Below are 54719 nucleotides of genomic sequence, written 5' to 3' on the forward strand. Positions count from 1 at the left end.
GCAGCCCCACCCAGGCGGCAGCGATAACGGCCAATAGCGCTGCAACAGCAGCCAGGCGCGCCCGCTGTCCGCTAGTCCAGGTTTTCGAACGCCGCGCCACAGCCGGCGCATGCCCGCCATTGGCCAGCCGTGCCAGGATCCTGTGGCTGTTGTCCCGCTGCGCATGACCTGCAAACAAGTCGGGCTGCATAAGTCCTCCCAAAGCTTGATTTCGCTCGAACCGTCCGGCTGCAGGCCGGCATAGGATGCAAGTGTCGCGCAGCCCATGCGCATTGGTATTGATGGAACGCACCATGTTGTTACTTATCGTGCCAAGCATCTTCATCGCAGCCGTTGCCTGCGGGTGGCTGTTGCTGTTTCCTCCCAGGCGGGCGCCAAGTCCGCGCCAGCGCCGCCTGTTCCTGCTTGGCGCTGGAACGGTGCTCTTGTCAGCCACGCCGCCGCTGCTGGTGCGCTTGCTGCGGCCGCGCCAGGTGCTGCCTGCGTTCGACGACAGCGTTCGTCCTGCGGATCCGCAGATCGCGGCCTTATTGCAGGGCGAGCAGCTGGTTCCGCCGCCTCCCTTGCCGCCACTGGCATTTTTCGCAGCCGAGGTGGAGCTGCAGCGTCCCATGCTGTGGCAAGCCGACCGCGATTGGCAAAGGCTGGACAAGGACTTCGCCCAGCGCCTGCTGGCCGTGTTCAATGTGATGCGTGAACGCCACGGCTATGAAATGGCGCTGCTGGAGGGATACCGCAGCCCCGAACGGCAGGAGCGCCTGGCGGCAGCTGGCAGCCATGTCAGCAACGCACGCGCTTTCCAAAGCTTCCACCAGTATGGGCTGGCTGCTGACTGCGCCTTTGTGCGCGAGGGCCGGCTGGTGATCAGCGAGCGCGATTCCTGGGCCATGCGCGGCTACCAGCTATACGGGGAAGCGGCGGAAGCTGCCGGCATGGTGTGGGGCGGCCGCTGGGCCATGATGGATCTTGGGCACACCGAATTGCGCACGCGCGAAGCCAGGGCTTGAGGCGGCTCAAGGACCGCCGCAGCGCTTGGTGGCAACATCGGCCAACCTGCCTCACTCATTCAGTCCATCATGTGGCAACGAATCTGGTACCTGCTGACCGATTGGCGCGTCATGAATGCGCTGGCCTTCGTCCTGCTGGCAGGACTGCTATTCCTGGGCGCGGAATTCCTGCAGCTGGCGCTGGTATGGGCTTTGCTCGCCCTCGCTGCAATCGCGCTGCTGGCGCTCGCGGCCTGGGGGACGCGGCGCTACCTGGCGTACCGGCGGGAACGCGAGCCGGCGGCGCCTGCCGAAACGCGCGCCCAGGCCGACCTGGATGCCGTGCGCAGCGCGCTGCTGGAGGCAGTCGGCACCATCCGCAACTCGCGCATCGGCCGGACCACAGGCGCGCGTGCACTGTATGAGCTGCCCTGGTATATGGTGATCGGCAACCCGGCAGCGGGCAAGAGCAGCGCCATCACCCAGTCCGGCCTGCGATTCCCGTTTGCCGACGCGCGGGCAATCCAGGGAGTGGGCGGTACCCGTCAATGTGACTGGTTCTTCACCGCGGAAGGCATCCTGCTCGATACCGCCGGCCGCTACGCGGTGCAGGCGGTGGACCGCGACGAGTGGCATGGATTTCTCGGCCTGCTGAAGAAACACCGGCCGCGCGCGCCGGTCAACGGCATCATCATCGCGGTCAGTATCGCCGAATTGCGCGGCGACGATCCGGAAGCCTTGCTGCAGCTGGCGCGCAGCCTGCGCCAGCGCGTGCAGGACCTGATTGAACGGCTGGAGATATTCGCGCCGGTGTACGTCATGTTCACCAAGGCCGACCTGGTCGCAGGCTTCGCCGACTTCTTCGGCGATGCGGAGGCGGCGGAACGTGAGCGGCCCTGGGGCGCCACCATGCCCTTCAGGCAGAAAGCCGGCTGCCGCGACATGCTGGCCTTCTTCGAACAGAGTTTCGACGAGTTGTGCGATGGCCTGCGTGAAATGGCCGTCGCCACCATGACGCAGCGGCGGCGCGAGCAGGTTCCGGCGGGCGTGCACACCTTTCCGCTTGAATTCGCGGCAATACGGGCACCACTGAAGGCATTCCTGGCCACGCTGTTCGAGGACAATCCTTTCCAGTTCCGCCCCGTATTCCGGGGCTATTACTTCACCAGCGCGCTGCAGGAAGGGCAGCCGCTGTGCGCGCAATCGCAGCGGGTGGCGCAGCGGTTCGGACTGGCGCACCCGCCGGAATCTGCGGCGTGCCCGCGGGTGCAGGGAGGATATTTCCTGCCGCGGCTTTTCCGTGAAGTGATCTTCGCCGACAAGGACCTGGTTTCGCAGTTCGCGACCCGCAGGCAGCGCTTTCTGCGCACCGGCGCCTTTGCCGGCGCAATCGTGCTGCTCGGCGCTGCGCTGGGCGCCTGGACCTGGTCCTATTCGGGCAATGCCCAACTGGTCGCCAATGCCGCGGCGGACCTGGATAAGGCCGTCAAGCTGCAGGCCCAGCGTCCGTACCTGCAATCGCGCCTGGAGGCGCTGCAAGTGCTGCAGGACCGGATCGCGCAGCTGGACAAGCTGGAAAGCGACTCACCCTGGCTGCTGGGGATGGGCCTGTACCAGGGCCAATCCCTGCAGCGAAAACTGCGCGTCGAGTACTTCAAAGGCATGATGGAGATCCTGCTCAAACCCGTAGCGGCCAGCCTGGAAAGCCAGTTGCATGCGCTGGGCCGGCATGAGGCAGGCAACGTTGAAGACTCCTACAACGCCCTGAAGGCTTACCTGATGCTGGCCGACAAAGCCCACGCCGAAGCCGGCCACTTGGGCGACCAGCTCACGCGCCACTGGCGCGGCTGGCTGGAGACCAACCGCGGCGCCATGCCGCGCGAACAGCTGCTGCGTAGTGCAGAAGGCCTGCTGGCGTTCTACCTGGCGCAAATGAACGATCCGGCGTGGCCGCGTATCGAGACCCGGCGGGCCTTGGTCGATGCGGCGCGCGAGCAGTTGCGGCAAGTGGTGCGCGGCATGACGGCGCGCGAGCGTGTCTACGCCGAGATCAAGTCCCGCGCCAATACGCGTTACCCGGCGGTGACCGTGGCGCGCATCGTCGGCGAGCAGGACCGCGAACTGGTGCAAGGCAGCCGGGCGGTCGCCGGCGCCTTCACGCGCGAGGCTTGGGAGGGTTATGTACGCACCGCGATCCGTGAGGCCGCCAACAGCGCACTGCAATCGAGCGACTGGGTGCTGAAGACGGCGGAGCGCACCGACCTGACGCTGGAAGGCAGCCCGGAGCAGGTGCAGAAAGCGCTGACGGATAGCTACCTGGCCGACAAGGCTGCGAAATGGGGCGAGCTGCCGCTGCATGAATGGCTGCGGACGGTGGTCAAGGACCCTGCGCAGATCGCCCAGCTGGACGAGCTGCTGGGAGCGGCCCCACCGGGCTAGTGTATGATCCGCGGCATGAACACCATGCCGCGGCGACCGATGTGCGCCACCTGCTTGCGTCCTGCCGCCACCTGCATCTGCCATTGGGCGGCGCCGGTTGCCGGTGCGGCCAAGGTCCTGATCCTGCAGCACCCAATGGAAGTATTGAACGCCAAGGGCAGCGCGCGCCTGCTGCAGCTATGCCTGCCGGGCAGCCGAATCGAAGTCGGGGAGCAGTTCGATGCAACGGCGCTGCGCACCATGCTCGGTGAAGGCGGCCGCCAGCCCGTGCTGCTCTACCCGGACACCCCCGGCGTCCGCTCGCTGGGCATCGCGCCGCCTCCGCCCTGCAGCGCCGCGCTGGCGCCGGAGCGGGTGCAACTGGTGGTGCTGGACGCCACCTGGCGCAAAAGCCGCAAGATGCTGTACCTGAATCCTGCACTCCAGGCTTTACCGCGGCTCCCCTTGCGCGACACGCCGCCATCGCATTACCTGATCCGCAAGGCGCATGCGCCCGACCAGCTCTCGACGCTGGAGGCGACCTGCTATGCGTTGGCGCAGCTGGAAGGGGATGTGCACCGCTATGACCGCGTGATCTCAGCCTTCGACGGCTTTGTCGCGCAGCAGCAGGAGCAGCAGGCGCGCGCCGGGCGCGGCGGCATCAGCTGAGGAGCTTCAGGCCTGGCGGCAGCGCTTCGCCCAGCATGCGCTGTTCGCTGGCCTGGTCGAGCTGCACGACTTCGCGCACCAGGGCCTGCCAGCTTGGCGGCGCAGCTGCCGCAGCGAGGCGGCGCAGTATTTCCCCACGCAGAGCTTCGCTGATGTCGCGCGAACGGTCGCCGGTCATGCGCGCCAGGTGCGCAGCGGCGAAGCCCGCCGGCTCAACCTTGCGCCAGTCCAGCAGCAGCACGGCCTGCAGCCATTGTTCCACTGTTTCGACGGGCGCTACGTCGTGCGCGCTGCCGTGGAACGGACGGCGTGCGCCGACGCGGCCCAGCGCCCACAGGTAGCGCGTTTGCCTGGCGAGGTCTTTTGCCTCAGGCAGTTCGCCTACCATCCAGTTGCCGATTTCGGCTTTGTAGGCGGATGGTATGCGCTCCAGCGATGCCCCCAGGCGCAACATGTCTTCCTCGCTGCCGTTGACCAGGGTGACGGGTCGCCGTCCGCGCTCGCTGGCATCGGCCTGCAGGTTGAAGGCGAAATCATCCAGCAGGCGCAGTTGCGCGGCAGGCGGCAGGCCGCCGGAAACGCGGCGCCAGAGTGTCCACCATTCCACGCAAACCTGGTTGTCCTTGTGGTGCTGGACGCCGTTCTCAAACAGCGCCCAAAGCTGTTCGATGCGCCATTCGTCCAGCGTGTGGCCAAAGCCCGGACGCAGGCAGTAGCCGGCCAGGTTGAGCCAGGTGCGTTCGTGTTCGGGAGAGCGGCGGCGGCCTTTGGCGCGCTCCATCAGTGCGTCGAACAGGCGGCGCAGCAGTGGCGTGGTCCAGCGTTCGCGGCTGCCCAGCAGGTGTTCGAGCTGGCCGCGCAGCTGGCGCACTTCCTTGACCTCCACTTGCTGCGCGCGGCTGCCGAAGATGCGGTCGATTTTGTCCAGCGCGTCGGGCAAGTGCGCCGGCAGCGGGCCTTCGGCGTCGCCTTCGAGGGGATCGCTATCGGCAGCATGGTCCGCGCCATGTTCGCGCAGCTGGAATTCCAGTTGCCAGCGCTGGCCGTTGCCTTCGCAATGCACTTCCAGCGTACCGACTTCGGTCAGCGACGCCGCCAGCTGCACGGTGATTTCCCTGCGCGCGTTGGCGTCGTCGCTGTCGCGCAGGACGGTGGCGATGGCAGGCAGCGCGGTGAGGTCGTCCGGCGAGAGGTCGGCCACTTCACCGGCTTGCGGCGGCGTGGCGTCGGCCAGCGTGGTGGCGATATGGAAGCGCACTGGGCGGCCCAGGCGCAGCGCGAAACTGCGTTCGCTCAGGCGCACTTCATGGCCGCTGGCGGTAGCGCGCGGCAGCAGGCAGACGGCTCGGCGCGTTACACCGGGGGCGCGGGCGTTATCGAGCAGCAGCCAGTAGCTGCGCGGCGAACCGCCGGCGATGGTGGGAGCCATGCCTTGCCTGCCTAGCGCATAGGCGACGCCGCCGCGCGCGACGGCAACGTCGGGGTTATCGTTGTGCAGTACGCGCAGCGGTTGCCCGCGCCATGCGGCCAGGGTTGCAGCCAGGCGTTCGGCGAGTTGGGCGGCGCGGAACACGCCACCGTTCAGCAGCAAGGTGTCGGGGATGGGCAGTTTGCCGTCATCGGGTTGGCCAAGCGCTGCGCGCGCGGCGGCGGCATGCTGGCGCAGGAAGCTCGCCAGGTGGCGCGTGATGGCCGGGTCGCTGGCGTAGGGCAGGCCGAATTCGACGATGCCTCCGCGTCTGGATTGGGCCGGCTGCTGCGCTTCGTTGACGGGGAAGAAGCCGTCCAGGACGATGCGTTCGGCATCCTGGCGATGCAATACGACTGAGCGGCTTGCGCCAACCAGCTTCGAGCCGGCGCCGAGCAAGGTGACGCTGACTTGTTCCGGCGCGTCTTGCGCCAGCAATGCTTCTTTCGCCGCCCGGCAGCGTTCCGTCAACTGGGCCAGGCGCGCCGCCGACAAGCGTTGTGGCGCCGGAGCATCAGGCGCGCTGGCGCCTGCGGCAGCGCTGCTTGCCAGGCGCTGTTCGGCCAGGTGCGCCAGCGCCAGGTCCATATTGTCGCCACCGAGGATCAGGTGGTTGCCGACGCCGATACGTGTCAGCTGCGGCAAGCCGTCCATCATTTCGACCTTGACCAGCGTGAAGTCGGTCGTGCCGCCGCCGACGTCGGCCACGAGTACGAGCCGCACCCCGGCTAGTTCTTGCGCCAGGGAGTCGCGGTGGCGGTACAGCCAGTCGTACAGTGCCGCCTGCGGCTCTTCCAGCAGGCGCAAGGAAGACAGGCCCGCCATGCGCGCTGCTTCCAGCGTGAGGGCGCGTGCGCCCTCGTCGAAGGACGCCGGAATGGTCAGTACGATTTGCTGATCTTCAAGCGGCGCGGTGGGAAAGCGTGTGTTCCAGGCCGCGCGCAAATGCGCCAGGTAGCTCGCGCTGGCGGCGACCGGCGATATGCGCGCCACCTCGTCCGCAGCGCCCCAAGGCAGGATCGGCGCCATGCGGTCGACGCCCGTGTGCGACAGCCAGCTCTTGGCGCTGGCGACCAGCCGGCCCGGCACCTGGCCGCCCAGCTTGCGCGCCAGCCGGCCGATGACGGCGCCCGAAGGCGCGTCGGCGACGGAAGGTTCCGGCCAGGGCAGTTGCAACTCGCCCGCCGCGAATTCCCCGGCGGCGGGATGATAGCGGGAAGAGGGCAGCAAGGCGGCGCTGCCAACTTCGCCAGGGGCGGTGAGCTGCTCGGCTTCGAACAGCTGCACCTTGCCGCCGGCTGCGGCGTAAGCGAGCACCGAATTGGTGGTGCCCAGGTCGATGCTGACCAGGTACTGCGTCATTGGCCTTCGCCGCCTCCGCGCACGTCGAATTCAACTTTCCAGCGCTGGCCGTCCTGCGCCACCGCCAGCAAGTCCAGCGTGCCCGCTTCGCTGGCGTAAGCGTGCAGGCGCACCTGCACCACCTCGCCGGCGGTACGGCCTTCCGGCGACAGTGTGGCCTGGATTTCGTTCAGTTCAACCAGTTCTTCCGGGCCCCAGAAATCGAGCACGGCGCCAATCTGGTCCTGGCGCCGCACGGAAGAACCGAAGAAGCGGAAGTGCACAGGCTCACCCACCACCAGGCCGAATTCCTGGCCCGGTAATTCCAGCTCGCTGCCTTCTTCCATGCCGAACGGCGCCACGCACAGCGCCTGGATCGGCGGCTCCATGCCCGGAATGGCCGGCATCGACGATTCGACCGCCACGTAGTAGGAACGCGCTGTGCCGCCGCGAATGCGCACGCCGGCGCCGCGCCGCACGTAGCTGTAATAGGCCGCGCCGCGTGCGACGGCCAGGTCCAGGTCCGCGCCGCCCAGCATGCGGGCCTGATCTGCGCCTTCCATGGCCAGCCAGTCGTTGATGGTTTCCATCACGCGCTTGGCCAACAGGTCGGACTTGAACACGCCGCCGTTGAACAGCACCGCGCTTGGGTGCAGGAAGGTATGGGCCGCGTTGACGGAGAATCCTTCCAGCTCGCGGGTTGCGCCAACCTGGCGCGCCAGGAAGGCAGCGAGGTGCTTGGTGATGGCCGCATCCTGCGCATAAGGCAGGCCAAGCTGGGTCAAGCCAGCGCGCGTGCGCACGGCCGGGTGCGCGGACGCTTCCACTTTCGGGAAGAAGCCGTCGGTGATGAAGGCCGTGACTTCGGCGCGCGTCAGTTCGGTGCGGATCGAACCGCCGATCAACTTCGATCCGCGGCTCGGCACCACGATGGGCCAGGTTTCGGCCTGCGCGTCGGCCAGCAGGTTTTCCTTGGCGCTGCGGCAGCCGTAGGTCAAGGCGCGCATTTGCCAGGCATCGAGCTGGGTGCCGTTGGCGGCCAGCTTGCGCGCCACCAGGTGGGCCAGCGCCAGGTCCATATTGTCGCCGCCCAGCAGGATATGGTCGCCCACCGCCACGCGGTGCGGTTCCAGCTTGCCCTCGCGCTCGAGGATGGCGATCAGCGAAAAGTCGCTGGTGCCCCCGCCGACGTCCACCACCAGGATGATGTCGCCCGGCTTGACTTCCTTGCGCCAGCGGCCGTCGCTGTTCTGGATCCAGCTGTACAGGGCTGCCTGCGGCTCTTCCAGCAGGGTCATGGCGTCATAGCCGGCTGCGCGTGCGGCTTCTGCGGTGAGCTCACGCGCTGCCGGGTCGAAGGAGGCGGGAATGGTGACGGTCACCGCCTGCTGCGCAAACGGCGCTTCCGGATGGGCGTTGTCCCATGCGGCGCGCAAGTGCTTCAGGTAGCGGGTAGACGCCTCCAGCGGCGAGACGCGCGATACTTCTTCCGGCGCATCGTGCGGCAGGATGGCGGCGCGGCGGTCGACGCCCGGGTGGCATAGCCAGCTCTTGGCGCTCGATACCAGGCGGATCGGCGTGGTGGCGCCGCGGCTGCGGGCCATTTCGCCCGTCACTGCGGGCTGCCCGTCGGCGGCCCAAGGCAAGGCCAGTTCGCCGGCAGCCAGTTCGTCCGGGTGCGGCAGGTAGAGGAAGCTTGGCAGCAGCGGCAATTCCTCCACCGTGCCCGGTGCGGTCAGCTGTGGCACGCCCAGCACGCCGTGCGCGGTCTTCTCGCCGTCGCTGCCGGCCAGTTCTACATAGGACAGCGCGCTGTGGGTGGTGCCAAGGTCGATGCCGATGGCGTAACGCGGATCGCTCACAGTTCCACCTCGGCCGGAGCCAGCACTTTGGCGTCATGCGCTTCGGCCAGTTTCGGCAAACGTACGCTGGCGGCGCGCCAGCCGCGGTGGCTCAGGGTGCCGGTAAACGGCGCCTTGCCGACCACGTTGCCGGTCAGGCGCACGGCGGCGGCATCGAAGCCTTCCGGCAGCGTCACGCGGCTGCCTTCCGCTTCGCTGCGGATGCCTTCGATGGTGAAGTGCTCGCGCAGCACTTTGGCGCAGCCTTCGTGCACCACGCGTGCCGCGGCGCCGATGTCGGCGTCGGAATAGGCGGACAGGTTTTCCTGGGTGAAGTCGATCAGGCGCGCTTCGCGCTGGAACAGCGACAGCAATTGCAGGGCTGCGTCAGGCGTGGCTTCGCGCAGCGGCGCGGCGGCCGGCGCCGGGGCAGGAGTTGGGGCGGTGGCCGCTGCGGCGACCGGACCGATGGCGTCGTCACGCACGCGCGCGGCGAATTCGGCGTCACCCAGGGTTTTGAAAAAGGCGCCAATGGCGAGGGAAATCCTGCTCCCAAAGGAGGGCAGATTGGAAGATTTGCTCATGTTCTTGCTCTTAGAATGTCGGGGGATATCCCGGAGAAGTGCGCATGATACCAGCTTGGCTTGCAAGCGCGGCGCGGGCGGTTTAGAATGCTGTATATATATCCAGTACTTTGCCGTTGAGGCACCGATGCAAGACGATGAACTAGAGGGGCAGGTGATGCTGCCGCCGCAATCGCGCAAGGCGCAAAAAGGGCGCGGTGCGGTATCAAATATGCAAGGAAGGTATGAGTTGCAGGCGCGCGAGGCGTTCGATGACGGCTGGGCGCCCGATCCGGACGATGCCGATGCAGAAAAGCTCCCTCCGCGCACCATCGTCACTGAAGAAATGGCCAAGACCATCCTCACGCACAACCAGTCGCCCGATATTCCGTTCAACGTCTCCTTGAATCCCTACCGCGGCTGCGAGCATGGCTGTATTTATTGTTTTGCGCGCCCGTCGCATAGTTACCTGGGCCTGTCGCCGGGGCTTGATTTCGAGACCAGGCTGTTTGCCAAGGTGAATGCGGCGGAATTGCTGCGCGCCGAGTTGTCCAAGCCCGGCTACCTGGTCGAATCGCTGGCGCTGGGCGTGAATACCGACGCCTACCAGCCCTGCGAACGCGAATACCAGCTCACGCGGCGCGTGCTGCAAGTGCTGTCCGAATGCAATCACCCGGTTGGCCTGATCACCAAATCGTCGCTGATCGAGCGCGATATCGATATCCTCGCGCCGATGGCGGAGCGTAACCTGGCGGCTGCCTCGGTCACCATCACCACGCTGGACAGCAAAATCTCCCGCACGCTGGAACCGCGCGCCGCCGCGCCGTCACGCCGCCTGCGTACCATCGAAACGCTGGCCAAGGCCGGCATTCCGGTTGGTGTCAGTATCGCGCCGATCATTCCCTTCGTGACCGAGCCCGATATCGAAAAGATCATGTCCGCCGCGCGCGATGCCGGAGCGATCATGGCGACCTATGTCGTGCTGCGCCTGCCGTGGGAGGTCAGCCCCTTGTTCAAGGAATGGCTGGAAGCCCATTTCCCCGACCGCGCCGCGCGCGTGATGAACCGTGTGCGCGATATGCGCGGCGGCAAAGATTACGAGGCCGAGTTCGGTTCGCGCATGCGCGGTGAGGGCGTGTGGGCCGACCTGATCCAGCAGCGCATCGAAAAAGGCATCACCCGCTTCGGCTTCCACGGCCGCCATAGCAAGTTCCGCTCCCTCGACTGCACTCAATTCAAGCGTCCCGACTACATCCCGCCCTCCGGCGCCCGCGCGCGCGCCGCAGCCAAGGCCGGACAGTTGGATTTGTTTTGAATGGTAAGGCGGCTGAGCCAGCTTCAGCGCCGGACACCTGCCGGCGGCGCTCGTTATTCGATATTCATTCTTCTTGATCAGGGACGGTCCTGAATGATGAGATAGCGAAGACGATAATCATTACGGAACAAAAGTATGAATAATACAAATAACGATAATCAGACGCCGGGGTTATAAAAAAATGCGGCACCACAAAGACCAGTGAGGATGCGGTCATTAATAGGGCTGGGGCCCTATATTTTTTTCTAATTAAAAGCACTAAGGTTGAGATCAGCGCCAATAGCAAATACAGCCATGGGTAAAAGATCCACGGATGTGTTTCGGGCTCCGTGGCTAGCCATTCGGAAATTATATTGGTTTCAAATTTGATTCCGAACTCGTTCGCTACCACTGAAGGAGTTGCGACATAGGCCGCTGAGGATTGCCCAATTCTCAATAGTGAGAGAAAGTTATCCCACCTATGCATAAGGTAATCGCTTGGATTGCTGTTAATGGCTGCGAGCCACGATTTCCGTAAATCCAAGGCATCGCTTGAAGAAGGGGCTCTCAGGCCAATTAGATCCTTGGTTATGCCATAGAATAGATTATCATTTTTGCCAACGGCATATCTTTTTTGCAATTCGCTCAAAGGCAGTTGCACACGATCGTTAATATATTTTGGAAGCCGGTTATCACCTGTTTTGACTGAAATCGCAAAAAGGTCATAGACTTGCGTATACTGAATTGGATTATCGTTTTTTACCGGAAGAAGGCTCGTGATTCCATAAGGAATCAAGAAAGTTGCGACCGAAATCAGTGAAGCCAGCAATGCAGAGCGAGCGCCAAGCCGGCGCTGCTCGTTAAATAGCCAAAACAGGGCAAGAAAAGGAATGGCAACGATTCCATTGGTCTTGACGCCAACTGCAAAGCTTAACAAGACTACTAAGGCACATTGCTCCAGGCGTGATGTTTTTCGACGCCAGCAATAAGCGTTGATAACGATCGCCCATCCCATGAATAAACTGCATGCGAACGCAACATCTTTCCAGATCTCGCCAAGCACGAAAAAAAAACCTGGCCAAAAGCCTAATAGGGGTAGCAGGTAAGCGTATTGGCCGACATCGCGTCGAATCGCGTTCGCTAATACTCCCCAGGCACCCCAATACAGCAAGAGATTCTGAATCAGGAAAGGCGCCGGACCTTGATAAAGATGGTCCAACTGCCTCCACCACCAGGCCATCAATACGGGATGCCAAGTGTTGAATTCTCCGGCTCGCGCCTCCCGGTACTGCATGATGGAGTCATTACTCATCCAGCCCGGAAAGAAGGTCATACTGCTGACTAGAAGTCCCAGGACTACAATCCAATAGATAGGACGCGACGACGTGGTTGAAACAGCAGGGCGCATGCAGGATTCCGAGTCACGAAATCACTCATTGTAAACTACCCGTTGGCACAGAAAGAGGGGGGCGCGTCGCGCTTTGCAGCTTATAATCAGTGGTTTAAAAAATCAAAGTCTGGCGTGAGCGGGGCTCACTTTTGGGAAATCACAAGCATGGCTTTCTATCCTGTCTTTCTCTCGGTTGTATTTGTCGTTCGCAACCAAAGCGCGCAATTGGAGGATATTCTCAGGCCCGCCTGTGAGCAACTGGCTTCGTACGCTAGCGACTATGAGCTGATCGTCGTCGACAATGCTTCCGAAGATGCGAGCGTCAGCGTACTCAAGACGCTAACTGGCCAACAAGGCTTACCCAATCTTCAGGTGTACGCGCTGACCAAGGAAGTTGGCAGTGATACTGCGGCGTGGGTTGGTTTAGAGAACGCGCTTGGCGATTTCGTTACGGTCATTGATCCGTTGAGCGATGACATCGCGTTCTTGCCTCAAATGCTGGAGAAAGCCGTCAACGGTTCGGACGTTGTGTTTGCTCATAATAGTCAAAGGCCTCGGCAGAGCATTCCTTACCGCATAGCCAACAGTGCTTTCCACCGCTTGTACAAAAGCTTCAATGGCATTCATCTTGCCAAGGAAGCCCCGAGCTACAGGCTCCTTAGCCGGCGGGTTATTAACTTCATTCTCCAACATCCGCAGCCTTCTGTGACCTACCGGCACTTGCCGGCAACAGGCGGGTTCGCGCGCGTGAATATGGAATATAGCGCCCCCCCGATCGTAGGAAGCGTAAAGAAGCTTGGTGATAGCGTCGATCACGGCATACGCCTGCTTGTATCGACAACCCAGGCGCCAATGCGCCTCGTAACGAGTTTGTCGCTCTTTGGTGCGATAGCCAATCTGGTCTATTCGGTTTATGTCGTGACAATCGGCATCTTCAAGACAGACGTAGCGCCAGGCTGGATCAGCTTGTCGCTGCAACAGTCAGGTATGTTCTTCCTCATTTCGCTCGTGCTATTGGTATTGGGCGAGTACATTCTCAATATGGCGACCTTGTCGAACGAAGGCCCGCTTTATCATGTAGCGCAAGAGTTCACCAGTGCCCGAGTGACCCGCAAGGAAAAACTGAACATCGAAACTGTGGATGCCCACACCCCGGGCACCGCGCATCAGGCTGAACGTGTAGGTGCCTGACTGTGAGTTCAATACAAGCTGATGCGGTCATCATTGGTGGTGGGTTTTATGGCGCGGCCATTGCGATCTACCTTGCCAAAGAGAGAGGACTCGGTCGCGTAATCTTGCTGGAGCGCGAGCCTAAGCTGCTGTGCCGGGCCTCTTACAATAATCAAGCCCGCGTCCACAATGGGTATCACTACCCGCGCAGCTTCACCACGGCGTTTCGTAGCCGGGTGAATTTCCCCAGGTTTGTGCGTGACTGGCCCGAAGCCGTCACACAGGACTTCATCAAGCTCTATGCGATTGCAAGGCGTAACACCAAGGTCACCGCCAAGCAGTTCGAGCGTTTTTGCCACGAGATCGGCGCAAGGATTGAACCGGCCGAAGCCGGACTGAAAAAGCTTTTTGAACCGCGCTTGATCGAAGCGGTCTTTCTGGTTGAAGAGTATGCATTCGATTCCACGCGCCTTGCAGCCTGGGCAATGAAGGAGCTCCAGGAATCCGGAGTTGAAGTACGGCTATCGACAAGCGCAATGTCGTTATCGCGCGACACCGGACGGGGGTTGCAAGTGACGACACGCGACAGGAACGGCAATTCCGGTTCCTTGCAATGCCGCTACCTCTTTAACTGCACTTACAGCGGGCTGAACCAACTGTCCGGGGATTTCCCTGGAACGAAGACTCGCTTAAAACATGAAATCACCGAAATGGCTTTGGTCACAGCTCCGCAGGCATTGGCCGGGCTCGGTGTAACCGTGATGGATGGGCCCTTCTTCTCGATGATGCCTTTTCCTGCCCGCGGCCTGCATACGCTTTCTCATGTGCGCTATACGCCACATTTCAGCTGGCAGGACGAAGTCGGAAATGACCCTTACCAGAAGCTTCGGGAATACGAACGCGACTCGCGCGTTGAACGTATGCTGAGGGATGTCAGCCGCTATATGCCGGCGGTACGTGACGCCAAGCATGCCGATTCGCTGTTTGAGGTCAAAACGATCTTGCAAAAAAATGAAGGCGATGACGGCCGCCCAATCCTTTTCGAACACCACGCTGAGCTGCCTGGCTGCTACTCGGTACTGGGCGGAAAGATCGATAATATTTACGACGTCCTCGAAAAACTCGACATTGAAAAATTTGAGAACGTTCCGGAGCGATAAATGAATCAGAACGCATTGATTGGTTTTTCCGGTTTCGTCGGAGCCACGCTGCTAAAGCAAGCGTCCTTCGATGCCTTGTACCGGTCGACCAATATCCACGAAATCGATAACAGGGAATTCGATGTCGTTACCTGCGCAGGCGCACCTGCGCAGAAATGGATTGCGAATGGCAACCCGGCCGAAGACAAGGCCAAGATTGAAGGGCTGATCAGCCACCTGAAGACCATTACCTGCAATACGTTTGTACTGATCAGCACAGTTGATGTGTTCAAGAATCCGCAGGGTGTCGACGAAGATACGCCCGTCGATGAAGTTGGGCTGCACCCTTATGGGCTTCACCGCCGCCTGCTTGAGAAGTTCGTTGAAGAACATTTCCCCAAGCACTTAATTATTCGCCTGCCCGGCCTCGTCGGGCCCGGCCTGCGCAAAAACGTCATCTTTGATTTCCTGAACAACAATAACCTGAGTGCGATCGAGAGCCGCAGCGTATTCCAGTTCTACCCGATGGTGAATCTTTGGTTCGATATCCAGATCGCGCTGCAAAAAGGGCTGAAGCTGGTACACCTGACTTCTGAACCCGTCAGCGTGTCGGAGGTTTCACTGCAGGGTTTCGGGCGCTCCTTCACCCAAGAGTTGCCTAACACGCCAGCGCGTTACGACATGCAGACACGCTATGCCGGCCAATTTGGCGCAAGCGGACGCCACCAATACAGTGCGCACGAGACGATCCTGGCGATCAGGGCATATGCCCAGTCCGAGCCTCTCGGAGCCGGAGGTGCCGCATGAGGCTTGCTATTTCCAATATCGCATGGGACGTCGCCGAAGACGAAGAGGTGGCAACGCTGTTGAAGAAATTCAGTGTTGACGCCATCGACATCGCGCCCGGAAAGTATTTCCCCGAGCCTGCCAAGGCAGGCGCTGCCGACATCCAGGCCGTCAAACAATGGTGGGCCGAAAGAGGCATTGAAATCACCGGGATGCAGTCGCTCCTGTTCGGCACCGTCGGCCTTAATGTTTTTGGACCAACAGACGTTCAGGATGCCTTGCTCGCACATTTGGCGGCAGTATGCCGTATTGCTTCGGGATTGGGCGCTACGCGCCTGGTCTTTGGCTCTCCGAAAAATCGCGATCGCACCGGGTTGAGTGATGAACAGGCATTGGCGGAAGCAGTGACTTTCTTCCGTCTGCTCGGCGACATTGCCCTTGAACAGGGCGTAATAATTTGCCTCGAGCCGAATCCGGCCTGCTATGGCGCCAACTTCATGACCTCTAGCGCGGAAACCGCGCAAGTGGTCTTGCGCGTTGCGCATCCGGCAATCCGGATGCAGCTTGATACTGGTGCGCTGACCATCAATGGCGAATCGGCGGTAGCCGTGCTCGAGAGTTGCGCGCAATTGATCGGCCATGTGCACGTCAGCGAGCCAAACCTGATTCCTGTCGGCGACCTCGATACCGACCACGGCCGCCTGTATGAAGCGCTGGCCAGTTTCATTCCGGGCCATGTGGCATCTATTGAAATGGTGGCGACTAAAGACGAACCTCATCTTGCCTCCATCGAGCGCGCGCTCTCCCGCGTCAGCAATTTCTATCGCCCAGTAGCGGGTACCAGCGTATGAAGTGGATAATTCTGTTAACCGGCATCTTTGCCAATGCCTCTGCCAGCGTGCTGGTCAAAATTGCGATGATGCCACCTCGCAAATTTCCATCGCTGGCCGATCCAATCGCCGCGTTCAGCAACTGGCCATTCTGGCTGGGGCTTGGGCTTTATGGTGCAGCGTTCCTGCTGTATGCGGCAGCTCTTGCGCGGCTGCCTTTGAATGTGGCGCACCCGATATTGACTTCCGGGGCGGTTGCTACGGTAGCACTGTTCTCTATTTTTCTTTTCCGTGAACCCTTCCACTGGACCACGGTCGCCGGCATCCTTCTTGTGATTTCCGGCGTAACACTCATTACGTCGCGCGTGGCATGAATCAGATGAATACCCCAGCTAACATTAGACCGCCAGGCCGCGACACGTGGGAAGTACCGGCAATGGATGTGCCACTCTGGCAGGGTAAGAAGCACGCATATTGCGTGGTGATCCCTGTGATCAACGAAGGCGGCCGCATCCGAAATCTGTTAAAGCGGATGCAGTTCTGCCAGATTGCCGCAATTGCCGACATCATCATTGTCGATGGTGGCAGCACGGATGGCTCGATGGACCTCGAGTCGCTCAAGCAGTTGGACGTGAATGGGCTGGTCGTCAAGAAAGGGCCGGGCAAATTGAGTGCCCAATTACGTTGCGCCTATGCGTTCGCACTTGACCAGGGATATGCAGGCATCGTCACGATTGATGGAAACGACAAGGATGATCCAGACGCCATTCCCCAATTCATTGGCGCTCTAAAAGACGGCGTCGACTTTGTGCAGGCGTCCCGCTTCATTTCTGGCGGCATTGCGGAGAATACCCCTAAATCCAGGGATTTCGCGATCCGCTTTATTCATGCGCCGGCCTTGTCATTGAGTTCGGGTTTCAAATGGACTGACACCACGCAAGGCTTCCGTGCATACAGCCGTAAGATGTTGCTGGACCCGTTGATTGGCATCTTCCGCAACGTCTTTCAGGAATACGAACTACTCGCATACCTGTCGCATCGTGTGCCTCAATTGAAGTATCGCTGTATGGAGATTGCCTCAGTTCGCCGCTATCCCAAGGGCGAAGTCCCAACCAAGATTTCAGCGTTTCGCGGTAATTTGAAAGTGCTTCAGACACTTGTCCGCAGCTGCCTTGGGAAATACAACGTTTAAAGGTTACTTTTGCAGCCGCGCAAGCTGGGCTTCAATCGCGTGAACGTGTTCGTCATGATGGCCCAACTCACGCAATGCGGCAGCCAGCCGCAGCAAGTATTCGATGTTGGGGCCGCTTGGCCCGGCGGCTGAGGCGATGTGGCGCGCGATTTCTTCCACCGGCGCGTCGCCCAGCCAGGCGGCATTGTCGGCGGCGGCGATGTAGATCAGGCCTTCTTCCACACCGCCCGCTTCGAAATGGATATCGATCGCCACGCGCAGGTAGCCGTTCTTTTCGCGGTGATCGAGGTGGGCGAATTCTTCGGGGGTGACAAGGTAGGCCATGCCGTGGCAGATGGCCCCTTCCGATGGGATCAGGGTGGCGACGCGGCCAGGCGCATCGGGCGTGCCGCGGTGGTCGTGCGAGCCTTGCCAGAAGCGGCGCGTCCAGCCGAAGATGTGGGCCGGGCGGCGCTCGATGAAGGGGAAGTCCGCTTTGTAGATCAGCGAGCCGTAACCGAACAGCCACACCTGGTGGTGGCCATCGAACTTGTCCATTGCCTGGTTGGCTTCAATCGTATTGTGCGACATGCCCGAATTATAGGGAATACTCGGCCAGCACGCTGATGAAGCGCTCGGCAGCAGGCGAGGGCGTGCGCGAGGTTTTGGTGTAAATGAAGAATTTGCGCTTCAGCTCAGGTTCGACCAGCGGGCGCATTTCCAGCCCGTACAGCCGCACCATCGGCTCCGCATACGGCAGGCAGGCGGTAATGCCCAGGCCCGCTGCCACCATGGCCAGCGCGGTCGTCATGAAGGTCACCTCGTTGTAGGGCGCCAGCGTGGTCATGTCGCGCAGCAGGCGCTCGGTGAACTGGCCTTGCAAGGCGATGAAGGGATGCTGATTGACTTCCGCCCAGGCGACCGTGCCGCGCACAGCCAGCGCGTGCCCAGCAGGGAAGACCACAACGAAGGGCATTTCGAACAGAAGTTGCGCATCCACTTCGGCCGTTACATCGCGTTCCGGCCCAATGCCCACATCGACTTCTCCGCTCACCACCCGCGCCGCCACGTTATCGACCGGGCAGTCCACCAGCTGCACCTGGACGTCGGGATAGGAAGCGCGGAAGGCGCCGATCACCTGCGGCAGCAGGGTGCACGCCATCATCTGCGGCGCGGCGACGCGCACGATACCTTTTTTCAAAGCCTTGCGGCTGGCGATATCGGCCATCGCCCCGTCCAGGTCCTGCAGCATCTTGTCGAACAGCGGATAAAGCTCGCGTCCCACTTCTGACAGCTGCACGCGCCGCGTATTACGCTCGACCACCTTCACCCCCAGCAGCTGCTCGAGCTCCTTGATCTGCCCCGACAGGGCGGACTGGGTGACATGCAGCAGGTCGGCGGCGGAAGTAAAGCTGCCGGTACGGGCGACGGCGACCAGGGCGCGCATCTGGCGGACGGTTGGACTCATCAGGAAAACTAATAAATGGACGTGAAAATATCGTTTGTATGATAGCTGAAACAAGAGTTTAATGGCGGGATACAAAGGAGCCCGCCATGAAAATCAAGCAAATCCACCACGTTGCCTACCGCTGCAAGGATGCCAAGGAAACCGTCGAGTGGTACGTCAAGCACCTGAACATGAACTTCGTGCTGGCGATCGCGGAGGATGAAGTGCCGTCGACCAAGGCGCCGGACCCGTACATGCACGTCTTCCTGGACGCCGGCCAGGGCAACATCCTGGCCTTCTTCGAACTGCCAACCCAGAAGGAGATGGGCCGCGACGAAAACACCCCGGCCTGGGTGCAGCACCTGGCGCTGGAAGTGGCGTCGATGGACGAGCTGCTGGCCGCGAAAGAACGCCTGGTCGCCGCCGGCATCGACGTGCTGGGTCCCGTCAACCACACCATCTTCAAGTCGATCTACTTCTTCGACCCGAACGGCCACCGCCTGGAACTGGCGGCCAACACCGGCACGCCGGAAATGATGAAAAAGCTGGACGAGGTGAAGTGGGAAATGCTGGAAGAATGGTCTAAAACTAAAAAAGCGCCAAAGCACGCAGCCTGGATGCACGCGCCACAAGAATAAGCTTCAAAGCGAAGGAATCACATGAAATTAGCCTCCCTGAAAGACGGCAGCCGTGACGGCCGCCTGGTCGTAGTCAGCCGCGACCTGAAATCCTGCCAGCCGGTCCCGAACATCGCCGCCACCATGCAGGACGCGCTGGACAACTGGGATACGGCCGCACCGCAGCTGAAACAGATCTACGCCCTGCTGAACCAGGACAGCGCATCCGGCGCCAAGCCTTTCGACGAAAGCATGTGCCATTCGCCGCTGCCGCGCGCCTACCAGTGGGCCGACGGTTCCGCCTACATCAACCACGTGGAACTGGTGCGCAAGGCGCGCAACGCCGAAGTGCCGGCATCGTTCTACACCGACCCGCTGATGTACCAGGGCGGCTCGGACAGCTTTGTCGGCCCGCGCGACGCTATCTTCGCGCTGGACGAAGCCTGGGGCATCGACCTGGAAGCGGAAGTCGCCGTGATCACCGGCGATGTGAAAATGGGCGCCAGCGATGAAGAAGCGGCCAAGGCGATCCGCCTGGTCATGCTGGTCAACGATGTCTCGCTGCGCAACCTGATCCCGAACGAGCTGGCGAAGGGCTTCGGCTTCTTCAACTCCAAGCCAGCCAGCGCTTTCTCGCCGGTCGCGGTGACGCCGGAAGAACTGGGCAAGTCCTGGGAAGACAACAAGCTGCGCTTGCCGCTTCTGGTGCAGATCAACCGCCAGCCTTTCGGCAAGCCGAACGCCGGCGAAGACATGACCTTCAACTTTGCCCAACTGGTGGCGCATGCCGCCAAGACGCGCGAACTGTGCGCAGGCAGCATCATCGGCTCCGGCACGGTGTCGAACAAACAGGGCAGCCTGCATGGCTCCAGCATCGCCAACGGCGGCGTAGGCTACTGCTGCCTGGCTGAGGTGCGCATGTATGAAACGATCGAGAGCGGCAAGCCGCAGACCGGCTTCCTGCAATTCGGCGACACTGTGCGCATCGAGATGCACGACGCGGCAGGCAAGTCCATCTTCGGCGCCATCGACCAGACGGTGCGCAATTATGGGGAACGTGCATGAAGCTTTACACTTACTTTCGCAGTTCGGCCGCATATCGCGTCCGCATTGCGCTGCACCTCAAGGGGCTGGCTTACGATGCGGTGCCGGTGCACTTGCTGCGCGACGGCGGCGAGCAGCGGGCGCCGGCCTATCGGGAAGTGAATCCGGCGGGACTGGTGCCGGCGCTAGTGGATAACGGCATTGTGCTGACCCAGTCGCTGGCCATCATCGAATACCTGGAAGAGGTGCATCCGATGGCGCCGCTGCTGCCGCAGGATGCTGTGGGGCGGGCTCGCGTGCGTGCGTTGGCGCAGACCATTGCTTGCGATACCCATCCGCTGATGAATTTGCGGGTGCTTAAGCACCTCAAAGGCCCAATGGGGCTGAGCGAGGAACAGAAGATGGATTGGTATTTCCATTGGATGGGCGAGGGCATGCGGGCGCTGGAGGCGCACCTGGAGCGGGATGGTGACTCTGGGCGTTTCTGCTATGGCGATACGCCGACTATCGCGGATTGCTGTCTGGTGCCGCAGGTGTATAACGCGCAGCGTTTCGACATCGACCTGGCGCCGTATCCGAATGTGGCGAGGATTGCTGCCAATTGCGCGGATCTGCCGGCGTTCAAGGCGGCGCATCCGTCTGCGCAGCCGGATACTGAATAAACCCGGTAAACCAGGGTCAGACCCAAGGGTCCGGCCCATCCACTGCACGACGCGCTGCCAGGGTCTGACCCGGGTCCACCGGGTTTTAGTCGATCAGCAAAGAATAAAGCTGCGCCGGCGTAATCGGCTTCACCAGATGCGCCGCGAACCCCGCCTCCCGCGATCGTGCCTGGTCCGCGGGCTGTCCATATCCCGACAAGGCCACCAGCCGCGTTTTCCCAAACCCCGGTTGGCGCCGCAACTCGGTCGCCAGCTCATACCCGTCCATTCCCGGCAGGCCGATATCCAGGATCGCCAGGTCGGGCACAAAGTTCACGCTGGCGCGCAGCGCGCTGGCAGGATCGCCCACCGCCTGCACCTCATGCCCGCCCACTTCCAGCAGCGCGCGCAGGCCCTGCAACACGTCCTGGTTATCGTCCACCAGCAGCACACGGCGCGGCGTTACGGCAGCCAGTTGACCCGGTGCTGCGCCCGCTGAAGGTGCCATATCCGCCTCGCCCGCCAGCGGCAAGCGGATAATGAATTCACTGCCAGCGCCGGGACCAGCGCTGTGCGCCTCAATCTCCCCGCCATGCAGCTGCACCAGGCTGCGCGCAATCGACAGCCCCAGCCCGAGCCCGCCGCGCGAACGATCGAGCGACTGCGGCGCTTGCACAAACTTGTCGAACAAATGCGGCAGCATGTCGGCGCCAATGCCGATCCCCGTATCGCGCACCCTGAGCACCACGCGCCCCTTGGACGTACTCGCGCGCACCAGGATATGCCCGCCCAGGTTGGAATACTTGGCCGCGTTGGTCAGCAGGTTGACCAGCACTTGGGCAAAGCGCATAGGATCGGCGTTGATCGCCAATCCCTCCACCGCCACGTCCACTTCAAGGCGCTGCTGGCGCTCTTCCAGCAGGCCGCTGACGGTCTCCAGCGCCTGCGCCAGCAGCTTGGACAGCTCGATCCGTTCCAGCCGCAGGGCAATCTTGCCCTGCGCGATACGCGCCACGTCCAGCAGATCGTCCACCAGGCGCACCAGGTGATGCGCCTGGCGCTCGATGGCGGCATGTTCGCGCGCCAATCCGCCCAAGCCTTTGAGCCGCATCAGTTCCAGTGCGATCAGAATCGGCGAGAGCGGATTGCGCAGCTCATGGCCGACCATGGCCAGGAAGTCGTCCTTGGTCCGGTTGGCAAGCTCCGCGTCGCGCCGCGCGCGTACCAGCTCCGTCACCTCGAATGCCACAATCGCGACGCGGTCCACTTCACCGCGTCCATTGCGCACAGGCTGGTGCACGTAATCGAAATAACACTCCTGCAGGCCGCCGTCGCGCTTCAGCATCACGCGCCGCGCCTTGCCGATCACCGGCTGGCCGCTGGCCAGAGCCTGTTCCAGTTCTTCCACCATGCCCTGGCCTTCCAGTTCGGGGAAGGCGCGCCGCATCGGCAGGCCAATCAATTCGCGCTGCCAGCTCAGCTCCACAAAGCGGTCGTTGGCCAGCTCGAAACCCAGGTCCGGCCCCCGCACGATGGCAATGGCGGCAGGGGCCTGCTGGAAGGTGTTGGCCATGCGGGCCATGTGGGCCCGTTCGGCCTGGCGGATGCGCGAACGCATCAGCTGCGAGTCGACCCGTGTCAGCAGTTCGCGGGCGGAAAAGGGCTTGACCAGGTAGTCGTCGGCGCCGGCGTTGACGCCTTCGATACGCGCTTCCTCGCCGGCGCGCGCCGACAGCAGCAGCACCGGCACGTCGTGCAGCTCTGCGTCGGCGCGCATGGCGGCGATCAGGCCGAAACCGTCGAGCTCCGGCATCATCACGTCCGACACCACCAGGTCCGGCACGGCGCCGGCCATGGCATGCAGTGCTTCACGCCCATTGGCGGCGGTGCTGACGTGCCAGCGCTGGCGCAGCAGGCGCGCCAGGTAGTCGCGCATGTCGGCGTTGTCGTCCACCACCAGCACTTGCGCGCCCAGGGTCAGCACGCTGTCATCGTCGGCCAGGTCGAGGAAGGGTTCTTCGCTGTCTTCTTCCGGCAGCCAGCGCTGCGCCTCCAGCAGGAACGCTTCGCGCACGCCTTCGTTGCCGCCGATTGGCGCCATGACCAGCTGCTCCTCGCGCAGGTGGGCGTGGCCCAGGGGAAGGGTGATCGTGAAGGTGCTGCCCGCGCCCAGCGTGCTGTCCAATTCGATATGCCCATGCAGCAGCTCCACCAGGTCGCGCACCAGCGCCAGGCCAATGCCCGAGCCTTCGTGCGTGCGCGAGCGGCTGCCTTCAACGCGGCGGAAACGCTCGAATATGCGCTGCTGCTGGTCTTCCGAAATGCCGACGCCGGTGTCGCACACCGACAGCAGCGCCAGGTGGCCTTCCTGGCGCAGCTTGACTGTGATGCCGCCGTCGAAAGTGAACTTGAAGGCGTTGGAGAGCAGGTTCAACACGATCTTTTCAAACAAGCCGATATCGACCCAGGCGCTGGCCGTGAGCTCGCTGCAATCGACGGTCAGGGTCAGTCCCGCGCTTTCGACCACGGAACGGAAACCGCTGGCCAGGTCGCGCGTCAGGGCGCCCAGGTCAACCCTGGCATAGCTGGCGTGCATGCGGCCCGCCTGCACGCGTGAAAAGTCGAGCAAGGTGTTGACCAGCTTTTGCAGCCGCAGTGCATTGCGCTGCGCCAGGCGCATGCGCTCGTGATGAATGGCGGGCAGGCGGTTGCTGCTGTCGTCCAGCGCTTCTTCGATCGGGCCCAGCATCAGCGTCAACGGCGTGCGGAATTCGTGGCTCACATTGCTGAAGAAGGCGGTCTTGGCGCGATCGAGTTCCGCCAGCGCTTCAGCGCGCTGGCGCTGCTCGGCGGCCGCGCTGGCATTCTGGATTGCGGCCGACATCTGGCCTGCCACCAGTTCGCAGAAGGTGCGGTACTCGGCATCGAGCGGCCGCGCCGGGCTGATGCCCAGCACCAGCACGCCGTCCGTCACCGGCAGGGCCAATGCGACGCGCACCGGTTGCCCGGCCAGGCCAAGCGGCAGCCCGGGAATGCCTGCAGTGGCGATCGCCACCGGCTGCCCGCTGGTAAGGACCTGGCCCACCGGCCAGTGCGCCTGGTCGCAGGCGCTATCTTCCACATGCGCCGTCTGCTGCAGGCGCACAGTGTCGCCGGCGCGCTTGAACAGCAGGGCGAACGGGATATCGGCCGGGTTGTCAGCGATGGTATGCATGGCCGTGGCGCAGGCACTGGCCACGTCCTGCTCGCGCAGTGCGCTGGCCGACAGCGCCGACAGCGCGGCCAGCCGGCGCGCATTGAGGCGGGTGGCGGTGGTATCGGTGGAAGGGCAGAACAGGCCACCCACATCTCCTGCTTCGTTGAAGATCGGGCTGTAGGAGAAGGAATACCAGACTTCCTCCACCCAGTCGCCGCGGTTCATGAACAGCTGCACCGCGTCCACGTAGGACGGCTCGGCGCGCTGGAATACCTTGTCGGCCAGCGGGCCGCAATAATGCCAGATCTCGGCCCACACTTCCTGCGCCGGGCGGCCCAGCGCCCACGGGTGTTTGGCCGCACCCAATACGTCGATATAGGCATCGTTGTAGAGGAAAGTGGCCTGCGGGCCCCAGCCGATCCAGATCGGGTGGCTGGAGTTGAGCATCAGGTTGACGGTGGTGCGCAAGCTTTGCGGCCATGCGTCGAGGCGCCCAAGCGGTGTGGCGGACCAGTCGAATTCTGCGATCTGCCGTCCCAGCGCGCCAGGGGAAGCGAGGAAATTCAAGCCTTCCTGTTTGATAGTCACACGTAGCTCTAGTATGAAATTTTTAGCAATTTAGCACTGTACGAAAACTGTGCGGCGCACACAAGTCCCAGCGCAGCCGGGTTTGACAGCACGATGCAAGCAACGGATACTGGGGCGATGACGATGCCGCCTTTCCCCATCCGCAAGGAATGCCCGCCGGGCGCCTGCGACTGCAAGCGCGAGTCGCTGCTGGAGGACCCGCAGGCGGACTTGCGCATCCTGCGCCTGACCAAGGAGGAGGAAAAGCGCCTGCTCGAGCGCATCGAAGCGATTTCCACTTATGCCGAGCTGATGCGCATCGGCCAGCGGCTGGAAGAGCAGTTGGGTGTTTCGGTCAGCATCGCGCCTGGCCCGAATGAAGTGCGCACGGTGCGCGGTTTCCAGATCGTGCTGGGCGAGCGGCCCGGCCTGTGCCGCAAGACACGGCAATCGGTGCCGGCGGCCATTCGCAAGTGCCTGGACCGCCACCCGGAAATCGCCTTCGCCATCCTGAATGCACACGATCTGTTTGCAGAGCAGTAAAATATATTACCTTCTGTTAAATCGAAAGCCGTAATGTTCCGCAAATTTGTGCGCTTGTTTGGCGTGTCCATCCTTGCCACCGGGCTCATCCAGCCGCCGGCCATGGGACAGGATGCACCGACCCCGCGCGCCCGGCTTGCGCAATTACGCGAGTTTTCTTACCTGGCCAGAAACAACACCCTGGCTGAGTTGCGCAAACTGAAACCGCAGCTGGGGCAATGGTCGCAGCGCGACCAGGCAAGCTATTATTCCCTGCTCAGCAACGTCGTCTTCAGGTCCGAGCGCGCCAGCGCGCTGCAGGCGGCGGAAGCCGAAGAGCTGATTGGACACCAGCTCGATGACGACGCCATTGTCGCCAATAGCCTGCTGGACCGTTCCTACGTCTATTCCACGCTGGGCGAGCAGGAAACTGCGGCCAAATACGTGGAGCAGGCGCGCCAGTTGGCCGATCAGACCGGCGATACGGCGCTGCAGGCGCGCATCATTACCACGGCAGGCCAGAATGAGATCCGCCAGGGCAATGGCCGCAAGGGGCTTGAATATATCGACCATGCCGTGGCGCTGGCGGACAAGTCGGGCCAGGCGGTGACCCAGTTCATGGCCTTGCGCGCCAGGGCTTATGCCCTGAATGGCCTGGCCGGCGGCAGCCAGGAGGCGCTCAAGGCGATTGACGTCTTGAAGGCCAAAGCGGCATCGATTCCGCTCGAAGGCCCGGCGATCCGCGCCCGTTATGCGGAATGGCAGATTGCGGAAGACGCCGGCCAGCTTGCGCGCGCCAAGGAAGCCCTGGGCGACGTGGTGGCCTGGCTGCAAAAGCATCATATGCTTGAAGAAGTGCCGGAAATGCAGGTCACCCTCGCCGACATGAGCCTGAAAAGCCAGGACTACAAGCAAGCCTTGGTCATGAGCCGCGAGTCGAAGAGGGGCGCGCTGGCTGCCGGTAATTCCGAAATCGCGGAGCTTTCGCAATTCAACGAGGGGATTGCCCTGATCTACCTGGGCCAGACCGACGCCGGGCGCGAAGCCATCGAAGCGGTCAATATTGAAATCATCGACGCGGAAGCGCTCTCGGAATACGCCAGGGCGCTGGACTATGTCGGCCTGAAAGAGCTGGCGCTGCAAGTCTATGCCAGCGCCACCCGCAAATCGCTGGACGCCGGCACGGCCCAGGCCCAGGTAACGAAGAAAAACCGCGAAGACGAGGAACTGCTGCGCCAGAAGGATGAAGAGGCGAAGGATTTGCGCAACCAGGAGAAATTGCGGCGGGCCTGGTCGGTGGCGGCGGCACTGGCGGTATTGGGCGTGCTGCTCGTGGCGTTCATGTATCGCCAGCTGCGCACCGCCCGCAGCAGGTTGAAGAATTTCAATTCCTCGGCGGAATAGCATGTTAAATTTGCATCTCGGCACGAATCACCTACCGGGAGGCAAGCATGAAAAGCAGCATTCCAAGACGTGAGTTCCTGAAGCGGGCTGGCGTGGCCGGCGTGGCGACGGCGCTGGGCAGCCCGGCGCTGACTGCGCTGGCGGCGCCGCGTAATGTGACCCTGCCTTTTGAAAACGGCGAGCGCGAACTGGCGGCTTTCCCGCAGAAACGGCCGATGATCGTGCTGACCAGCCGCCCGCCGCAGCTGGAAACCCCGTTCAGCGTCTTCAGCGAAGGTGTGCTGACCCCAAACGACGCCTTCTTCGTGCGCTACCACTGGAGCGCCATCCCGACCGAGATCGATCCGCAAAGCTACCGCCTGAAGATCGGCGGCCACGTCAATACGCCGCTGGAATTGTCGCTGGCGGAGCTCAAGCAGCTCGCCGAAGCGGTGGAAATCGTGGCGGTCAATCAATGCTCGGGCAATAGCCGCGGCCACTTTGCGCCGCGCGCCAATGGCGGCCAGCTCTCCAACGGCGCCATGGGCAATGCGCGCTGGACCGGCGTGCCGCTGAAGAAAGTGCTGGAACGGGCGGGCGTCAAAACAGGCGCGGTGCAGGTGTCCTTCAACGGCCTAGATACCCCGCCCGCCGGCGACGGTCCCGACTTCGTCAAGTCGCTCAATATCGACCATGCGCTGGACGGGGAGGTGATGCTGGCCTGGCAGATGAACGGCGAGGACCTGCCGATGCTGAACGGCTACCCCTTGCGCCTTGTGGTGCCGGGCTACTATGGCACTTACTGGGTCAAGCACCTGTCCGACATCACGGTGCTGGACAAGCCTTTCGACGGTTTCTGGGTAGCTTCCGCCTACCGCATCGCCGACAATGCCTGCGCCTGCGTGGCGCCAGGCACGGCGCCTGCCAAGACGGTGCCGATCGGCCGCTTCAACGTGCGCTCCTTCATCACCAGCCACCAGGATGGCGCGCGCCTCAAGGCCGGCCAGGCGGTGGTGGTGAAAGGCATCGCCTTCGACGGCGGCTACGGCATTACCGAAGTCGCCTTCTCCTCCGACGGCGGCAAGAGCTGGCAGTCCGCCACGCTGGGCAAGGACCTGGGCAAGTACTCCTTCCGCGAATGGAGCGCTTCGTTCAAGCCGGGCAAGGGCGAGCACACGCTGATGGTGCGTGCCGTGAACCGCATCGGGCAAAGCCAGCCCTCAACGGCGCTCTGGAATGCCGCCGGCTACATGCGCAATGTCGTGGAAACCACCCGCGTAACGGCGGCTTGAGGGGATAACCGATGAAGACCTTTGCCACCCTGCTTCTGCTGCTGGCCGGCGCGGCCAGCGCCACCGAGATCAAGCTGCCGGATGAAACGGCGGCCTACAAGCAAAGTCCGCTGCCCGGTTACCAGCTGGTGCTGAACAACTGCCTGCTGTGCCACTCGGCGCATTACGCGCAAATGCAGCCGCCATCTTCCCCGCGCAGCTACTGGGAAGCCACGGTGAAGAAGATGAAAAAACCGTTCGGCGCCCAGTTCTCGGACGACGACATCCCGGCCATGGTGGATTACCTGAGCAAAGTCTACGGGGCCGAAAAGCCCAAGCCGTAGACCTGGGTGGCTGGCGGCGATACAATCTCGCCTTTGCCCATCGCCGACAGCCGCCATGACGATCCCCAGCCCCATCCTGCAAGCGCTCGAGCGTGCCCACCCATCGTGGCGTCCGATCCTGGAGCGCGGGCTGCAGGCGATAGCGGCAGCCAACCCGTCTTACCTGCCCGAGCTGGCGGCCGACAATTACCTGCCGACCGAATTGCGCCTGTTCGCCGCCTTCCAGCAGCCGCTGGACCAGGTGCGTTATGTGCTGGTGGGCGAGGGGCCGTACCCGCGCGCCGAAAGCGCCACCGGTGTCTGCTTCATGGACGGCGCCGTGCAGGGCCTGTGGTCGGAAGAAGAGGGCGGCGGCCTGTCCAAGCCCGTCAATAAGGCCACTTCACTGCGCAACTTCATGAAAATGCTGCTGGTCGCCGACGGTCAACTGGACGAGTCCAATACCGCCGGCGAAGCGCTGGCAGCCTGCTCCACCCGCGCCAAGGCCGGCGCCGCCATCCAGACCCTGGCCGAAATGCAGGAGCGCCTGCACAGCCACGGTTTCCTGCTGCTCAACGCTTCCCTGGTGTTCCGCCCCCACGTCGCTCCGGCCAAGGATGCCAAGGCCTGGCTGCCATTTTTCGAGACGGTGATGCAGGCACTGGCGGCAAAGCAGCCAAAACTGATTCTCTGGGGAAAGATTGCCGAGCAGCTCAACAAGCTCCCGAGCGTGCAAGCCCTGCCGCAAATCGCGGCGGAACACCCGTACAACCTGTCGTTCATTGCCAATAAGGAAATGCAGGCCCTGTTCGGCCCGATGGAATTACTGAAGAGGTAAAACTGGAGCGCAGCTTTCCTCGGGCGTTCTGAGGCGCGTCCGGCAAGGTCTGCGCAAGTCTGTTATACTTGACTAAATCGTTCAAGTAATCAGGAAATGATTTGCGAGAACAGAACGATATTTTAACTGAGTTGAACCGAGGTTGTGATGCGTCTGACTACCAAAGGCCGTTTTGCAGTGACTGCGATGATTGACCTGGCTATGCGCCAGGGCAAGGGTCCCGTCACGCTGTCCGGGATCAGCCAGCGCCAGTCGATCTCCCTGTCTTATCTCGAACAACTGTTCGGCAAGCTGCGCCGCCACGAAATCGTGGAATCGATCCGCGGCCCTGGCGGCGGCTACAGCCTGGCCCGCAAGGCAGACAAGGTGACCGTCGCCGACATCATTATCGCTGTCGATGAACCGCTCGATGCAACCCAGTGCGGCGGCAAGGAAAACTGCCACGGCGCCGACCACGCCAACGGCGCCCGCTGCATGACCCACGAACTGTGGGCCACCCTGAATGAAAAGATGGTCGACTACCTGGATTCCGTATCGCTGCAGGACCTGGTGGACCAGCAAAAAGCCAAGGCCGCGGCAGAGCAGCCAGTGCATGTGCACCGCAACAGCAACCAAGCAGCCCTCGGTTAACCGATTTGGAGTAATTAGATGAACGCCCCCGAAAAGAACGTCGCCCAGGTAGCACCGGTAGAATTCAAGACCGCGCCGCACTTCCCGATCTACATGGACTACTCGGCCACCACGCCGATCGATCCACGCGTTGCGGACAAGATGATCCCTTACCTGCGCGAACAATTCGGCAACCCGGCCTCCCGCAGCCACATGTACGGCTGGACCGCGGAAGCTGCGGTGGAAGAAGCGCGCGGCCACGTGGCCGCCCTGGTCAATGCCGACCCGCGCGAAATCATCTGGACCTCCGGCGCCACCGAATCGAACAACCTCGCCCTGAAAGGCGCGGCCAACTTCTACAAGTCCAAGGGCAAGCACATCATCACCGTGAAAACCGAGCACAAATCCGTGCTGGACACCGTGCGTGAACTGGAGCGCCAGGGCTTCGACGCCACCTACCTGGACACCCAGGACAACGGCTTGATCACCATCGAACAACTGGAAGCGGCCGTGCGTCCGGACACCATCCTGATCTCGGTCATGCTGGTGAATAACGAAATCGGCGTGGTCCAGCCGATCAAGGACATCGCCGCCTTCTGCCGCAAGAAAGGCATCATCTTCCACTGCGACGCCGCACAGGCGACCGGCAAGCTGCCGATCGACGTGCAGGACCTGAAGATCGACCTGATGACCTTCACCGCGCACAAGACCTACGGCCCGAAAGGCGTTGGCGCCCTGTACGTCTGCCGCAAGCCGCGCGTGCGTATCGAAGCGCAGATGCACGGCGGCGGCCATGAGCGCGGCCTGCGCTCGGGTACCCTGCCAACGCACCAGATCGTCGGCATGGGCGAAGCCTTCCGCCTGGCGAAAGTGGAAATGGATTCCGAGATCGAGCGTATCCGCGCACTGCGCGACCGCCTGGCCAAGGGCCTGCAGGAAATCGAAGAAACCTACGTCAACGGCGACATGGACCACCGCGTGCCGCACAACCTGAACGTGAGTTTCAACTTCGTCGAAGGCGAGTCCCTGATCATGGCCGTGAAAGACCTGGCCGTGTCGTCCGGTTCCGCCTGCACCTCGGCTTCGCTGGAGCCATCCTACGTGCTGCGCGCCCTCGGCCGCAGCGACGAACTGGCGCACAGCTCGATCCGTTTCACCATCGGCCGCTTCACCACGGAACAGGACGTCGATTTCGCGATCGAACTGCTGAAAGGCAAAGTGGGCAAGCTGCGCGAACTGTCCCCATTGTGGGAAATGTACAAGGATGGCGTGGACCTCTCCACCATCCAGTGGGCAGCGCACTAATTTACAGAATTTAAGGGAGCATCAACATGGCATACTCGGAAAAAGTCCTCGACCACTACGAAAACCCGCGCAACGTCGGTTCCTTTGAAAAGGGCGACGAGACCGTCGGTACCGGCATGGTCGGCGCACCTGCATGCGGCGACGTGATGAAGCTGCAGATCAAGGTCGGCGCGGACGGCAAGATCGAAGACGCGAAATTCAAGACCTACGGCTGCGGTTCGGCAATCGCCTCCAGCTCGCTGGTGACCGAATGGGTGAAGGGCAAGTCGCTGGATGAAGCGCTGGCCATCAAGAACACCCAGATCGCGGAAGAACTTGCACTGCCGCCGGTGAAGATCCACTGCTCCATCCTGGCGGAAGACGCCATCAAGGCAGCCGTGAACGACTACAAGGCAAAACACGGCGCCTAATCAGCGTACGGAGGAAGTATGGCAATCACCCTGACCGAAAAAGCAGCCAAGCATATCAACCGCTACATCGAGCGTCGCGGCAAGGGCATTGGCCTGCGCTTTGGCGTACGCACGACCGGCTGCTCCGGTCTGGCCTACAAGCTGGAATACGTGGACGAATCGACTCCGGAAGATTCCGTCTTCGAGTCGCATGGCGTGAAGGTCTTCGTTGATCCGAAAAGCCTGCCGTACATTGACGGCACTGAGCTGGACTTCGCTCGCGAAGGCCTGAACGAAGGCTTCAAGTTCAATAACCCGAACGAGAAGGATGCATGCGGCTGCGGCGAAAGCTTCCGCATTTAACATCGTGCAGAACCACTTCGAACTTTTCCAGCTCCCCCAGCAGTTCGCCGTAGACGCGGCGGCCCTGGACGCCGCCTACCGCGAAGTCCAGAGCCGCGTCCATCCGGACAAATTCGTCAATGCCACCGACGCTGAAAAGCGCGTCGCCATGCAATGGTCGACCCGCTCCAACGAGGCTTACCAGACCCTGAAGAATCCGCAGAAGCGCGCGCAGTACCTGTGCGAGCTGAATGGCGTCGATTTGAAGATGGAGTCCAACACGGCCATGCCGATGGAATTCCTGATGCAGCAGATGGAGTGGCGCGAGGAGCTGTCCGAAGCCCGCGCCGGCAAGGATGGCGATTTACTCGACAAGCTGGACGGCCAGTTGCGCGCCGCGCGCAAAGCCCAGCTGGCGGAGATCGAACAGCATTGCAATTCCGGTGATTTTCACGCCGTCGCGCAAGGTGTGCGCGCGCTGATGTTCATCGAAAAGTTTGGCGAAGAAGTGCGCTTCGCTTACGACGCCATCGAGGCGTAAAAAAAGAATAGGTTTCACCATGGCTCTTTTGCAGATTTCCGAACCGGGCATGTCGACCGCCCCGCACCAGCATCGTCTGGCGGTGGGCATCGACCTCGGCACCACCAATTCGCTGGTAGCGACCGTCCGCAGCAGCATTCCAGAAGTGCTGAACGACGAAGATGGCCACCCGCTGCTGCCTTCCGTGGTGCGATACCTGCCAAACGGCCATGCCAACATCGGCTACAAAGCCCAGGCCCACCAGACCACCGACCCGAAGAACACCATCGTGTCGGTCAAGCGTTTCATGGGCCGCGGCCTGAAGGACATCGCCTACGCCGAGAACCTGCCTTACGATTTCGTCGATGCACCCGGCATGGTGCAACTGAAGACCGTGGCCGGCGTGAAATCGCCGGTTGAAGTGTCGGCGCAAATCCTGGCGACCCTGCGCCAGCGCGCGGAAGACTCCCTGGGCGACGACCTGGTCGGCGCCGTGATCACCGTGCCTGCCTACTTCGACGAGGCGCAGCGCCAGGCGACCAAGGACGCCGCGCAACTGGCCGGCATCAACGTGCTGCGCCTGCTGTCCGAGCCGACTGCTGCGGCAATCGCCTACGGCCTGGATAACGCCTCCGAAGGCATCTTCGCCGTCTACGACCTGGGCGGCGGCACCTTTGATATCTCGATCCTCAAGCTGTCCAAAGGCGTGTTTGAAGTGCTGGCCACCGGCGGCGACTCCGCGCTGGGCGGAGACGATTTCGACCACCGCCTGTTCTGCTGGGTGCACGAGCAGGAAAAACTGGCCCCGCTGTCCGATGAAGACACGGCGACGCTCATGGTCAAGGCGCGCGAAGCGAAAGAACTGCTGTCGACCAAGCCGGAAGTGACGATCGACGCCGTGCTGCGCTCGGGCGAAGAAGTCCACCAGCGTGTCACCCCTGAAATTTTCGCCGACATCACCAAGCACCTGGTCGCCAAGACCATGAACGCCGTGAAGAAGGCCCTGCGCGACGCCAACATCGACGCCGACGATATCGACGGCGTGGTCATGGTGGGCGGCGCCACCCGCATGCCGCACGTACAGCGCGCGGTGGGCGAATACTTCCACACCATCCCCCACGCCAACATCGACCCCGATAAGGTGGTTGCGCTGGGCGCCGCCATCCAGGCCAACCTGCTGGCGGGTAACCGCGCCGCGGGCGATGACTGGCTCCTGCTGGACGTGATCCCGCTGTCGCTGGGCATTGAAACGATGGGCGGCCTGGTCGAGAAGATCATCCCGCGCAATTCGACCATCCCGTGCGCCCGCGCGCAGGAATTCACTACCTTCAAGGATGGCCAGACCGCGCTGGCGGTGCACGTGCTGCAGGGCGAGCGCGAACTGGTGAGCGACTGCCGCTCGCTGGCGTGCTTCGAGCTGCGTGGCATCCCGCCGATGGCCGCTGGCGCCGCACGCATCCGCATCACCTACCAGGTGGATGCCGATGGCCTGCTGTCCGTCTCGGCACGCGAACTGCGCTCCAACGTCGAAGCATCGATCACCGTCAAGCCGTCATATGGCCTTGGCGACGACGACGTGGCGCGCATGCTGTCCGAATCGCATACCGAAGCGGAAGCCGACATGAAAGCCCGCGCCCTGCGCGAAGAGCAAGTGGAAGCCGAGCGCATCATGCTGGCGACCCAGTCGGCACTGGACGAAGACGGCGCGTTGCTGAACGACGAAGAGCGCGCGGCCATCAACGCACTGATGGCCGCCACCATGGACGTGCTGGTGAAATCCGGCAGCGGTGAAGCCGACCACTACGCGGTAAAAGCCGCTTACGAAGCCCTGGCCCAGGGCACCGAAGAATTCGCATCGCGCCGCATGGACCGCAGCGTGCGCAGCGCACTGGCCGGCAAGACGCTGGACCAGGTTGTTTAATCGACTGAGGAATAGAAGTGCCACAAATCGTCATCCTGCCGCATGCCAAGCTGTGCCCCGAAGGCGCCGTGATCGAAACCGAAGCAGGGAAGTCCGTTTGCGACGTCCTGCTGGAGAACGACATCCACATCGAACACGCCTGCGAGAAATCCTGCGCCTGCACCACTTGCCACGTGCTGGTACGTGAAGGCTTCGATTCGCTCAACGAAGCGACCGACACTGAAGAAGACCTGCTGGACAAAGCCTGGGGCCTGGAAGCCTGCTCGCGCCTGTCCTGCCAGTCCATCGTGGCGGACGAAGACCTGGTCATCGAAATTCCGAAGTACACGATCAACCACGCCAGCGAAGGCGGCCACTGAGCCGAGGTGCACCATGCTGAAATGGAGTGATGTCACGGCGATTGCCGAAGCCCTGTACGACAAGTTCCCGGACGTCGACCCGACCAACGTGCGCTTTGTCGACCTGCACAACTGGATCGTCGACCTGGAAGACTTCGACGACGACCATAAGCGCGGCGGCGAAAAAGTGCTGGAAGCGATCCAGCAGGCGTGGATCGATGAAGCGCAATAAGGCCCAGCCGGCACCTCTGCCGGCCACCGTCACCGACATCCCCGAAGTCAAGCCCGGCCAGTCGGTCGCGCTGCTGCAGGAGCTGCATATCCTCACCCGCGACGGCAAGCTGAATCAGGACAGCCGCCGCAAGCTGAAACAGGTCTACCACCTTTACCAGTTCATCGAACCGCTGCTGAACGACGTCCGTTCGGCCAAGGGCTCGGTATCGCTGGTCGACCACGGGGCAGGGAAGTCCTACCTCGGTTTCATCATTTACGACTTGTTCTTCAAGGCGCTGGGGGACGACTCGCACATCTACGGCATCGAAACCCGCGAAGAGCTGGTTGCGCGCTCCGAAGACCTGGCGCGCAAATTCGATTTCCCCGGCATGAGCTTCCTGCCGCTGTCGGTGGCCGAATCGACCACCTCCGACAAATTGCCGGAGCAGATCGACATCGTCACCGCACTGCACGCCTGCAATACCGCCACCGACGACGCCATCGACTTCGCGCTGAAGAAGAAGGCCAAGCACATCGTTCTGGTGCCTTGCTGCCAAGCCGAAGTCGCCTCCGTGCTGCGCAAGAACAAAGGCTCATCGCTGGGCAAGAACGTACTGACCGAGTTGTGGCGCCACCCGATCCATACCCGCGAGTTCGGCAGCCAGATCACCAACGTCCTGCGCTGCCTCCAGCTGGAATCGCACGGCTACCAGGTCACCGTCACGGAACTCGTGGGCTGGGAGCACTCGATGAAGAATGAGCTGATCGTCGCGACGTATAAGAACCTTCCTCGCCGCAAGCCCGCCGAGCGGCTGAAGGAAGTCCTGTCCACCATTGGCCTCGATGAAATGGGCGAGCGCTTCTACACCGGCGCTCCCGCGACGACGCCAGCCGACGCCGAGGTGGCGCCGTGAGCACCGGCTATCCGGCCGGCGCCGCCGCAAGTCCGCTTGCCGCGGACGGCGAACGCTGGATTGACCTGCGCAGCGACACCGTCACCCAGCCCAGCGCCGCGATGCGCGAAGCCATGTTCGCAGCGCAGGTGGGCGACGACGTCTACGGCGACGACCCCACCGTCAACGCCCTGCAAGCCTACGCCGCAGAACTCTTCGGCTACGAAGCCGCCCTGTTCGCGCCAAGCGGCACGCAAACCAACCTGATCGCCCTGCTGGCCCACTGCGGCAGGGGAGACGAATACCTGGTCGGCCAGGACGCCCACACCTACAAATACGAAGGCGGCGGGGCAGCGGTCCTCGGCAGCATCCAGCCGCAGCCGATCGCGAACCAGCCCGACGGCAGCATCGCCCTGCAAGACATCGAAGCCGCCATCAAGCCGCACGATTTTCACTTCGCCCGCACCAAACTGCTCGCGCTGGAAAACACCATCGGCGGCAAAGTCCTGCCGCAGCAGTACGTGCAGCAAGCGACGGCTCTAGCGCACGCGCGCGCCCTGGCGACTCACCTCGATGGCGCCCGCATCTGCAACGCCGCCGTCAAACAGGGCATTGCGCTGAAGGATGCAGTGAATGGCTTCGACAGCGTCTCCGTCTGCCTCAGCAAAGGCCTTGGCGCCCCTGTCGGCTCGGTCCTGTGCGGCAGCAAAGAGCTGATCGAGCAGGGAAAACGCTGGCGCAAGATGCTGGGCGGCGGCATGCGCCAGGCCGGCGTGATTGCAGCCGCAGGCCTGTACGCCCTGCAGAACAACGTCCAACGTCTCGCTGAGGACCACGCCAACGCAGCATGGCTGGCGGCAGAACTGGCGAAGATCGGCGTGCTGCAAGTCAGCGTGCCGCAAACGAACATCGTGTTCGTCACCATGCCGCGCGAAGCCTGCGAAGGGCTGAATGCCGCGCTGGCAGCAGAACGCATCCGAGTTTCGATGGCGCCGACATTGCGCCTCGTGACCCACCTGGACGTATCGCGCGCCGATCTGGAACACGTCGCCGCCGTCATCGCCCACTACTTCAAGCAATAATGAACAACGAAGACAACACCATCCGTCTCGCCAAGCGCGTGGCGGACATGGTTCCATGCTCGCGCCGCGAAGCGGAAAACTACATTGAAGGCGCCTACGTCCTGGTCGACGGCGAAATCGTCGAAGAACCAGGAGCGCGTGTCGCCCCCGGCCAGCACGTGACGCTGTCGCCGGATGCAACCCTGCTCGACATCGCGCCAGTTACCATCCTCTTGAATAAGCCCGCAGGCGCGGATCCGCTGTCTTGCTTGCTGCCGGAAGCGCGCAGCAAGGACGCCCAGCGTGTACGCTTCCTCAAGCGCCACGTGCGCAACCTGACTTCGTGCCTCGCGCTGGATAAACAAGCCAGCGGCCTGTTCGTCTTCACACAAGACTTCCGCATTGCGCGCAAACTGGTGGACGAGGGCGCGAGCGTCGAGCAGGAATTGATCGTCGACGTCGAAGGCGAGATTGCCGACAACGGCCTCACGCTATTGAACCAGGGCGCCGGAAAAGTCAGCTGGCAAAACGAACACCGCCTGCGTTTCGCGGTCAAGCCCCCCAAGCCCGCGCTGGTCGCCAAACTATGCGCCGACGTCGGCCTGAAAGCGACCGCCATCAAGCGCCAGCGCATCGGCCGCATCTCCATGTCCGGCCTGCAGCCAGGCGAATGGCGCTACCTGCAAGGCTACGAACGCTTCTGATCCCACTGCACAGCCCGTGTCCCACCATGGGGTCACACCCGAAACGAGACACGGGCTCATCGGTATAGGGCTGAGCCCGTGTCCCGAAACGGGTGTGACCCCATGGTGGGACACGGGCGCTAGCGTAGCGTAGCGTGGCGGTGCGTTGATCAGCCTTCGATGAATGGGCAGAGTGCGGCGGTGGTTGAAGGGTTCGACAATACGCTGTTGTGGCCGGCGCCCGGCAGGATCACAATCCGTTTATGTTCGGCCGGGGAGGCTTCGAAGACACGTTGAGACATCGCCGCGGGTGTGGTCTTGTCTTCTCCGCCTGCCAGCACAAGCAGTGGCGCCTTGATGCTGCCTGCAACCTGTACATTGTCGATTGCCGCCAGCGCATCGTCGACCTTGAAGTTGATGAAGGGCTTGAAATACCAGGGCAGCGAGTTGTTGGCCCAATCCAGCGCGTTGGTGGCTGTGGTTTCGAGCACCAGGCCTCGGACCGGCCGTTCCTGCGCCACGCCGGCGGCGACAAAGCTGCCAAGCGATTGACCGTGCACGATGACGTTGCCAGGGTAGCGCGCAGCCAGCACATCGTAAATCGCCACGCCGTCTCCCTTCATGTTCGCCACTGTCGGCATGCCGCTGCTGCGCCCATAACCTCGGTAATCGAAGATCGCGACATTTGCCTTGCAGCCTTCCAGCGCGGCCACGACGTGCCTTCCGCTTTCGTCGAGGTGAAAGGCGTTGCCGCCGAAGTAGAGCAGGGTGCGTTCGGCGCCATTGCGTGTAACCAATACTCCGTGCAGGACTGCGCCATCGGGCCGCGCTACTTCCAGCGCCGTGCCATTTTCGAATGCCTGCTGCGGCAAGGGCCTGGCCTGGGTCAGTGCGTCCGGCCGGATGATCATGGATTCCTTGATGTCGACGGTCTTGCAGCCGGCAAGGGCCAGTAGCAACAACAGGGCGAATTGACGCATGGATAGCTCCTTTTTAATGATATGATAACTATATTACATTAAAAACTTATCGTAAAACAATAATGAAATGGATTCCGGTGTTTCGGCTGGCGCTGCTGGCCTTTGTCCTGGTGCAGGCCGCGTACTTCGTGATGGCGTGGCTGGTGCCGCATGGCGTGGTGCTGGCTGGGGTACAGATGGTGGTGACGCCAAAGTGGCTGGCGGCTGACGCAGTCGCCGCGTTGGCGCCGGGTCGGCTGGCGGCCGGCATGCTGGTCAATGCGCCGGTCGTTCTCCTGACGGCATATGCGGCCTGGCGCCTGGATGCCTTGCTGCGCGCGCTGCAGCAAGGCGCGCTTTTTGCCGCGGCAACCATCGGCCATTTACGTGCGTTTGCCGGCGCGGCGCTGGGCGCCATGGCCTGGTCGGTGCTCGATACGCTGCTGCGCGGCCTGGCCTGGCGGGCTTTCTTCGGGATCGATGGCCGCGTCAATATCGGCGTCTCGTCGGAAGAGCTGCTGGCCATGCTGGTCTGCCTGCTGTTCTTTGTCATTGCGGGCTTGATGCATGAGGGCCGGCGCTTGGCCGAGGAAAACGAGGGCTTCATCTGATGGCGATCGTGATCCATCTCGACGTCATGCTGGCCAAGCGCAAAGTCAAGTCGCGCGAGCTGGCGGCCTATGTCGGTATCACGGAGCAGAATCTCAGCCTGCTCAAATCCGGCAAGGTGAAGGGCATCCGCTTCGGGACGCTGGAAAAGATCTGCGAAAAGCTGCAATGCCAGCCCGGCGATATTATCGGATGGACGCCGGAACCCGGTGGGGCTGCCATCGACGACGAAGGCTTGCTATGATGGGCGCATGGATAACGACTTTTGCATCGTTCGCCGCTGCCTGATTCCGGCGGACGCTTTCATCCTGTGCGGCTGCCTGCGTGCGGCGGGACTGGCTGCCACCGTCATGGATGACCAGATGCAGGCTGCCTTCTTTCAGGCGGCGCTGATTGGCGGGGCGCGCGTGATGGTGCCGGCCGATGAACTGGCGCAGGCGCTGGAAATCCTTGCTGCATTCGAACGCGGCGAACTGGCGCTGGGTGACGACGACGATGTCGGCGAGGGTGCGCGCGTCTACGAATTCACGCCTCGCAAGTAAACACAATCGCCTGCATCTTGCCTTCAATGGCGCCGCTGCCATATTTCTCGGTGAGGGCGGCGATGACCACGTCGGTGGCCTCTTGCAGGCGCGCTGGGTCGCGCGCTTCAATGTCCGCGCGCAGCGGCGAACCCTGGCATAAGGCCATCGCCGTCGACAGCGCGGAATCGGCCCGGCTGGTTGCTGTCACTACTTCATGCGTGATGCCCCTGGTCCAGCCGCCGCGCGCCAGTTCTTGCATGATCACATCCACGTCATGCCAGCCGTAAGGCACGCGCGCCAGGAAGCGCGGCGGGTCGTCCGGGAATACCTTGGCCAGCGCATGGTTGATGGTGGCCGAAAAATCGTTATGGCTGATGCCGTCCCACACGTTGAAGCAATACAGTCCGCCCGGCTTGAGTACGCGGCGCGCTTCGCTGAAGCCTTTCGCCTTATCGGGGAAGAACATGATGCCGAATTGGCAGAGCACCGCGTCGAAACTGGCGTCGGGGAAGGGCAGGTCCTGGCCGTCGGCCTGGCGCCACTCGACGCGCGGCGAATCGACTGCCTTGCGCGCCTGGTCCAGCATGGCGGGATTGAGGTCGGTGGCGACGATTTGTGCGGCGGGGATGTCTTGCAGCAGTTGCCGGGTTACCGCGCCGGTGCCGGCGGCAATTTCCAGGATGCGGGCCGGCTTGCGCTGCGCCGCGCGGCGCGCCATGTCGATGGCGTAGGGCGTGAAGAGGAGCGGCACCATGGCGCGCTCATAGGTTTCGGGAATCGAGCCGGTAAAGCTGCTGTCCTTGTCCATGGTTGCCTCCCTTGTCCAAGACCAGTATAGCGAGACCTTAGGCGGCTTTGTTGCCTTTTTTCTCCGGTTTCGGCAACTGCACCAGGCGCGTACCGGCCAGGCGGTCGTGCAGGAACTGGCGATCCTTGTCGAGGAAGGCGGTCAAAGACCAAAGCAGGATGCTGACGAGCATGGCGTACAGCTTGTGCTTGCTGCTCAGATCAGCGGCGTAAGCCACGACGATGCCCGGCAGGATCCACAGCCAGGACAGCAGGTAGCGTATCAAAGCGGTGCGCATTGGCAAGCGTTCCAGGCCCGGCTGCACCACTTTGATGCGCCAGGTTTGCATGGCCAGGGTCTGGCCCTTGCGCGTCCACTGGTGGATGAAGTAAATGCCGAGGATCATGAAGGCCAATGCCTGGCGCAAGTGTTCTACCTGGGCAGTATGGCTGGCCTTGGTCGCGATTTCGAACACCAGGAAAGGCAGGAAGAGTGCCGCGAAAGCCAGCAGGATTTCATAAACCATCGAGATCAGGCGGCGCCTGACGGTCGGAACAGCGTTATTTGCTTGCATTCGGGGTGGCTGGTGGCGCGCTTGGCGCAGCGGTTGGAGCGGTTGGAGCGGTTGCGGGCGCGGTCGCAGCGGCGTCGGTGGCGGGCGCTGCCGCAGGGGCTGGCGTGGACGCTGCACCGGCTGTGGCTGCGCCAGCGGCGGCCGGTGCGCCGGCGGTTGCCGTGCTCGGGGCGGCGCCCACGGTTTGCGCGCTGCCTGGTGGAACGACGGCCGGCGATCCTTGCGGCAAGCCGATCGGCGCTGGCGGCACGGTGCCTGGCGGAACGGTGCCGGGGGCAGGCACCAGGCCGATGCCTTGCGCCTTGACCGGGGCCGGGGTTTTTACGGCGGCCTGGGACGGGCTAGGCGTCTTGACGACCTGGTTTTTCTTGGCGGCGGCAGCTTCCGCCAGGGCGCGCTTGGCTTCTTCCGGCAGGTTCTGGTATTGCTCCCACTCGGCGGCACGCTGGCCCGGCGGGGTGGCTTTCTTCTGGGCGCGGGCAAAGTTTTCGCGCACGGCCTTGCGTTCGGCCGGGCTCAGGTTGACCCACTCGCGCATGCGTTCCTGCACGCGCGCCTTGTCTTCCGGGTTCATCCTGGCCAGTCGGTTGCCGATGGAAATCCATTTTTGCTTGCGCACCGGACCCAGTTCTTCCCAAGTGGACTCGAGCGGCGCCAGGGCTTGCTGCTGGGAAGGGTTCAAATCAGACCAGTGCGGCTTTTCACCGACCGGCTGGGCGGCAGCGGCAACGGTAGCGGAGGCCGACGGGGCCGGCGCGGGCGGCGCGGCAGGGCGGCTCGCCAGCCAGACGACGGCAGCAGTCCCCGCACTCAGCAGCGCAATTAAGCCAGCAACCCATTTCTTGCCACCACTCACACTCGCCATACTTTATTGCTCGCGAGTCTCGAGATAGGCGCCAAAGCCTTGGTCAAGGTAAGCGGACAGCGGCAGTTCATCGGACAGCACAGCGGCGTCCAGTTCCGCCAATTCCTGCACGGCTTGCTGTTGTTCGTATTGGTACACGCCAATCATGCCGCCCAGCAGCAGCAGCAGCGGCAGGGCCACGCTGACGCGGTTGAACCAGGCAAACTGGTTGGCGAAGAAGCCCGACGCGCCGCCAGCCAGGGCTGGTGCGGTACGGGTGACGCGCACGCGGGCCGGAGCATCGGCCTTCTTGCGTTTCATCGCTGCCATGCGGGCAGCTGCCAGGCGGTCAGTGGTCGAGGCTGGCAGATCGTCTAGCTTTTCATTGAGCGCGCGCCGCACGCTGTATGCAAAGTTGGTATCTTCGGTGTTCATAACTTAATTCCCTTGGCTTTGAGCGATTCAGCGAGAGTGTGTGTTGCTCGTGAGCAATGCGTTTTAACGCTCCCTTCGGAACATCCCATCGCTTCGGCGGTTTCTGCTACGTCCATGTCCTGCCAGTAACGCATGAGGAACGCTTCCCGTTGACGCGCGGGCAGTTTTTGCACTTCTTCTTCAATAATCTGCAAGATTTGTGCCCGTTCGACCTGATCGGCACTCGATTCCGCTGCCTGGGAACCCTCTTCAGCCTCGTAGGATTCCAGAATGTCAAAGTCTTCGTGCTCTTCCTGGCCCGGGCCAAGACCGGAAAACAGACTGACCCAGGTGTTACGAACTTTTTCTCGGCGGAAATAATCAAGTATCGTCGTCTGCAAGATGCGCTGGAACAGCATCGGCAATTCGGCAGCTGGCTTGTCGCCGTATTTCTCGGCGAGCTTGATCATTGCATCCTGCACAATGTCCAGGGCGGACTCGTCCTTTCGGACAGCATAGACCGCTTGTTTAAAGGCGCGGCGCTCGACGCTTTCGAGGAAATCCGATAATTCTTTATCTGTGGCCATGCGTCGGGAAAAAGGGCTGCACTATTTTGGTAGTCTGAACAATCCGGCATTTTAACAAAAAATGCAGATTGTGCTTGACCAAAATTGTGCAGCGCGGTAACGTTAAGGACGCTTTGCACACCACAAAGCTCCCCGGTTCTTCGGGACAGGCACACAAAGCCGTTTCGAAAGACCAGCTTTCTATTGTCAGCAGTTTGCTCTAACCCGTGCCACAAGCGCGAGAGGTAGGCTAGAAACCGCTGCAAAACTCCGGCCAAACGAGTTGCGTTTAGCACCGGCTTGTACTCCAGCTACGCATGGGGGAAGGGTCAGTGTGACCGCAGAAAGAAGGGAAGCTGAGAGTCGTGCACGGTATCGCCCACTTCGCTAGGCAAGAGCATCCGATCAATCTCCTATGGACCTTGAAAGGAATGTTTCATGAATACCGAAGCTCCCATCACGGGCGCTGAAATCGTTGTCCGCTGCCTCGCTGAGGAAGGCGTAGAACACGTTTTCGGTTACCCCGGCGGCGCCGTCCTCTATATCTACGACGCCATCTTCAAGCAGGACAAATTCCAGCACATCCTCGTTCGCCATGAGCAGGCCGCTATCCATGCCGCCGATGCGTATTCGCGCAGCTCGAACAAAGTGGGCGTGGCGCTGGTCACTTCCGGACCGGGCGTCACCAATGCGGTGACCGGCCTGTCCACCGCATACATGGACTCCGTTCCGATGGTGGTGATTTCCGGCCAGGTGCCGAGCCACGCCATTGGCCAGGACGCCTTCCAGGAATGCGACACCGTCGGCATCACCCGCCCGGTGGTCAAGCACAACTTCCTGGTCAAGGATGTGAAAGACCTGGCGGAAACCATCAAGAAGGCTTTCTTTATCGCCCGTACCGGCCGTCCAGGCCCAGTGCTGGTCGATATTCCAAAAGATATTTCGATGCACAAGCACGTATACTCGTATCCGAAGGATGTCGAGATGCGTTCCTACCGCCCGGTAGACAAAGGCCACGCCGGCCAGATCCGCAAAGCGCTGCAGTTGCTGCTGGGCGCCGAGCGCCCAATGATCTACACCGGCGGCGGCGTGATCCTGGCGCATGCATCGAATGAACTGAACAAACTGGTAGAGAAGCTCGGCTTCCCGGTCACCAATACCCTGATGGGCCTTGGCGGTTCGCGCGCTTCCGATCCATGCTTCGTCGGCATGCCCGGCATGCACGGCACCTATGAAGCCAACCTCGCCATGCAGAACTGCGACGTGCTGATTGCGATCGGCGCCCGCTTCGACGACCGCGTGATCGGCAATCCCAAGCACTTCAGCCAGAGCCCGCGCAAGATCATCCACATCGACATCGACCCTTCGTCGATCTCGAAGCGCGTGAAGGTGGACATCCCTATCGTCGGCAATGTGAAGGACGTGCTGGTTGAACTGCTGTCGCAGCTGGATGCTTCCGAAGCGAAACCGAACAAGCCCGCACTGCAGGCCTGGTGGAAGCAGATCAACGAATGGCGCGACCGCAAGTGCCTGGCGTATGCCACCAACGACCTGGTGATCAAGCCGCAGCAAGTGGTGGAATCGCTGTTCGACATCACCAAGGGCGACGCCTACATCACGTCCGACGTGGGCCAGCACCAGATGTGGGCTGCGCAGTACTACAAGTTCGACAAGCCACGCCGCTGGATCAATTCCGGCGGCCTGGGCACCATGGGTGTCGGCCTGCCGTACGCCATGGGCGTGCAGATGGCCAATCCGGATGCCACCGTCGCCTGTATCACCGGCGAGGGCTCGATCCAGATGAACATCCAGGAACTGGCGACCTGCAAGCAGTACCACCTGACGCCGAAGATCATCCTGTTGAACAACCGCTTCCTGGGCATGGTTCGCCAGTGGCAGCAGATCGACTACGGTTCGCGCTATTCCGAGTCCTATATGGATTCGCTGCCGGACTTCGAAAAGCTGGCCGAGGCCTATGGCCACGTCGGCATGCGCATCGAGAAACCGGGCGACGTCGACGGCGCTCTGCGCGATGCGTTCGCCATGAAAGACCGCCTGGTCTTCATGAACTTCATTACCGACCAGAGTGAAAACGTGTGGCCGATGGTGAAGGCTGGTAAAGGCCTCTCCGAAATGCTGCTTGGCTCGGAGGACCTGTAATCATGCGCCATATTATTTCTGTACTGCTCGAAAACGAAGCGGGTGCGCTGTCCCGCGTGGTGGGCCTGTTCTCCGCCCGCGGCTACAACATCGAAACGCTGACCGTTGCGCCGACCGAAGATGCGACCCTGTCGCGTATGACCATCGTGACCACTGGTTCCGATGACATCATCGAACAGATCACCAAGCACCTGAACCGCCTGATCGAAGTGGTGAAGGTGGTGGACCTGACCGAAGGCCAGCACATCGAGCGCGAGCTGATGCTGATCAAGGTGCGCGCTGTCGGCAAGGAGCGCGAAGAGATGAAGCGTACCGCCGACATCTTCCGCGGCCGCATCATCGACGTCACCGAAAAGACCTACACCATTGAGCTGACGGGCGCCAAGAGCAAGCTGGACGCCTTCATTGACGCGATCGACCGCGCCTCGATCCTGGAGACTGTCCGTACTGGCGGCTCCGGCATTGGCCGCGGCGAACGCATCCTCAAAGTATAAATAATCGAATCTAGATTCAACCGAATTCACACCCAAGGAATGACCATGAAAGTTTTCTACGACAAAGACGCTGACCTCTCCCTCATCAAAGGCAAGAACGTTGCCATCATCGGCTACGGCTCGCAAGGTCACGCGCACGCGCAAAACCTGACCGAATCCGGCGTGAACGTGACCGTCGGCCTGCGCAAGGGCGGCGCGTCCTGGAACAAAGTCGAAGCGGCCGGCCTGAAAGTGGCGGAAGTGAACGAAGCGGTGAAGAACGCCGACGTCGTGATGATCCTGCTGCCGGACGAGAACATCGCCCAGGTGTACAAGGAAAACGTCGAACCGAACATCAAGCAAGGCGCAGTGCTGGCCTTCGCCCACGGCTTCAATGTGCACTACGGCCAAGTCGTGCCGCGCGCCGACCTGGACGTGATCATGATCGCTCCTAAGGCTCCAGGCCACACCGTGCGCGGCACCTACCGCCAGGGTGGCGGCGTGCCTCACCTGATCGCCGTGTACCAGGACAAATCCGGCTCCGCCCGCGACATCGCCCTGTCGTACGCATCGGCCAACGGCGGCGGCAAAGCCGGCATCATCGAAACCAACTTCCGCGAAGAGACCGAGACCGACCTGTTCGGCGAACAAGCAGTCCTGTGCGGCGGTACGGTGGAACTGATCAAAGCCGGTTTCGAAACCCTGGTGGAAGCCGGCTACGCGCCGGAAATGGCTTACTTCGAATGCCTGCACGAGCTGAAGCTGATCGTTGACCTGATCTACGAAGGCGGCATCGCCAACATGAACTACTCGATCTCCAACAACGCGGAGTACGGCGAATACGTGACCGGCCCGAAAGTGGTGACCTCCGCCACCAAGGACGCCATGCGCCAGTGCCTGAAGGACATCCAGACCGGCGAATACGCCAAGTCCTTCATCCTCGAGAACAAGGCCGGCGCACCGACCCTGATCTCCCGCCGCCGCCTGACCTCCGAGCACCAGATCGAAGAAGTCGGCGCCAAGCTGCGCGCCATGATGCCATGGATCGCCAAGAACAAGCTGGTCGACCAGTCCAAGAACTGATTTGTCCCTAGAAGTAAAGTTCAACGGCCCCTCGGGGCCGTTTTTTTTTACCGCAACTGCAGAGCCCGTGTCCCACCCTGGGGTCACACCCGAATCGGGACACGAACTCATCTGCGTAATAGCCGCGTTCGTGTCCCATTTCGGGTGTGACCCCATGGTGGGACACGGGCTGGACTGTTATTTCAGCGCTTCGGTGAGGACGCGGCCTTCGGCGCCGGCAGGTGGGCGTACGTTCAGCAGGTAGGCGAGGGTGGGGGCGATGTCCACCACTTCGGCATATTGGCCGTAGTGGCCTGGCTTGATCCATGGCTTGCCCATCACGATCAGCGGTACATTGGTGTCATAGGCGTACGGTGCGCCGTGCGTCGTGCCTTTGCCGCTGCCGAATCCGAAGATCCAGTGCGGTTTCAGCACGACCATCAAGTCGCCGGAGAGCTGGCGATTCCACGCGCGGCGCATCAGGGTGGCGATGCGCGTTCCGCCAACGGCGCCACTTTCCATTTGCGTGCGGGTGTAGACGTCCGCCATGCCCGGCTGGGACATCAGGAAGCGTGCGGCCGCATTTTCGACATCCTCTCGTTTCAGGCCTTTGGCTTCGATCTGGGCGTAATCCAGGTACAGGTTCGGCAGTGAGTACGCCATCACGCCTTTGGCCAGGCCGAATTTCGAAGACAAGTGGGCGTTCAGGTCGTCGAGCATCTTCTTGCCGTCCACGCGCTGTGCGCCAGTCTTCTGCACTTCGCTGGAAAACTCCGGTGTGTTCGGAAAGCCATGGTCGGCGGTCAGCACCACCAGCACATTGTCCATGCCGATGCGCTTGTCGACGTAGGAGAAGAAGTTCGACAGGATGCGGTCCAGGCGCATCAGGTGGTCGTGCGAATATTTGCTCTCTGGGCCGTATTCGTGGTTCGCCAGGTCGTGCGCGGAGAAACTCACGCCCAGCAGGTCAGGCACTCCGGCTGGGTTCTTCCCTAGGTTTTCGCCGTCGATCGCTGCCTCCGCGAATTCCGCAGTCAGTTCGTCCAGGAAGGGCGAGGCCTTCAGGCGTTTGTAGTAGGCAGCGTCGGTCGTGCCGGATTCGCTGGACAGTTGCACGTTCGGGGCATCGCCGTAATCGCCGGCATAGGCAGCATCAGGCAGCAGAGGCTTCCACTTCACTCCGTAGTAACGCTCTTGCGGCTTGCCGGCCTGGTATTTCTGCACCCATTGCGGATGTTCCTTCATGTAGAAGGTGGACGACGCGAAATTGCCGCTTTCCTCCATGTACATATAGGCGGTGCCGGTTTTGCCGCCAAGGAGAATCGCTCCGCGGTCTTTGCCGGAGACGGTAATCACCTTGGACTGCTGGCCGGTCGCATAGCGCAGCTGGTCGCCCAGCGTGTCGACGCGCAGGTTGGTTGGCGCGGTGCCGTCGTGCGGGTCGGTCTTTTCGTTGCCGATGTATTTGTAGTTCTGGTCTTCGGTGCAGTACATGCTGCCGCCCGCGGGGTTCACCCAGTTATTGCCGATGATGCCGTGCTGGTAAGGATAGGCTCCGCTCAGGATGGCGGCATGGCCAACGGCCGTGACGGTGATGCCGTGCGCCTGGTGCGCATTGCTGAACCACGCGCCTTGTTCCAGCAGACGGCGGAAGCCGCCCTGGCCGAACTGGCTGGCGTAGCGGGTTACCTGTTCCTGCGGCAGGCCGTCAACGGCCATTACGAGGATCAGTTTTGCTTGTGCAGGCTGTTTGGCCGGCGCTGCGTGGGCGCCGAACGTGGCCGCCAGGGCCAGTGCGGGAATCAGGTACTTTGCCATTTTCCTTTGGTTTTAATGGAGTGGACGACGTGTGATCATGCCACAGCCGCATGTCGGGCAGATGACACTTTTGTATCAGTTTCAGTTACATTCGAGCTTCGATGACTCCTCCGGAAGGAATTTGCATGCTCAAGCAACTGGTCCTGTTGGCAATGTTCGGCTCTGCACAGTTGGCGATGGCAGACACGCTGCCCACCGATAATTCGCTCGTCACGGTGACGGCAATCGGAACGGTCACAGCGCCCAATGACGAAGCACATCTCGTGTTTGGCTACGAGGAGCAGGGCAAGGAGAAAGCTGCGCTGGCATCCAGCGTCAACCTGCGCCTTAAGCAAGGTATTGCTGCCTTGAAGAAGGCTAACCCTAATGCCCGCCTCGCGCTGGACAGCTATCGGACCTATGCGATCTATGACGAAGCAGCTGCCCGAGTCCAGAAGCGCGAGGCCCAGCAAATCGGTTGGCGCGTCAGCCAGCAAGTGAGGCTGGTGACCAATGACTTTGCCTCGTTGCCGGTGACCGTCGCCGAGGCCCAAAAGATCCTGGTGCTCAAGGATGTCGCCTTTGGCTTGAGCGAAGAGACCAAGGCGAAGCTGGAGCAACGCCGGGTAGAAGCTGCGTATCGCAGCCTGGAGGAGCAAGTGGGCTTCATTGCGGGCGCGATGCGGCGCCCGGTCGGCGATGCAAAGCTCGAATCGCTGGACTTCAGCAATGCGGATGTGCAAAGGGTTCAGGTTACCGGCAGCAGGATCAGCCGCGCGGACCTTGGCGAGGTCGAGGAGCCCAGCTTGCAGCCAGGTGAGACCAGGCTGGAGCTGCGCGCAACCGCAAAGGTGCGCTTCAAGTAGGAGATAAGTTACAAACGCTCACGAACTGCGACAATTTTTTGGTGTGAATTCAGTTAAAGTGCGTCCATCGTCATCTAGGAGAATAACAATGACCGTCCTGAAAGCTGTAGCTGCTGCCGCGCTGGTGCTGGGCACCCAGGCAGCCATCGCACAATCCGTCCCGACTAACGGCGCCACCGTCGTGGTGCCTGCCTTTGGTGAAGTCACTGCTGCGAACGACCAGGCAGTGGCCATGCTGGCGATCGAAGAGCAGGATAAGGACAAGGCGGCTGCCGCCTCGCGCGTGAACCAGAAAATCAAGCAGGGCCTGGAGATCCTGAAGAAGGAAGACCCGCAGGCCAAGCTGAAAACCCAGGGCTACTACACCTATCCGGTGTATCCCGAAGACCGCCCGATGCCAAACGGCGTCAGCGCCAAGCCGCGTGTGCCGACTGCATGGCGCGTGGGCCAGTATGTGCAGCTGACCACCACCAACCTTGGTACCTTGCCGAAGACCGTGGCCGCTGCGCAGAAGGTGTTGACCCTGAATGGCCTGACCTTTGGCCTGAGCCCAGCCGCAACCAGGAAGCTGGATGATGCGCGTATCGCCGCCACCTACAAGAACCTGAACGAGCGCATTGCCTCCATCGCCTCGGCCATGGGCCGCCCGGTAACTGACGCCGTACTGGACACCATCGACTACGAAGGCTCCGGCAATTATGCCGGCGGCCCGGCAGGCGCACCAGCGCCGATGATGGCCCGTTTCGCCGCCAAGGCTGAGATGGACCAGTCGGTAGCCGAGCCAAGCTTCGAACCTGGCGAAACCACGCTGGAAATGCGCGTGGTGGGCAAGGTCAAGTTCAAGTAAGCCTGGCCTGAACCGTACGCCATTGTGCGGTGGCGTACGGTACCGTCGCGGTCCCTGGCGCATGCTGCGGCCATAGGAGGCTGCCATGACACAGATCCGCAAGGGCCAGGCGCCCGCCGCGCTGGACAGGGACCAATTCCGCCTGCAATTCCACTGTTCGTTTGAAGACCCGGCATTCGGCAAGGTGCGCGCTGCGCTCGACCAGGTGGAGCAGGTCGCATGGGAAAACTACGACGCGGGGCGCAAGGCGCCGCGCACGCATCCCGCTGGACCGGGTCACGCCGATCCCACCTACGAACTGTCCGACGAATGGCGCGCGACCCGCGACCGGCTGCGGCAAGCCGAAAAAGTCCAGAAAGATCCTGCCACGCCTTCCCGCATCTTGCTGATCAACGGCGCCGCCCGCAACGACGGCTCGTGTCCCGGCGAGATGTCAAAATCCTGGCGCATGGTGCAATGGCTGAAGGAGACCCTGCAGGCGGAGGGACTGGACGTGCATATCCTCGACCTGAGCCACCTGATCTCCGGCTACGACCTGCACATCCACCCCTGCAAGGGCTGCGTCTCAACGGCCATGCCGCTCTGCCACTGGCCCTGCAGCTGCTATCCCAACTATGCCATGCGCCAGACCAATGACTGGATGGCGGAAATTTACGAAGAATGGGTGTCGGCGCATGGCATCATCATCGTCACACCCGTGTACTGGTACCAGGCGCCGTCGCCCCTGAAACTGATGATCGACCGGCTGGTGTGCGCGGACGGTGGCAATCCCGACCCGACTTCCACCCATGGCAAGAAGGCGGAGGAAGCCAAGGCGCTGGAGCTGGCGGGCTGGCCTTACCCGAAACACCTGGCGGGCCGCGCCTATGGGCTGGTGGTGCATGGCGACGTGGCCGGCGCCGAGAGCCTGCGCCGCAACCTGTCGGACTGGCTGAGCTGGATGGGCTTGATCCCTGCCGGCACGCAAGCCTTGCTGGACCGCTTTGTCGGCTATTACGAGTCGTATGCCGAAAGCCATGAAAAGCTGGACGGTGCTGCCGCATTCCAGGAAGAGGTGCGCAACGTCGGCCGTGCCGTCGCCGCCGCAATCGGCCGGATTCGCTCCGGCCAGCTGCATATGGGCGACGAAGGCCTGAACCCGCCCCGCCCCAAGTAGTGTCCTCTATAATAGGGGCCACACTAAATAAAAATGGAATAGTATGGCCAAATTCCCTCGACGCCGTCCTAAAAACGCCGCCGGCAAACAATCCCTGTTCAGCCGCTTTGCCCGCCGCAAGGGCGAGGCAGGCGACCGTCCACGCTCGCGCGGCATTTACCTTCTGCCAAACGCCTTTACCACCGGGGCGCTGTTCTGTGGCTTCTTCGCCATTGTCATGGCCATGAACCAGCGTTTCGAGCACGCCGCCTGGGCGATTTTCGTCGCCATGCTGCTGGACGGCCTGGATGGCCGCGTCGCCCGCCTGACCAATACCCAGAGCGAATTCGGCGCCCAGTACGACTCCCTGTCGGACATGGTCTCCTTCGGCGCCGCACCAGCCCTGGTGATTTACGAATTCGCACTGCGCGGCCTGGGTAAGCTGGGCTGGATCGCGGCCTTCGTTTACTGCGCCGGCGCCGCCTTGCGACTGGCCCGCTTCAACACCAACATCGAGGTGGTGGACAAGCGCTACTTCCAGGGTCTGCCTTCGCCGGCCGCCGCTTCCCTGATCGCCGGCTTCGTCATGCTGCTGACGGACCTGGATGTGGATGGCGTGCTGTATCCGTGGGAAGCGTGGGTGCTGGCGGTGTTTGCTGGCCTGAGCATGGTCTCCAACGTACCCTTCTACAGCTTCAAGGACATCAACTTCCGCAAGTCGGTGCCGTTCCTGGCGGTATTCCTGATCGCGATGTTCTTCGCCCTGATCTCGATTGACCCGCCGAAGGTGCTGTTCGTGCTGTTTGTGGCCTACGGCCTGTCAGGCTATGTGATTTACCTGACCCGCCTGGTGAAGGGTAACCCGGTCAAGCTGATCGAAAAAACGACGCCTGAAGACAAGGCATAACGCCGCAGGGGCGGCAGTTCAGAAGGAGCAATTCCATGAATAACCGCCTCATCATCTTCGACACCACACTGCGCGACGGCGAGCAATCGCCGGGCGCTTCCATGACCCGGGAAGAAAAGGTGCGCATCGCCAGGCAGCTGGAAAAGCTGCGTGTCGATGTGATCGAAGCGGGTTTCGCCGCTGCCTCCCAGGGCGACTTTGAAGCCATCCGCGCCATTGCAACCGCCGTACGCGAGCCGGTCGTCTGCTCATTGGCCCGCGCCAACGACCGCGACCTGTCGCGCGCCGCCGAGGCGCTGGAGCCGGCCGCCCGCAAACGCATCCACACTTTCATCGCCACCTCGCCGCTGCACATGCAGGTGAAGCTGCGCATGTCGCCGGAGCAGGTGCTGGAGCAGGCGAAACTGGCAATCCGCTTTGCCCGCAATTTCACCGACGATATTGAGTTCAGCCCGGAAGACGGCAGCCGATCGGAAGAGGATTTCCTGTGCCGCGTGCTGGAAAACGTGATCGCCGAAGGCGCCACCACCATCAACTTCCCGGACACGGTAGGCTATGCGGTGCCGGAGCTGTATGGCGAAACGATCCGCCGCCTGCGCGAGCGCATTCCCAACTCCGACAAGGCCGTGTGGTCGGTGCACTGCCATAACGACCTTGGCCTGGCCGTGGCCAATTCCCTGGCCGGCGTGATGATCGGTGGTGCGCGGCAGGTGGAGTGCACCATCAATGGCCTGGGCGAGCGGGCCGGCAATACGGCGCTGGAAGAGGTGGTGATGGCGCTGCGCACGCGCGGCGGTTACTTCAACCTGGAATGCGGGATCGATACGACGCAAATTGTGCCTGCATCGAAAATGGTGTCGCAGATCACCGGCTTTGCCGTGCAGCCGAACAAGGCGGTGGTGGGCGCCAATGCTTTTGCCCACGCCTCCGGCATTCACCAGGACGGCATCCTGAAGGCGCGCGAAACCTACGAAATCATGCGTGCTGAGGACGTGGGCTGGACCGCCAACAAGATCGTGCTGGGCAAGCTGTCCGGCCGCAACGCCTTCAAGCAGCGCTTGCAGGAGCTGGGCATTGAACTCGACTCGGAGGCGGAGATCAACGCTGCCTTCACGCGCTTCAAGGAACTGGCCGACCGCAAGGCTGAAATCTTTGACGAAGACATCATGGCGCTGGTGAGCGGTGAAGAAGCTGCGGCTGGCGGAGAACATTACCGTCTCGTCTCGCTGGCGCAGCGCTCGGAAACGGGCGAGCTGCCGTTCGCTACTGTCGTGTTTTCCATCGACGGCGTAGAGCACAGCGCAGTTGCCACCGGCGACGGCCCGGTGGACGCCATGGTCAACGCCATCGAAAGCAAGGCACAGAGCGGCGCTGAACTGGTGCTGTTCTCCATCAACGGCATTAGCCCGGGCACGCAATCGCAAGGCGAGGTAACGATGCGCCTGGCCCATTCCGGCCGCATCGTCAACGGCGTCGGCGCCGATCCGGACATTGTCGTCGCCTCGGCCAAAGCCTACCTCGCTGGCCTCAACAAGCTGCACTCGAAAATCGAGAAGCTCAATCCACAGGTTTGAATATGGATAAATTCGAGTTTCGCCGCGACCGTTACGAGACCTTCAGCAAATACCAGAACCCCTTGCTGAACCTGAGCGTCGTCGCGCGGCTGCCGGAGTTCCGGCACTATTGCAAGGCGCGGCAGTTGCAGCCGTTCCACTTCCTGCTGTACTGCCTCTACATGAGCGTGAAGGACATCGACAATTTCCTGTACCGGGAATTTGAAGGGGCGGTGATTAAGATTGACCGCTTCTACGGTGGCTATACGGTCATCAACCTGGATAACAACCTGAATTACGCCAAATTCGACATTTCGGAGGACCGCGCGGAATTCATTTCACGCAGCCTGGCGGCGGGCGTCGAGGCCCGCGCCACGCGGGAGTTCATCAATACGGGCCGCGACCTGCCGCTGCGGGAGCTTAAGAACAATATCTATACCACCTGCATGCCATGGCTCGACTTGCGGGCGATCGAGCACCCGATTTACGAATACAGGACTGCGGACGTGCCGCTGATTGCCTGGGGACGTTACAGCGAGCTTGATGGCGATACGATGACCGTTCCATTCAGCATCCAGGCCCACCACGGCTTTGTGGACGGCTATCACATCCATTTGCTGTTACAGCGGCTCGGCGAGCGGATTGCTCACGAAATGGCTTTTTGAACGTCGTTTGTCTTTGAAAAAGGCCCAGGCTTCTTCGGCGATCTCCACGTCGGCGCACTGGCGCCCCGGGAAGCGGCTGAACAGGCCGGGATAGCGCTTCTTTCGGCTGGGCTCTGCGTGTCCGCCGCCAATGATCTTCAACAGGACAACCTGCAGCGATCCGGTATGTGTTCCCCAGGCCTGCCGTACGGCGCTGCCCGCGCGGTCGAGGACGGGCTCTCCTTCCAGGCCCGCCAGCTTGCGCCAGTGTGCGGCAGTCGCTTCAATGCCGAGTGCCGGCGCCAGGAATCCAAGCGTGATGAACGACTTGCCGCCTTGGTAGGGGATGAACGGGTCGGCAGTGCCGGCAACGATCAGTGCAGACAGCGGCTGCTCGGACGGGCTGTAGTCGGCACGCTGCGGCATGGCCGCCAGCACCGCTGAAAACGCCGCCAACCGGGGCGCAAGCTCCGCGGCCAGGCGATAGGCCATCATGCCGCCCTTGGATACGCCGATCACGTAGACACGTTCGGGGTCCGCACCGTCTTCCGCAATGGCGCGATCGATCACCGCGCCGATGAAGCCCACGTCGTCGCATTTCGGGTTGCCCGCTATGCCGGCGAAGCCGTCGTTCCATGCGCGCTGTCCGCGCCCTTTGCTGCCGTCAGGTGCGACGACGATCACTTGCTCGCGCTCTGCGATTTCCAGCCAGACGGACAGCGGCGAGAAAGGGAAAGCAAGGCCCAGGACCTGTTCGGCGGAGGCGCCGCTGCCATGAAGGACCACTACCAGCGGGCGCTTTTCCGTTG

57 protein-coding genes (2 of these 57 running past the window's edge) are annotated in these 54719 nt (G+C 62.0%); 41 read left to right on the forward strand and 16 right to left on the reverse strand.

Annotated features, from left to right (window positions below; genetic code table 11):
- A protein-coding gene (locus tag GM658_RS21290; protein ID WP_155456069.1) for a hypothetical protein crosses the window boundary here: on the reverse strand, nt 1–190 show its start. The gene continues 353 nt to the left of window position 1, outside the view; the window shows 190 of its 543 coding nt (coding positions 1–190); it begins with the start codon at nt 188–190; its stop codon lies beyond the left edge, outside the window.
- 103 nt (nt 191–293) lie between these two features.
- Between GM658_RS21290 and GM658_RS21295 the strand changes: the two genes are divergently transcribed.
- The 3 genes from GM658_RS21295 (at nt 294) to GM658_RS21305 (ending at nt 4073) form a co-directional block, all read left to right on the forward strand.
- Entirely contained in the window at nt 294–1007 is a 714-nt protein-coding gene (locus GM658_RS21295; RefSeq protein ID WP_155456070.1) for a M15 family metallopeptidase, read from the forward strand.
- A 69-nt stretch (nt 1008–1076) separates the two neighbouring features.
- On the forward strand, nt 1077–3425 hold the full coding sequence (tssM, locus tag GM658_RS21300; protein ID WP_155456071.1) for a type VI secretion system membrane subunit TssM: 2349 nt from the start codon (nt 1077–1079) through the stop codon (nt 3423–3425).
- 15 nt (nt 3426–3440) lie between these two features.
- On the forward strand, nt 3441–4073 hold the full coding sequence (locus GM658_RS21305; RefSeq protein ID WP_229417004.1) for a tRNA-uridine aminocarboxypropyltransferase: 633 nt from the start codon (nt 3441–3443) through the stop codon (nt 4071–4073).
- Here GM658_RS21305 and GM658_RS21310 read toward each other — a convergent pair.
- From GM658_RS21310 to GM658_RS21320, 3 genes are read right to left on the reverse strand one after another with little or no spacing between them, the layout of a single operon-like run.
- Nucleotides 4066–6903, reverse strand: coding sequence for an Hsp70 family protein (locus GM658_RS21310; protein WP_155456073.1), 2838 nt, complete (start codon nt 6901–6903; stop codon nt 4066–4068). The two genes, GM658_RS21305 and GM658_RS21310, sit on opposite strands and share 8 nt — an antisense overlap.
- Nucleotides 6900–8744: an Hsp70 family protein gene (locus tag GM658_RS21315; RefSeq protein ID WP_170298908.1), complete on the reverse strand. Its 1845-nt coding sequence runs from the start codon at nt 8742–8744 to the stop codon at nt 6900–6902. The genes GM658_RS21310 and GM658_RS21315 overlap by 4 nt, the downstream gene beginning before the upstream one ends.
- Nucleotides 8741–9307 carry a DUF2760 domain-containing protein gene (locus GM658_RS21320; protein ID WP_155456074.1) on the reverse strand — a complete coding sequence of 189 codons (567 nt, stop codon included), beginning with the start codon at nt 9305–9307 and terminating at the stop codon, nt 8741–8743. Before GM658_RS21320 ends, GM658_RS21315 begins: the two co-directional genes overlap by 4 nt.
- Before the next feature lie 127 nt (nt 9308–9434).
- Between GM658_RS21320 and GM658_RS21325 the strand changes: the two genes are divergently transcribed.
- Entirely contained in the window at nt 9435–10601 is a 1167-nt protein-coding gene (locus tag GM658_RS21325) for a PA0069 family radical SAM protein (RefSeq protein ID WP_229417005.1), read from the forward strand.
- Nucleotides 10602–10665: 64 nt separating this feature from the next.
- On the opposite strand, the gene GM658_RS21330 is transcribed toward GM658_RS21325, so the two are convergent.
- A complete protein-coding gene (locus tag GM658_RS21330; RefSeq protein ID WP_170298909.1) occupies nt 10666–11913 on the reverse strand; it encodes a hypothetical protein in 1248 nt (415 codons plus the stop codon).
- A gap of 117 nt (nt 11914–12030) precedes the next feature.
- Between GM658_RS21330 and GM658_RS21335 the strand changes: the two genes are divergently transcribed.
- The 6 genes from GM658_RS21335 (at nt 12031) to GM658_RS21360 (ending at nt 17087) form a co-directional block, all read left to right on the forward strand.
- Nucleotides 12031–13161, forward strand: coding sequence for a glycosyltransferase (locus GM658_RS21335; RefSeq protein ID WP_229417006.1), 1131 nt, complete (start codon nt 12031–12033; stop codon nt 13159–13161).
- 2 nt (nt 13162–13163) lie between these two features.
- Nucleotides 13164–14300: an NAD(P)/FAD-dependent oxidoreductase gene (locus tag GM658_RS21340; protein ID WP_170298910.1), complete on the forward strand. Its 1137-nt coding sequence runs from the start codon at nt 13164–13166 to the stop codon at nt 14298–14300.
- On the forward strand, nt 14301–15086 hold the full coding sequence (locus tag GM658_RS21345) for an NAD-dependent epimerase/dehydratase family protein (protein WP_155456078.1): 786 nt from the start codon (nt 14301–14303) through the stop codon (nt 15084–15086).
- On the forward strand, nt 15083–15916 hold the full coding sequence (locus tag GM658_RS21350) for a sugar phosphate isomerase/epimerase family protein (RefSeq protein WP_155456079.1): 834 nt from the start codon (nt 15083–15085) through the stop codon (nt 15914–15916). Before GM658_RS21345 ends, GM658_RS21350 begins: the two co-directional genes overlap by 4 nt.
- A complete protein-coding gene (locus GM658_RS21355) occupies nt 15913–16269 on the forward strand; it encodes an SMR family transporter (protein ID WP_155456080.1) in 357 nt (118 codons plus the stop codon). Before GM658_RS21350 ends, GM658_RS21355 begins: the two co-directional genes overlap by 4 nt.
- 62 nt (nt 16270–16331) lie before the next feature.
- Complete coding sequence (locus GM658_RS21360) at nt 16332–17087, forward strand: glycosyltransferase family 2 protein (RefSeq protein WP_229417007.1); 756 nt, start codon at nt 16332–16334, stop codon at nt 17085–17087.
- A gap of 3 nt (nt 17088–17090) precedes the next feature.
- On the opposite strand, the gene GM658_RS21365 is transcribed toward GM658_RS21360, so the two are convergent.
- Nucleotides 17091–17657 (reverse strand): gamma-glutamylcyclotransferase, encoded by a 567-nt coding sequence (locus GM658_RS21365; protein WP_155456082.1) that lies wholly within the window; start codon nt 17655–17657, stop codon nt 17091–17093.
- A 7-nt stretch (nt 17658–17664) separates the two neighbouring features.
- Nucleotides 17665–18534, reverse strand: coding sequence for a LysR family transcriptional regulator (locus GM658_RS21370; protein ID WP_155456083.1), 870 nt, complete (start codon nt 18532–18534; stop codon nt 17665–17667).
- A gap of 86 nt (nt 18535–18620) precedes the next feature.
- Here GM658_RS21370 and GM658_RS21375 point away from each other — a divergent pair, with 86 nt between their 5' ends.
- From GM658_RS21375 to maiA, 3 genes are read left to right on the forward strand one after another with little or no spacing between them, the layout of a single operon-like run.
- Entirely contained in the window at nt 18621–19151 is a 531-nt protein-coding gene (locus GM658_RS21375; RefSeq protein WP_155456084.1) for a VOC family protein, read from the forward strand.
- Nucleotides 19152–19172: 21 nt separating this feature from the next.
- Nucleotides 19173–20195 carry a fumarylacetoacetate hydrolase family protein gene (locus GM658_RS21380; protein ID WP_155456085.1) on the forward strand — a complete coding sequence of 341 codons (1023 nt, stop codon included), beginning with the start codon at nt 19173–19175 and terminating at the stop codon, nt 20193–20195.
- Nucleotides 20192–20836, forward strand: a complete 645-nt coding sequence (gene maiA, locus GM658_RS21385) for a maleylacetoacetate isomerase (RefSeq protein ID WP_155456086.1) — start codon at nt 20192–20194, stop codon at nt 20834–20836. Before GM658_RS21380 ends, maiA begins: the two co-directional genes overlap by 4 nt.
- Before the next feature lie 85 nt (nt 20837–20921).
- On the opposite strand, the gene GM658_RS21390 is transcribed toward maiA, so the two are convergent.
- A complete protein-coding gene (locus GM658_RS21390) occupies nt 20922–24599 on the reverse strand; it encodes an ATP-binding protein (RefSeq protein ID WP_155456087.1) in 3678 nt (1225 codons plus the stop codon).
- Nucleotides 24600–24716: 117 nt separating this feature from the next.
- On the opposite strand from GM658_RS21390, the gene GM658_RS21395 reads away from it, so the two are divergent.
- The 16 genes from GM658_RS21395 (at nt 24717) to GM658_RS21470 (ending at nt 37210) form a co-directional block, all read left to right on the forward strand.
- Entirely contained in the window at nt 24717–25121 is a 405-nt protein-coding gene (locus GM658_RS21395; protein WP_155456088.1) for a hypothetical protein, read from the forward strand.
- Between the two features lie 33 nt (nt 25122–25154).
- Nucleotides 25155–26504 carry a hypothetical protein gene (locus GM658_RS21400; RefSeq protein WP_155456089.1) on the forward strand — a complete coding sequence of 450 codons (1350 nt, stop codon included), beginning with the start codon at nt 25155–25157 and terminating at the stop codon, nt 26502–26504.
- Nucleotides 26505–26551: 47 nt separating this feature from the next.
- Entirely contained in the window at nt 26552–27775 is a 1224-nt protein-coding gene (gene sorA, locus GM658_RS21405) for a SorA family sulfite dehydrogenase catalytic subunit (RefSeq protein ID WP_155456090.1), read from the forward strand.
- A gap of 11 nt (nt 27776–27786) precedes the next feature.
- Entirely contained in the window at nt 27787–28098 is a 312-nt protein-coding gene (gene sorB / locus GM658_RS21410) for a SorB family sulfite dehydrogenase c-type cytochrome subunit (protein ID WP_155456091.1), read from the forward strand.
- A gap of 55 nt (nt 28099–28153) precedes the next feature.
- Nucleotides 28154–28915: a uracil-DNA glycosylase family protein gene (locus GM658_RS21415; RefSeq protein WP_155456092.1), complete on the forward strand. Its 762-nt coding sequence runs from the start codon at nt 28154–28156 to the stop codon at nt 28913–28915.
- Between the two features lie 147 nt (nt 28916–29062).
- Nucleotides 29063–29545, forward strand: coding sequence for a Fe-S cluster assembly transcriptional regulator IscR (gene iscR / locus GM658_RS21420; protein WP_057259448.1), 483 nt, complete (start codon nt 29063–29065; stop codon nt 29543–29545).
- 18 nt (nt 29546–29563) lie between these two features.
- Nucleotides 29564–30829, forward strand: coding sequence for an IscS subfamily cysteine desulfurase (locus GM658_RS21425; protein ID WP_155456093.1), 1266 nt, complete (start codon nt 29564–29566; stop codon nt 30827–30829).
- Between the two features lie 26 nt (nt 30830–30855).
- Nucleotides 30856–31239: a Fe-S cluster assembly scaffold IscU gene (gene iscU, locus GM658_RS21430; RefSeq protein WP_028104361.1), complete on the forward strand. Its 384-nt coding sequence runs from the start codon at nt 30856–30858 to the stop codon at nt 31237–31239.
- Between the two features lie 18 nt (nt 31240–31257).
- Complete coding sequence (gene iscA / locus GM658_RS21435) at nt 31258–31581, forward strand: iron-sulfur cluster assembly protein IscA (protein ID WP_155456094.1); 324 nt, start codon at nt 31258–31260, stop codon at nt 31579–31581.
- 4 nt (nt 31582–31585) lie between these two features.
- A complete protein-coding gene (hscB, locus tag GM658_RS21440; RefSeq protein WP_170298911.1) occupies nt 31586–32101 on the forward strand; it encodes a Fe-S protein assembly co-chaperone HscB in 516 nt (171 codons plus the stop codon).
- Nucleotides 32102–32120: 19 nt separating this feature from the next.
- Nucleotides 32121–34001 (forward strand): Fe-S protein assembly chaperone HscA, encoded by a 1881-nt coding sequence (gene hscA / locus GM658_RS21445; RefSeq protein ID WP_155456096.1) that lies wholly within the window; start codon nt 32121–32123, stop codon nt 33999–34001.
- 17 nt (nt 34002–34018) lie between these two features.
- Nucleotides 34019–34360 (forward strand): ISC system 2Fe-2S type ferredoxin, encoded by a 342-nt coding sequence (fdx, locus tag GM658_RS21450; protein WP_130311189.1) that lies wholly within the window; start codon nt 34019–34021, stop codon nt 34358–34360.
- Nucleotides 34361–34376: 16 nt separating this feature from the next.
- Nucleotides 34377–34571, forward strand: coding sequence for a Fe-S cluster assembly protein IscX (iscX, locus tag GM658_RS21455; protein WP_155456136.1), 195 nt, complete (start codon nt 34377–34379; stop codon nt 34569–34571).
- A complete protein-coding gene (locus GM658_RS21460) occupies nt 34558–35466 on the forward strand; it encodes a class I SAM-dependent methyltransferase (protein ID WP_155456097.1) in 909 nt (302 codons plus the stop codon). Before iscX ends, GM658_RS21460 begins: the two co-directional genes overlap by 14 nt.
- A 101-nt stretch (nt 35467–35567) precedes the next feature.
- The gene (ltaE, locus tag GM658_RS21465) at nt 35568–36527 is read left to right on the forward strand and encodes a low-specificity L-threonine aldolase (protein ID WP_155456137.1); all 960 of its coding nucleotides are present in this window, start codon (nt 35568–35570) and stop codon (nt 36525–36527) included.
- On the forward strand, nt 36527–37210 hold the full coding sequence (locus GM658_RS21470; RefSeq protein WP_155456098.1) for an RNA pseudouridine synthase: 684 nt from the start codon (nt 36527–36529) through the stop codon (nt 37208–37210). Before ltaE ends, GM658_RS21470 begins: the two co-directional genes overlap by 1 nt.
- 149 nt (nt 37211–37359) lie before the next feature.
- Here the strand turns inward: GM658_RS21470 and GM658_RS21475 are convergent, their stop codons facing one another.
- The gene (locus GM658_RS21475; RefSeq protein ID WP_229417008.1) at nt 37360–38169 is read right to left on the reverse strand and encodes an alpha/beta hydrolase; all 810 of its coding nucleotides are present in this window, start codon (nt 38167–38169) and stop codon (nt 37360–37362) included.
- A 62-nt stretch (nt 38170–38231) separates the two neighbouring features.
- Here GM658_RS21475 and GM658_RS21480 point away from each other — a divergent pair, with 62 nt between their 5' ends.
- From GM658_RS21480 to GM658_RS21490, 3 genes are read left to right on the forward strand one after another with little or no spacing between them, the layout of a single operon-like run.
- Nucleotides 38232–38759, forward strand: coding sequence for a DUF2975 domain-containing protein (locus tag GM658_RS21480; RefSeq protein ID WP_155456099.1), 528 nt, complete (start codon nt 38232–38234; stop codon nt 38757–38759).
- The gene (locus GM658_RS21485; protein ID WP_155456100.1) at nt 38759–39001 is read left to right on the forward strand and encodes a helix-turn-helix domain-containing protein; all 243 of its coding nucleotides are present in this window, start codon (nt 38759–38761) and stop codon (nt 38999–39001) included. The genes GM658_RS21480 and GM658_RS21485 overlap by 1 nt, the downstream gene beginning before the upstream one ends.
- A 7-nt stretch (nt 39002–39008) precedes the next feature.
- Nucleotides 39009–39299, forward strand: coding sequence for a putative signal transducing protein (locus GM658_RS21490; protein WP_155456101.1), 291 nt, complete (start codon nt 39009–39011; stop codon nt 39297–39299).
- Here the strand turns inward: GM658_RS21490 and GM658_RS21495 are convergent.
- Genes GM658_RS21495 through GM658_RS21515 form a run of 5 tightly spaced genes read right to left on the reverse strand, consistent with a single transcriptional unit; the run spans nt 39283 to nt 42487 of the window.
- Nucleotides 39283–40089, reverse strand: coding sequence for a class I SAM-dependent methyltransferase (locus GM658_RS21495; RefSeq protein WP_155456102.1), 807 nt, complete (start codon nt 40087–40089; stop codon nt 39283–39285). The two genes, GM658_RS21490 and GM658_RS21495, sit on opposite strands and share 17 nt — an antisense overlap.
- Before the next feature lie 37 nt (nt 40090–40126).
- Nucleotides 40127–40642: an RDD family protein gene (locus GM658_RS21500; RefSeq protein WP_155456103.1), complete on the reverse strand. Its 516-nt coding sequence runs from the start codon at nt 40640–40642 to the stop codon at nt 40127–40129.
- Nucleotides 40629–41507, reverse strand: a complete 879-nt coding sequence (locus tag GM658_RS21505; protein ID WP_155456104.1) for a DUF3106 domain-containing protein — start codon at nt 41505–41507, stop codon at nt 40629–40631. Before GM658_RS21505 ends, GM658_RS21500 begins: the two co-directional genes overlap by 14 nt.
- Nucleotides 41508–41510: 3 nt before the next feature.
- Nucleotides 41511–41921, reverse strand: a complete 411-nt coding sequence (locus tag GM658_RS21510) for a DUF3619 family protein (RefSeq protein ID WP_155456105.1) — start codon at nt 41919–41921, stop codon at nt 41511–41513.
- Nucleotides 41918–42487, reverse strand: a complete 570-nt coding sequence (locus GM658_RS21515; protein ID WP_155456106.1) for an RNA polymerase sigma factor — start codon at nt 42485–42487, stop codon at nt 41918–41920. The genes GM658_RS21510 and GM658_RS21515 overlap by 4 nt, the downstream gene beginning before the upstream one ends.
- Nucleotides 42488–42904: 417 nt before the next feature.
- On the opposite strand from GM658_RS21515, the gene GM658_RS21520 reads away from it, so the two are divergent.
- Genes GM658_RS21520 through ilvC form a run of 3 tightly spaced genes read left to right on the forward strand, consistent with a single transcriptional unit; the run spans nt 42905 to nt 46182 of the window.
- Nucleotides 42905–44626 carry an acetolactate synthase 3 catalytic subunit gene (locus GM658_RS21520; RefSeq protein WP_155456107.1) on the forward strand — a complete coding sequence of 574 codons (1722 nt, stop codon included), beginning with the start codon at nt 42905–42907 and terminating at the stop codon, nt 44624–44626.
- Nucleotides 44627–44628: 2 nt separating this feature from the next.
- The gene (gene ilvN / locus GM658_RS21525; protein ID WP_028104341.1) at nt 44629–45120 is read left to right on the forward strand and encodes an acetolactate synthase small subunit; all 492 of its coding nucleotides are present in this window, start codon (nt 44629–44631) and stop codon (nt 45118–45120) included.
- 45 nt (nt 45121–45165) lie between these two features.
- Nucleotides 45166–46182, forward strand: a complete 1017-nt coding sequence (gene ilvC, locus GM658_RS21530; protein WP_155456108.1) for a ketol-acid reductoisomerase — start codon at nt 45166–45168, stop codon at nt 46180–46182.
- 177 nt (nt 46183–46359) lie between these two features.
- On the opposite strand, the gene GM658_RS21535 is transcribed toward ilvC, so the two are convergent.
- The gene (locus GM658_RS21535; RefSeq protein ID WP_155456109.1) at nt 46360–47979 is read right to left on the reverse strand and encodes an alkaline phosphatase family protein; all 1620 of its coding nucleotides are present in this window, start codon (nt 47977–47979) and stop codon (nt 46360–46362) included.
- Nucleotides 47980–48104: 125 nt separating this feature from the next.
- Between GM658_RS21535 and GM658_RS21540 the strand changes: the two genes are divergently transcribed.
- From GM658_RS21540 to GM658_RS21565, 6 genes are all read left to right on the forward strand, one after another.
- A complete protein-coding gene (locus GM658_RS21540; protein WP_170298912.1) occupies nt 48105–48824 on the forward strand; it encodes an SIMPL domain-containing protein in 720 nt (239 codons plus the stop codon).
- Nucleotides 48825–48912: 88 nt separating this feature from the next.
- Complete coding sequence (locus GM658_RS21545) at nt 48913–49671, forward strand: SIMPL domain-containing protein (RefSeq protein ID WP_155456111.1); 759 nt, start codon at nt 48913–48915, stop codon at nt 49669–49671.
- Between the two features lie 85 nt (nt 49672–49756).
- Complete coding sequence (locus tag GM658_RS21550; protein WP_155456112.1) at nt 49757–50827, forward strand: flavodoxin family protein; 1071 nt, start codon at nt 49757–49759, stop codon at nt 50825–50827.
- Nucleotides 50828–50870: 43 nt separating this feature from the next.
- Nucleotides 50871–51713: a CDP-diacylglycerol--serine O-phosphatidyltransferase gene (gene pssA, locus GM658_RS21555; RefSeq protein WP_155456113.1), complete on the forward strand. Its 843-nt coding sequence runs from the start codon at nt 50871–50873 to the stop codon at nt 51711–51713.
- Nucleotides 51714–51748: 35 nt separating this feature from the next.
- Nucleotides 51749–53287 carry a 2-isopropylmalate synthase gene (locus GM658_RS21560; protein WP_155456114.1) on the forward strand — a complete coding sequence of 513 codons (1539 nt, stop codon included), beginning with the start codon at nt 51749–51751 and terminating at the stop codon, nt 53285–53287.
- A 2-nt stretch (nt 53288–53289) separates the two neighbouring features.
- Nucleotides 53290–53931: a CatA-like O-acetyltransferase gene (locus GM658_RS21565; protein ID WP_155456115.1), complete on the forward strand. Its 642-nt coding sequence runs from the start codon at nt 53290–53292 to the stop codon at nt 53929–53931.
- On the opposite strand, the gene GM658_RS21570 is transcribed toward GM658_RS21565, so the two are convergent.
- Nucleotides 53887–54719: the 3' portion of a CE1 family esterase gene (locus GM658_RS21570; protein WP_155456116.1), read on the reverse strand. It continues 139 nt past the right edge of the window; 833 of the gene's 972 nt are visible here — the last part of the coding sequence; its start codon lies off the right edge, out of view — the gene reads right to left on this strand; its stop codon occupies nt 53887–53889. The two genes, GM658_RS21565 and GM658_RS21570, sit on opposite strands and share 45 nt — an antisense overlap.

The organism is Massilia eburnea, from assembly GCF_009720745.1.
GTDB lineage: Bacteria > Pseudomonadota > Gammaproteobacteria > Burkholderiales > Burkholderiaceae_D > Rugamonas > Rugamonas eburnea.

What these genes read in the sequence shown, in the direction of transcription:
- GM658_RS21345 (WP_155456078.1), top strand. Translation starts at nt 14,301, where the DNA reads ATGAATCAGAACGCATTGATTGGTTTTTCCGGTTTCGTCGGAGCCACG.
- GM658_RS21545 (WP_155456111.1), top strand. Translation starts at nt 48,913, where the DNA reads ATGACCGTCCTGAAAGCTGTAGCTGCTGCCGCGCTGGTGCTGGGCACC.
- maiA (WP_155456086.1), top strand. Translation starts at nt 20,192, where the DNA reads ATGAAGCTTTACACTTACTTTCGCAGTTCGGCCGCATATCGCGTCCGC.
- sorA (WP_155456090.1), top strand. Translation starts at nt 26,552, where the DNA reads ATGAAAAGCAGCATTCCAAGACGTGAGTTCCTGAAGCGGGCTGGCGTG.
- GM658_RS21425 (WP_155456093.1), top strand. Translation starts at nt 29,564, where the DNA reads ATGAACGCCCCCGAAAAGAACGTCGCCCAGGTAGCACCGGTAGAATTC.
- GM658_RS21395 (WP_155456088.1), top strand. Translation starts at nt 24,717, where the DNA reads ATGACGATGCCGCCTTTCCCCATCCGCAAGGAATGCCCGCCGGGCGCC.
- GM658_RS21500 (WP_155456103.1), bottom strand. Translation starts at nt 40,642, where the DNA reads ATGCAAGCAAATAACGCTGTTCCGACCGTCAGGCGCCGCCTGATCTCG.
- iscR (WP_057259448.1), top strand. Translation starts at nt 29,063, where the DNA reads ATGCGTCTGACTACCAAAGGCCGTTTTGCAGTGACTGCGATGATTGAC.
- GM658_RS21305 (WP_229417004.1), top strand. Translation starts at nt 3,441, where the DNA reads ATGAACACCATGCCGCGGCGACCGATGTGCGCCACCTGCTTGCGTCCT.
- GM658_RS21400 (WP_155456089.1), top strand. Translation starts at nt 25,155, where the DNA reads ATGTTCCGCAAATTTGTGCGCTTGTTTGGCGTGTCCATCCTTGCCACC.
- GM658_RS21515 (WP_155456106.1), bottom strand. Translation starts at nt 42,487, where the DNA reads ATGGCCACAGATAAAGAATTATCGGATTTCCTCGAAAGCGTCGAGCGC.
- GM658_RS21535 (WP_155456109.1), bottom strand. Translation starts at nt 47,979, where the DNA reads ATGGCAAAGTACCTGATTCCCGCACTGGCCCTGGCGGCCACGTTCGGC.
- GM658_RS21310 (WP_155456073.1), bottom strand. Translation starts at nt 6,903, where the DNA reads ATGACGCAGTACCTGGTCAGCATCGACCTGGGCACCACCAATTCGGTG.
- hscA (WP_155456096.1), top strand. Translation starts at nt 32,121, where the DNA reads ATGGCTCTTTTGCAGATTTCCGAACCGGGCATGTCGACCGCCCCGCAC.
- GM658_RS21330 (WP_170298909.1), bottom strand. Translation starts at nt 11,913, where the DNA reads ATGACCTTCTTTCCGGGCTGGATGAGTAATGACTCCATCATGCAGTAC.
- GM658_RS21470 (WP_155456098.1), top strand. Translation starts at nt 36,527, where the DNA reads ATGAACAACGAAGACAACACCATCCGTCTCGCCAAGCGCGTGGCGGAC.
- GM658_RS21485 (WP_155456100.1), top strand. Translation starts at nt 38,759, where the DNA reads ATGGCGATCGTGATCCATCTCGACGTCATGCTGGCCAAGCGCAAAGTC.
- GM658_RS21415 (WP_155456092.1), top strand. Translation starts at nt 28,154, where the DNA reads ATGACGATCCCCAGCCCCATCCTGCAAGCGCTCGAGCGTGCCCACCCA.
- GM658_RS21375 (WP_155456084.1), top strand. Translation starts at nt 18,621, where the DNA reads ATGAAAATCAAGCAAATCCACCACGTTGCCTACCGCTGCAAGGATGCC.
- iscU (WP_028104361.1), top strand. Translation starts at nt 30,856, where the DNA reads ATGGCATACTCGGAAAAAGTCCTCGACCACTACGAAAACCCGCGCAAC.
- GM658_RS21480 (WP_155456099.1), top strand. Translation starts at nt 38,232, where the DNA reads ATGAAATGGATTCCGGTGTTTCGGCTGGCGCTGCTGGCCTTTGTCCTG.
- ilvC (WP_155456108.1), top strand. Translation starts at nt 45,166, where the DNA reads ATGAAAGTTTTCTACGACAAAGACGCTGACCTCTCCCTCATCAAAGGC.
- GM658_RS21325 (WP_229417005.1), top strand. Translation starts at nt 9,435, where the DNA reads ATGCAAGACGATGAACTAGAGGGGCAGGTGATGCTGCCGCCGCAATCG.
- GM658_RS21510 (WP_155456105.1), bottom strand. Translation starts at nt 41,921, where the DNA reads ATGAACACCGAAGATACCAACTTTGCATACAGCGTGCGGCGCGCGCTC.
- GM658_RS21560 (WP_155456114.1), top strand. Translation starts at nt 51,749, where the DNA reads ATGAATAACCGCCTCATCATCTTCGACACCACACTGCGCGACGGCGAG.
- GM658_RS21360 (WP_229417007.1), top strand. Translation starts at nt 16,332, where the DNA reads ATGGATGTGCCACTCTGGCAGGGTAAGAAGCACGCATATTGCGTGGTG.
- GM658_RS21520 (WP_155456107.1), top strand. Translation starts at nt 42,905, where the DNA reads ATGAATACCGAAGCTCCCATCACGGGCGCTGAAATCGTTGTCCGCTGC.
- GM658_RS21565 (WP_155456115.1), top strand. Translation starts at nt 53,290, where the DNA reads ATGGATAAATTCGAGTTTCGCCGCGACCGTTACGAGACCTTCAGCAAA.
- GM658_RS21490 (WP_155456101.1), top strand. Translation starts at nt 39,009, where the DNA reads ATGGATAACGACTTTTGCATCGTTCGCCGCTGCCTGATTCCGGCGGAC.
- iscA (WP_155456094.1), top strand. Translation starts at nt 31,258, where the DNA reads ATGGCAATCACCCTGACCGAAAAAGCAGCCAAGCATATCAACCGCTAC.
- GM658_RS21380 (WP_155456085.1), top strand. Translation starts at nt 19,173, where the DNA reads ATGAAATTAGCCTCCCTGAAAGACGGCAGCCGTGACGGCCGCCTGGTC.
- GM658_RS21370 (WP_155456083.1), bottom strand. Translation starts at nt 18,534, where the DNA reads ATGAGTCCAACCGTCCGCCAGATGCGCGCCCTGGTCGCCGTCGCCCGT.
- GM658_RS21355 (WP_155456080.1), top strand. Translation starts at nt 15,913, where the DNA reads ATGAAGTGGATAATTCTGTTAACCGGCATCTTTGCCAATGCCTCTGCC.
- GM658_RS21505 (WP_155456104.1), bottom strand. Translation starts at nt 41,507, where the DNA reads ATGGCGAGTGTGAGTGGTGGCAAGAAATGGGTTGCTGGCTTAATTGCG.
- GM658_RS21460 (WP_155456097.1), top strand. Translation starts at nt 34,558, where the DNA reads ATGAAGCGCAATAAGGCCCAGCCGGCACCTCTGCCGGCCACCGTCACC.
- GM658_RS21495 (WP_155456102.1), bottom strand. Translation starts at nt 40,089, where the DNA reads ATGGACAAGGACAGCAGCTTTACCGGCTCGATTCCCGAAACCTATGAG.
- pssA (WP_155456113.1), top strand. Translation starts at nt 50,871, where the DNA reads ATGGCCAAATTCCCTCGACGCCGTCCTAAAAACGCCGCCGGCAAACAA.
- GM658_RS21550 (WP_155456112.1), top strand. Translation starts at nt 49,757, where the DNA reads ATGACACAGATCCGCAAGGGCCAGGCGCCCGCCGCGCTGGACAGGGAC.
- tssM (WP_155456071.1), top strand. Translation starts at nt 1,077, where the DNA reads ATGTGGCAACGAATCTGGTACCTGCTGACCGATTGGCGCGTCATGAAT.
- ltaE (WP_155456137.1), top strand. Translation starts at nt 35,568, where the DNA reads ATGCGCGAAGCCATGTTCGCAGCGCAGGTGGGCGACGACGTCTACGGC.
- GM658_RS21295 (WP_155456070.1), top strand. Translation starts at nt 294, where the DNA reads ATGTTGTTACTTATCGTGCCAAGCATCTTCATCGCAGCCGTTGCCTGC.
- GM658_RS21320 (WP_155456074.1), bottom strand. Translation starts at nt 9,307, where the DNA reads ATGAGCAAATCTTCCAATCTGCCCTCCTTTGGGAGCAGGATTTCCCTC.
- ilvN (WP_028104341.1), top strand. Translation starts at nt 44,629, where the DNA reads ATGCGCCATATTATTTCTGTACTGCTCGAAAACGAAGCGGGTGCGCTG.
- GM658_RS21540 (WP_170298912.1), top strand. Translation starts at nt 48,105, where the DNA reads ATGCTCAAGCAACTGGTCCTGTTGGCAATGTTCGGCTCTGCACAGTTG.
- sorB (WP_155456091.1), top strand. Translation starts at nt 27,787, where the DNA reads ATGAAGACCTTTGCCACCCTGCTTCTGCTGCTGGCCGGCGCGGCCAGC.
- GM658_RS21365 (WP_155456082.1), bottom strand. Translation starts at nt 17,657, where the DNA reads ATGTCGCACAATACGATTGAAGCCAACCAGGCAATGGACAAGTTCGAT.
- GM658_RS21475 (WP_229417008.1), bottom strand. Translation starts at nt 38,169, where the DNA reads ATGCGTCAATTCGCCCTGTTGTTGCTACTGGCCCTTGCCGGCTGCAAG.
- GM658_RS21350 (WP_155456079.1), top strand. Translation starts at nt 15,083, where the DNA reads ATGAGGCTTGCTATTTCCAATATCGCATGGGACGTCGCCGAAGACGAA.